The 57671-nt window shown below is 61.0% G+C and carries 52 protein-coding genes and 1 tRNA gene (1 of these 53 running past the window's edge); 10 read left to right on the top strand and 43 right to left on the bottom strand.

Translation table 11 applies throughout. The features are described 5' to 3' along the window. The 4 genes from J3353_RS09060 to murD form a co-directional block, all read right to left on the bottom strand. A protein-coding gene (locus J3353_RS09060; RefSeq protein WP_207684698.1) for an aminopeptidase C crosses the window boundary here: on the bottom strand, positions 1–1256 show its 5' portion. The gene continues 61 nt to the left of window position 1, outside the view; only the first 1256 of its 1317 coding nucleotides appear in the window; its start codon is at positions 1254–1256; its stop codon lies off the left edge, out of view. A 27-nt stretch (positions 1257–1283) separates the two neighbouring features. Next, the gene (locus tag J3353_RS09055; RefSeq protein ID WP_117503967.1) at positions 1284–2546 is read right to left on the bottom strand and encodes a methionine gamma-lyase family protein; all 1263 of its coding nucleotides are present in this window, start codon (positions 2544–2546) and stop codon (positions 1284–1286) included. A 160-nt stretch (positions 2547–2706) separates the two neighbouring features. After that, complete coding sequence (locus J3353_RS09050) at positions 2707–3468, bottom strand: GNAT family N-acetyltransferase (RefSeq protein ID WP_117503965.1); 762 nt, start codon at positions 3466–3468, stop codon at positions 2707–2709. Next, positions 3465–4868, bottom strand: a complete 1404-nt coding sequence (gene murD, locus J3353_RS09045) for a UDP-N-acetylmuramoyl-L-alanine--D-glutamate ligase (RefSeq protein ID WP_207684697.1) — start codon at positions 4866–4868, stop codon at positions 3465–3467. The genes J3353_RS09050 and murD overlap by 4 nt, the downstream gene beginning before the upstream one ends. Positions 4869–5072: 204 nt before the next feature. On the opposite strand from murD, the gene J3353_RS09040 reads away from it, so the two are divergent. After that, a complete protein-coding gene (locus J3353_RS09040; protein ID WP_242700911.1) occupies positions 5073–6635 on the top strand; it encodes an ABC transporter substrate-binding protein in 1563 nt (520 codons plus the stop codon). A gap of 187 nt (positions 6636–6822) precedes the next feature. Here the strand turns inward: J3353_RS09040 and J3353_RS09035 are convergent, their stop codons facing one another. The 12 genes from J3353_RS09035 to J3353_RS08980 are packed head-to-tail and all read right to left on the bottom strand — an operon-like array spanning position 6823 to position 18920. Then, positions 6823–7482 (bottom strand): thiamine diphosphokinase, encoded by a 660-nt coding sequence (locus tag J3353_RS09035; protein WP_005932705.1) that lies wholly within the window; start codon positions 7480–7482, stop codon positions 6823–6825. After that, positions 7482–8360, bottom strand: coding sequence for a ribosome small subunit-dependent GTPase A (rsgA, locus tag J3353_RS09030; RefSeq protein ID WP_035394041.1), 879 nt, complete (start codon positions 8358–8360; stop codon positions 7482–7484). The genes J3353_RS09035 and rsgA overlap by 1 nt, the downstream gene beginning before the upstream one ends. A gap of 11 nt (positions 8361–8371) precedes the next feature. After that, positions 8372–10228, bottom strand: a complete 1857-nt coding sequence (gene pknB / locus J3353_RS09025; RefSeq protein ID WP_207684695.1) for a Stk1 family PASTA domain-containing Ser/Thr kinase — start codon at positions 10226–10228, stop codon at positions 8372–8374. Beyond that, on the bottom strand, positions 10221–10970 hold the full coding sequence (locus J3353_RS09020) for a Stp1/IreP family PP2C-type Ser/Thr phosphatase (protein ID WP_097770787.1): 750 nt from the start codon (positions 10968–10970) through the stop codon (positions 10221–10223). The genes pknB and J3353_RS09020 overlap by 8 nt, the downstream gene beginning before the upstream one ends. A 19-nt stretch (positions 10971–10989) precedes the next feature. Then, the gene (gene rlmN / locus J3353_RS09015) at positions 10990–12030 is read right to left on the bottom strand and encodes a 23S rRNA (adenine(2503)-C(2))-methyltransferase RlmN (RefSeq protein WP_005932700.1); all 1041 of its coding nucleotides are present in this window, start codon (positions 12028–12030) and stop codon (positions 10990–10992) included. Positions 12031–12069: 39 nt separating this feature from the next. Next, complete coding sequence (gene rsmB / locus J3353_RS09010) at positions 12070–13392, bottom strand: 16S rRNA (cytosine(967)-C(5))-methyltransferase RsmB (RefSeq protein WP_154276285.1); 1323 nt, start codon at positions 13390–13392, stop codon at positions 12070–12072. Continuing rightward, positions 13392–14312: a methionyl-tRNA formyltransferase gene (gene fmt / locus J3353_RS09005; protein ID WP_154276286.1), complete on the bottom strand. Its 921-nt coding sequence runs from the start codon at positions 14310–14312 to the stop codon at positions 13392–13394. Before fmt ends, rsmB begins: the two co-directional genes overlap by 1 nt. Further along, positions 14312–14848, bottom strand: coding sequence for a peptide deformylase (gene def, locus J3353_RS09000; RefSeq protein ID WP_154276287.1), 537 nt, complete (start codon positions 14846–14848; stop codon positions 14312–14314). The genes fmt and def overlap by 1 nt, the downstream gene beginning before the upstream one ends. A 30-nt stretch (positions 14849–14878) precedes the next feature. Further along, a complete protein-coding gene (priA, locus tag J3353_RS08995; RefSeq protein ID WP_207684694.1) occupies positions 14879–17140 on the bottom strand; it encodes a primosomal protein N' in 2262 nt (753 codons plus the stop codon). 23 nt (positions 17141–17163) lie between these two features. Beyond that, a complete protein-coding gene (gmk, locus tag J3353_RS08990) occupies positions 17164–17736 on the bottom strand; it encodes a guanylate kinase (RefSeq protein ID WP_207684693.1) in 573 nt (190 codons plus the stop codon). A gap of 4 nt (positions 17737–17740) precedes the next feature. After that, positions 17741–18010 carry a DUF370 domain-containing protein gene (locus tag J3353_RS08985; protein ID WP_097770781.1) on the bottom strand — a complete coding sequence of 90 codons (270 nt, stop codon included), beginning with the start codon at positions 18008–18010 and terminating at the stop codon, positions 17741–17743. Between the two features lie 31 nt (positions 18011–18041). Beyond that, positions 18042–18920 (bottom strand): YicC/YloC family endoribonuclease, encoded by an 879-nt coding sequence (locus tag J3353_RS08980; RefSeq protein ID WP_207684692.1) that lies wholly within the window; start codon positions 18918–18920, stop codon positions 18042–18044. Between the two features lie 238 nt (positions 18921–19158). Here J3353_RS08980 and J3353_RS08975 point away from each other — a divergent pair, with 238 nt between their 5' ends. Both J3353_RS08975 and J3353_RS08970 read left to right on the top strand, forming a co-directional pair. Beyond that, positions 19159–19713, top strand: coding sequence for a TetR/AcrR family transcriptional regulator (locus J3353_RS08975; protein WP_207684691.1), 555 nt, complete (start codon positions 19159–19161; stop codon positions 19711–19713). Positions 19714–19903: 190 nt separating this feature from the next. Continuing rightward, the gene (locus J3353_RS08970) at positions 19904–20578 is read left to right on the top strand and encodes a hypothetical protein (RefSeq protein WP_207684690.1); all 675 of its coding nucleotides are present in this window, start codon (positions 19904–19906) and stop codon (positions 20576–20578) included. An 82-nt stretch (positions 20579–20660) separates the two neighbouring features. On the opposite strand, the gene J3353_RS08965 is transcribed toward J3353_RS08970, so the two are convergent. The 9 genes from J3353_RS08965 to J3353_RS08925 form a co-directional block, all read right to left on the bottom strand. Further along, the gene (locus J3353_RS08965; RefSeq protein ID WP_097770778.1) at positions 20661–22064 is read right to left on the bottom strand and encodes an oxaloacetate decarboxylase subunit alpha; all 1404 of its coding nucleotides are present in this window, start codon (positions 22062–22064) and stop codon (positions 20661–20663) included. 23 nt (positions 22065–22087) lie between these two features. Next, a complete protein-coding gene (locus tag J3353_RS08960; protein ID WP_117476824.1) occupies positions 22088–22468 on the bottom strand; it encodes a biotin/lipoyl-containing protein in 381 nt (126 codons plus the stop codon). Positions 22469–22532: 64 nt separating this feature from the next. Continuing rightward, positions 22533–23852: a carboxyl transferase domain-containing protein gene (locus J3353_RS08955; RefSeq protein WP_097770776.1), complete on the bottom strand. Its 1320-nt coding sequence runs from the start codon at positions 23850–23852 to the stop codon at positions 22533–22535. A gap of 174 nt (positions 23853–24026) precedes the next feature. Continuing rightward, positions 24027–24860, bottom strand: coding sequence for a pseudouridine synthase (locus J3353_RS08950; RefSeq protein WP_097770775.1), 834 nt, complete (start codon positions 24858–24860; stop codon positions 24027–24029). 219 nt (positions 24861–25079) lie between these two features. Continuing rightward, complete coding sequence (gene ytfJ, locus J3353_RS08945; RefSeq protein ID WP_117476826.1) at positions 25080–25478, bottom strand: GerW family sporulation protein; 399 nt, start codon at positions 25476–25478, stop codon at positions 25080–25082. A 115-nt stretch (positions 25479–25593) separates the two neighbouring features. Further along, positions 25594–26265: a DUF2953 domain-containing protein gene (locus J3353_RS08940; protein WP_207684689.1), complete on the bottom strand. Its 672-nt coding sequence runs from the start codon at positions 26263–26265 to the stop codon at positions 25594–25596. Beyond that, on the bottom strand, positions 26262–26792 hold the full coding sequence (scpB, locus tag J3353_RS08935; protein ID WP_207684688.1) for an SMC-Scp complex subunit ScpB: 531 nt from the start codon (positions 26790–26792) through the stop codon (positions 26262–26264). Before scpB ends, J3353_RS08940 begins: the two co-directional genes overlap by 4 nt. After that, the gene (locus J3353_RS08930; RefSeq protein WP_207684687.1) at positions 26789–27514 is read right to left on the bottom strand and encodes a ScpA family protein; all 726 of its coding nucleotides are present in this window, start codon (positions 27512–27514) and stop codon (positions 26789–26791) included. Before J3353_RS08930 ends, scpB begins: the two co-directional genes overlap by 4 nt. Beyond that, positions 27515–28189: a site-2 protease family protein gene (locus tag J3353_RS08925; RefSeq protein WP_097770771.1), complete on the bottom strand. Its 675-nt coding sequence runs from the start codon at positions 28187–28189 to the stop codon at positions 27515–27517. A 187-nt stretch (positions 28190–28376) separates the two neighbouring features. Between J3353_RS08925 and rpmB the strand changes: the two genes are divergently transcribed. From rpmB to J3353_RS08895, 6 genes are all read left to right on the top strand, one after another. Continuing rightward, a complete protein-coding gene (gene rpmB / locus J3353_RS08920; protein WP_005932647.1) occupies positions 28377–28565 on the top strand; it encodes a 50S ribosomal protein L28 in 189 nt (62 codons plus the stop codon). A gap of 67 nt (positions 28566–28632) precedes the next feature. Then, positions 28633–28809 carry a DUF4250 domain-containing protein gene (locus tag J3353_RS08915; protein WP_005932644.1) on the top strand — a complete coding sequence of 59 codons (177 nt, stop codon included), beginning with the start codon at positions 28633–28635 and terminating at the stop codon, positions 28807–28809. A gap of 18 nt (positions 28810–28827) precedes the next feature. Continuing rightward, a complete protein-coding gene (locus J3353_RS08910; protein ID WP_207684686.1) occupies positions 28828–29580 on the top strand; it encodes an esterase family protein in 753 nt (250 codons plus the stop codon). 12 nt (positions 29581–29592) lie between these two features. Continuing rightward, positions 29593–30429 (top strand): sugar phosphate isomerase/epimerase, encoded by an 837-nt coding sequence (locus tag J3353_RS08905; protein ID WP_156061311.1) that lies wholly within the window; start codon positions 29593–29595, stop codon positions 30427–30429. Between the two features lie 183 nt (positions 30430–30612). After that, positions 30613–30993: a metal-sensing transcriptional repressor gene (locus J3353_RS08900; protein WP_097770768.1), complete on the top strand. Its 381-nt coding sequence runs from the start codon at positions 30613–30615 to the stop codon at positions 30991–30993. A gap of 36 nt (positions 30994–31029) precedes the next feature. Further along, positions 31030–33600 carry a heavy metal translocating P-type ATPase gene (locus J3353_RS08895; RefSeq protein WP_207684684.1) on the top strand — a complete coding sequence of 857 codons (2571 nt, stop codon included), beginning with the start codon at positions 31030–31032 and terminating at the stop codon, positions 33598–33600. Between the two features lie 83 nt (positions 33601–33683). Here the strand turns inward: J3353_RS08895 and J3353_RS08890 are convergent, their stop codons facing one another. From J3353_RS08890 to J3353_RS08870, 5 genes are all read right to left on the bottom strand, one after another. Then, positions 33684–34886 carry a glycosyltransferase family 4 protein gene (locus tag J3353_RS08890; protein WP_207684683.1) on the bottom strand — a complete coding sequence of 401 codons (1203 nt, stop codon included), beginning with the start codon at positions 34884–34886 and terminating at the stop codon, positions 33684–33686. A gap of 100 nt (positions 34887–34986) precedes the next feature. Then, a complete protein-coding gene (locus J3353_RS08885; protein ID WP_207684682.1) occupies positions 34987–36414 on the bottom strand; it encodes an amino acid decarboxylase in 1428 nt (475 codons plus the stop codon). Further along, positions 36415–37866, bottom strand: coding sequence for a thioether cross-link-forming SCIFF peptide maturase (gene scfB, locus J3353_RS08880; RefSeq protein ID WP_197036594.1), 1452 nt, complete (start codon positions 37864–37866; stop codon positions 36415–36417). It lies immediately after the preceding gene. A 68-nt stretch (positions 37867–37934) separates the two neighbouring features. Then, the gene (gene scfA / locus J3353_RS08875; RefSeq protein ID WP_015563834.1) at positions 37935–38081 is read right to left on the bottom strand and encodes a six-cysteine ranthipeptide SCIFF; all 147 of its coding nucleotides are present in this window, start codon (positions 38079–38081) and stop codon (positions 37935–37937) included. A gap of 152 nt (positions 38082–38233) precedes the next feature. Continuing rightward, positions 38234–38515, bottom strand: a complete 282-nt coding sequence (locus tag J3353_RS08870; protein WP_005932624.1) for a DUF2508 family protein — start codon at positions 38513–38515, stop codon at positions 38234–38236. Positions 38516–38738: 223 nt separating this feature from the next. On the opposite strand from J3353_RS08870, the gene J3353_RS08865 reads away from it, so the two are divergent. Further along, positions 38739–38812: transfer RNA gene (locus J3353_RS08865), tRNA-Gln, on the top strand. Between the two features lie 104 nt (positions 38813–38916). On the opposite strand, the gene J3353_RS08860 is transcribed toward J3353_RS08865, so the two are convergent. The 13 genes from J3353_RS08860 to J3353_RS08800 form a co-directional block, all read right to left on the bottom strand. Continuing rightward, positions 38917–41271, bottom strand: coding sequence for a glycoside hydrolase family 3 protein (locus J3353_RS08860; RefSeq protein WP_207684681.1), 2355 nt, complete (start codon positions 41269–41271; stop codon positions 38917–38919). Positions 41272–41539: 268 nt separating this feature from the next. Continuing rightward, entirely contained in the window at positions 41540–43315 is a 1776-nt protein-coding gene (locus tag J3353_RS08855) for a bifunctional UDP-sugar hydrolase/5'-nucleotidase (RefSeq protein WP_207684680.1), read from the bottom strand. A 327-nt stretch (positions 43316–43642) separates the two neighbouring features. Beyond that, entirely contained in the window at positions 43643–45415 is a 1773-nt protein-coding gene (locus J3353_RS08850) for an oleate hydratase (RefSeq protein ID WP_207684679.1), read from the bottom strand. A gap of 390 nt (positions 45416–45805) precedes the next feature. Further along, entirely contained in the window at positions 45806–47923 is a 2118-nt protein-coding gene (rnr, locus tag J3353_RS08845) for a ribonuclease R (protein ID WP_207684678.1), read from the bottom strand. Positions 47924–48039: 116 nt separating this feature from the next. Next, positions 48040–48288: a preprotein translocase subunit SecG gene (gene secG, locus J3353_RS08840; protein WP_005932601.1), complete on the bottom strand. Its 249-nt coding sequence runs from the start codon at positions 48286–48288 to the stop codon at positions 48040–48042. Positions 48289–48387: 99 nt separating this feature from the next. Beyond that, positions 48388–49980 (bottom strand): penicillin-binding protein 2, encoded by a 1593-nt coding sequence (locus J3353_RS08835; protein ID WP_207684677.1) that lies wholly within the window; start codon positions 49978–49980, stop codon positions 48388–48390. A 53-nt stretch (positions 49981–50033) separates the two neighbouring features. After that, complete coding sequence (locus tag J3353_RS08830) at positions 50034–51242, bottom strand: hypothetical protein (protein WP_207684676.1); 1209 nt, start codon at positions 51240–51242, stop codon at positions 50034–50036. After that, positions 51239–52354, bottom strand: coding sequence for a DUF58 domain-containing protein (locus tag J3353_RS08825; protein WP_207684675.1), 1116 nt, complete (start codon positions 52352–52354; stop codon positions 51239–51241). The genes J3353_RS08830 and J3353_RS08825 overlap by 4 nt, the downstream gene beginning before the upstream one ends. Next, the gene (locus tag J3353_RS08820) at positions 52351–53298 is read right to left on the bottom strand and encodes a MoxR family ATPase (protein WP_207684674.1); all 948 of its coding nucleotides are present in this window, start codon (positions 53296–53298) and stop codon (positions 52351–52353) included. The genes J3353_RS08825 and J3353_RS08820 overlap by 4 nt, the downstream gene beginning before the upstream one ends. Before the next feature lie 141 nt (positions 53299–53439). After that, positions 53440–55080 carry a chaperonin GroEL gene (gene groL, locus J3353_RS08815; RefSeq protein ID WP_207684673.1) on the bottom strand — a complete coding sequence of 547 codons (1641 nt, stop codon included), beginning with the start codon at positions 55078–55080 and terminating at the stop codon, positions 53440–53442. A gap of 48 nt (positions 55081–55128) precedes the next feature. Then, a complete protein-coding gene (groES, locus tag J3353_RS08810) occupies positions 55129–55413 on the bottom strand; it encodes a co-chaperone GroES (RefSeq protein WP_005932536.1) in 285 nt (94 codons plus the stop codon). 239 nt (positions 55414–55652) lie between these two features. Continuing rightward, the gene (locus J3353_RS08805; RefSeq protein ID WP_117533065.1) at positions 55653–56474 is read right to left on the bottom strand and encodes a PD-(D/E)XK nuclease family transposase; all 822 of its coding nucleotides are present in this window, start codon (positions 56472–56474) and stop codon (positions 55653–55655) included. 90 nt (positions 56475–56564) lie between these two features. After that, on the bottom strand, positions 56565–57545 hold the full coding sequence (locus J3353_RS08800; RefSeq protein WP_207684672.1) for a diacylglycerol kinase family protein: 981 nt from the start codon (positions 57543–57545) through the stop codon (positions 56565–56567). Between the last annotated feature and the right edge of the window lie 126 nt (positions 57546–57671).

The raw sequence follows: 57671 nt of genomic DNA, 5'->3' as shown, positions 1-57671 counted from the left end.
GCATCGCTCAGCAGGCTCTTGCGGACCGTGATCTGGTAAACATTGGCCTTGAACCACTTCTCGCTGCCGATGTAGTAGCCCTTCTGGCCGGAGGCATCGCCCCAGCTGTTCTCGATCTTCCAGCGGTCAGCCTTGCCGTTCTCGTCCAGATTGACACCGCAGAACATCATGCAGTGGTTCATGGTGCTTTCACGGGTGAGCAGCCGCTCGGCCTTGGTCATGCCAAAGGTCAGGCCGCCCAGCACCTCGCCGTACTGGAAGCAGTCGGGGTCCCAGTAGCCGTTGGCGCGGTCGCCGTCGGGGTGGCAGTCGCAGCTGAACATGACCCCCTCCCCTGCCTGCAGCTGGCGGATGGTCAGATCCTCCAGCTCCTCCTGCGAGAGGTTGAGCCAGAACATATTTTCCTCCACCACGTCCCCCATAAAGGGCTGGCAGTAGGTGCGGTTCAGCGCATGGATGGGCGAGGAGATGATGACGACGTAATCATCCAGATCATTGCCCACATACTTCTCCAGGAAGGTGTGCGGGGTCAGGTTCCGGTCGCAGTGGTAGTGTTCTTCCTTGTCGGTGTACTCAAAGTCAAAGCTCCTGGGGGGCTGGCCGTAGAGGATGCACAGGGCGTTGTAGATCTCCGCCAGCATCTCCTCGCGGCGGGCGGCCGTGTCCTTTCCCTCTTTTGCCAGAGCCCGCAGCTCCAGCGCATCCTCCCGCAGCTTGCGGTTCAGGATGGGCAGATACTTGGCCGTGCCGGTGGAGTGGACTGTCTCCGGCATGACCCAGGAGGGCACCACACCGTACTTTTTGATCAGGCTGATGGCCATATCCCACTGGCCGCCGTCGGGCAGCGGGTTGCCCAGCAGGGTGTAGGTCTCACGGTCGGTCAGGTCCTGATCCGCAAAGTGGAGGATGCTCTCAAGGAAGAGATTTGCCTTTTCCAGCTTATCGTAGAACGCCAGATAGGTGGGAGAGAAGGAGAAATCCTCCAGATCGCACTTGGCGATCACCCGCTGGCGCAGGACGTTCAGGGTGGAGAACATCCAGCAGCGGCCGCTCTGCTTCTGGTTGGTGATGTTATTGGTCTTGACCAGCACAGAGAAGTCCATCCGCAGCTTGGCAGCGGCGGCGGGCACAAAGGCTGCGTCCGGCAGCGCCGTGCGGGAAACCGCATTGGACATCACATTCAGCTCCGGGCGGGCAGCATAGCCCTGCTCAAAGCGTTCCAGCATCCGGGCATCAATGGGAGTAACACGATTCATTTGATTCACGCTTTCTTTCTGAAAAGATCAATCCTTGAAATAAGCATTCTGCACGGCCAGCAGGACACCGGCACGGCTTGCGGCAAAGTTCAGGCCGCCCTGCAGGTAGCAGGTGTAAGGCTCACGCAGGGGGCCGTCGCAGGAGAGCTCGATGGTGCTGCCCTGGGTAAAACTGCCGCTTGCCATGATGACCTCATCGGTATAGCCCGGCTCCGGAGAGGGTTCCGGTGCGGCATAGCTGTCCACGGGGCTGGCGGCCTGAATGCCGCGGCAGAAGCCGATGAGGGCATCGGCGGTATCGGCATCGAAGCAGGTCACGATATCGTTGTGGTCCTCGCAGTAGCGCGGGATGGGCTTTTTGCCCACCAGCTCCAGCAGGCACTGGGCATAGATGGCGGTCTTGATGGCCTCACACACCACGCCGGGGGCATAGTAGAAGCCAAGATACATATCACGGGGCGTTTCCAGCGTACAGCCCAGCTCCTTGCCCAGACCGGGGGCGTTCAGGCGGTAGGCACACAGCTCCACCAGATCCTTCCGGCCCGCGATATAGCCGCCGGTGGGGGCAATGCCGCCGCCCGGGTTCTTGATGAGACTGCCCACCACAAGGTCCGCACCGGCCTGGCAGGGCTCCTTCATCTGGGTGAACTCACCATAGCAGTTGTCCACAAAGATGATGATCTCAGGGTTGGCGGCACGGGCCGTGTCGGCGATCTTCTGAATGGTATCCAGATCAAAGGCATTGCGCTGCAGGTAGCCGCGGCTGCGCTGGATATGGCAGACCTTTGCCCCCGGGGCCTTTTGAGCGATCAGCGCGTAATCCGGGGTGAAGTCGGCCTTGAGGGGGGCTTCGTCGTACCGGATGCCGTAGTCCATCAGGGTGCCGGTGCCCTTGCCCTTGCCGTCCAGACCGATCACGCCCTCCAGTGTATCGTAGGGGCGGCCGGTAGCAGCCAGCAGGGTATCCCCTGCCCGCAGCAGGCCGAACAGGGCCACCGCCAGCGTATGGGTGCCGCTCTGGAACTGACTGCGCACAAGGGCATCCTCCGCGCCCATCACCTCGGCAAAGATCTGCTCGAGCTTGGCGCGGCCGGTATCCCACAGGCCGTAGCCGGTGGTGCCCAGCATATCGGTGGAAGACATCTGGGTATCGGCAAAGGCCTTGAGCATTTTCAGCTGGTTGTAGTCCCGGATCTCCTCCATGTGGTGGAAATAGGGCTGGCAGAGTTCCATGGCCTTTTCGTCCAGCGCCAGGACTTCGGGTTTGTAATCAAAAAAGTGGTTCAGCATTGACATTTTGGTTCCTTAATCTTTTTGTAAGTTTATGCTATGATGACCCGTCGGCAGCTTTCTCCTCGGACACGAAACGGGCCATTCCATCGCCCGCCCTATTGCCTGCGGCAACAGGGTCCCACCCCAGCGGACGGTCCTCAGAGAAACTCCCGCCGTGTCAGACTGTGGCTTCGTACCGGGCATACTCTCCCAGCTTTTCAAAGCCGAGGCGGGTATAAAAGTGCACCCGTTCCGGGGAGCAGAGGAAAAGGGGCTGCAGGCCCTGCGCCGAGAGGGTGTTGGCCAGCCGGACGATAAGCCGCCCGCCGATGCCGCGCCCCCGCAATGGCTCCGCAGTCTCGCCGCAGGCCATGTAAGCCTGCTCCGTTCCAATGGCGTAAGCGCCCACGGTGCAGGCAAGCTCCCCTCCCTGCTCCAGAGCCCAGACCACAGCCCTGCCGCGGGCGCGCTTTGAGCAGAGCTCAGAATAAAAATCATCCCGCCGCGTGGGGCGGTCCGGAAACAGCATCTGCGCAACGGGGCCCGCCGGCGGCTCCGGGTCAAAATGCAGGGAGGCCCAGAGCGTTTCTTCCACAGCGGGTTCCGGCAGCTGCTTTCCGGGTGCCAGGCCAAAGACAAAATGGGACTTTGCACGGGCCCAGCCGGTGGGCGGCGGGCACTCGGCCTCGTCCAGGACAACCGCCTTACAGCCGCAAAAATGCAGGAAGCTGGCCAGTTCGTCCGGGTTGGCGTGGCCCGCCAGCCAGGCGGTACTGCCGCCCACATCCAGCGCCAGCGTTGGCCCGGCGAAGAACCGGCCCGGCTGGCTTTTGCCGAAGAGCGCCAGCGCCTGCGGCATCGTGACCCCAAGGCAGAGCTTTCCGCGGCAGGCGCTGCGGAACCGCTGCCTCTGGCGAGGCGTTCTGACCTGCGTGATCATTTCAGTGCGTTGACGATGTTCTTGAACTCGCGGCCGCGCACCTCAAAGTTGGGGTAGAGGTCGAAGGAGGCGCTGGCGGGAGACAGGATGATGATATCGCCGGGCTTTGCGGCGGCACGGGCCAGCTCCACGGCGTGCTGCATATTGTCCGCGTGCTGGATGGGCAGTGCGGCCTCGTTGAAGCCGGGGTCTTCCCGCAGGGCCTTTTCAATGCGGGGGCCGGTGGCACCCATCAGCACCAGATCCTTGACATGGGCCACGATCTCGGGAGCCAGCGGCTCATAGGGGATGTGCTTATCATAGCCGCCCGCAATGAGGATGACCTTCTGGTCAAAGCTGCGCAGGCCCGCAATGGTGCGGGTGGGGCTGGTGCCGATGGAATCGTTGTAGTAGAGCACGCCGTCCAGCGTGCGCACCGGCTCAATGCGGTGCTCCACGCCGGTAAAGGTGCTGCCCACCTTCTGGATGGCCTCTATGGGAACCTCACCCCAGACTGCGGCGGCAGCGGCCAGCAGATTCTCGATATTGTGCAGGCCCCGCAGCTTGATGTCCTTCTGGGCCAGGAAGGGCGTTACCACGCCGTCCTCGGCCATGCAGAGCATGTTGTCCTCTTTGCGCAGGAAGGCACCGTTGTCGGTATCGTGCAGGCGGGTGAACCAGACCTGCCTGCCCTTGCAGTCCTTCTGCATGGAGCGGCTGATCTCGTTCTCGTAGCCCAGCACGGCACGGCAGGGCGGGTTCTGGTAGAGCAGGATGTTGCGTTTTGCGTCGATGTACTCCTGCATATCCTTATGGTGATCGAGGTGGTTGGGGGTGACGTTGGTCACCACCGCGATCTTCGGGCTCTGGTGCATGCTGATGAGCTGGAAGCTGGACAGCTCCACCACAGCCACATCCTCCGGCCGGACCTCAGGCAGCATGGGCAGCAGGGCCGCGCCGATGTTGCCGCCCAGATGTACTTTGCGGCCTGCGGCCTCGTAGAACTTGGAGATGAGGGTGGTGGTGGTGGTCTTGCCGTCAGAGCCGGTCACGGCCACGATCTCGCAGGGGCAGAAATCGAAGAAAAGCTCGACCTCGCTGGTGACCATGGTGCCCGCCGCCATGGCATCCTGCAGGGGCTTTTCAAAGTAGCCCACAAAGCCGGGGGTGCGCATGATGATATCCTGGCCCTTGAAGCCATCCAGATAGTGTTCGCCCAGGCTCAGGTCAATGCCCAGTTCCCGGATGGTAGCGGCATAATCGCCGAACTCCTCCACGCTCTTTTTCTGGTCGCACAGGGTCACATGGGCCCCCAGCTCCACAAACTCCTTGATAAGGGTCTTGTGGCTGACACCGGCACCGATGAACGCCACCTTTTTGCCCTGGATGAGTTCTGCAAGCTTCTGCTGATCTTTCTGCATAAAGAAAGAACCTCCTCTATGAAAATTCAGGCTGAAATTGATTCACTGCTCCATTTTACACCTTTTCCAGCCAATTGGCAACGCCAAACCTTATTCTGGCCCCGGATGCACCGAAATCCTATCTGAATTCACAAAATGTCGATTGTCTTTTCCGACCGTTTCCGCTATACTTTAATTGCATCATTTTACAAGGAGCGCATTTTCTTGAAACATTCCCTGATCCGCTTTTCCGCAGTGGTGCTGACCATTGCGTTTGTTTTTGCCCTGACCGGCTGTGGTTCGGGCTCCAACAGCTTCACCTGGTTCGTGGACAGCATCCCGGCCAACCTTGACCCGCAGGTGGCCTCGGCTTCTGCGGATGTCATCGCCTGCGAGAACCTGTACAGCGGCCTTGTCCGCAAAGATCCCAGCGGCAAATATGAGCCTGCCCTCTGCGAACGGTGGGAGAAGTCCTCCGACGGTCTCACCTACACCTTCTACCTCAAGGACGGCCTGACTTACACCGCCGCCAAGGGCAACGCCACTGACTACGCCATCACCGCCGAGGATTTTGTGTTCGCTTTCCGGCGCTTGTTCCGGGCGGAGACCAACTCCCCCTACGCGGTGGAGTTTGCGGCCCTTGAAAACAGCGCCGCCGTGCTGGCCGGGCAGATGCCCGAGAGCGCGCTGGGAGTCACGGCCTCCGGGCCGCTGACGCTGGTGTTCCACCTGAGCAGTGCTGACGACAACTTCCTCGAGAAGCTCACCCTGCCCGGTGCCATGCCCTGCGATGAGGAATTTTTCAATTCCACCCGGGGCACCTACGGTCTGAATGCTTCGTCCACCCTTTCCAGCGGCAGCTTTTACATCTACAACTGGACAGCCAGCGGCCTGTTCCTGCGGCGTGCCCCCTCGGGCAGCCTCATCGACAGCCTGCGGCTGGTGCAGAACACCAACAGCGCCGGGCAGTCCGCCGCAGAACTGATTGCCAACGAGAAGTGCTCTGCCGCCCCGGACGACACCGCCGCGCCCACCACTCTGACTTCCCTCTCCTACTCCGATACCACATGGAGCCTGCTGTTCAACTGCAGCAGCGTGTTTGCTTCCACCGAGCTGCGGCAGGCACTGGCCTCCGCCGCGCGGGGTGCAGCCGAGGTGCCGGACGGCGGGCTCTATGCCGCCGCCAACGGTCTGGTACCGGACGGCCTGACTGTGGACGGCATGAACTACCGGGATACCGCCGGGGATGTGACTCCCGCCGCGGTGGATGCCCGAGCGCTCTACCTCACGGCGCGGCAGACGCTGACCACCTCCGACTTCAACAAGGTCAGCCTGATGGTGCCTGCCGGTTCCGGCGTGACCAGCGCCGCTGAGGAGATCAATGGCGTGTGGCAAAAGGAGTTTTCCCTCTTCTTCTCCGTAGAGGAAGTGGACGAGGAGACCTTTGCAAAACGGCTGGCCGAGGGGGACTACACCATCGCCTTGGCCCCCATCAGCGCCGAGGGCGGCAGTGTGTACAACATGCTGAACCAGTTCACCGCAGCGGGCGGCGGCCTGACCGGCTATGCAGATTCCCTGTTTGCCACCCAGCTGCAGGCCAGCACCCAGGCCACCGGAAGCTCCCGCTGCCGCCTGCTGGGCGATTGTGAGCGTCAGCTGCTCAGCGATGCCGTGGCGGTCCCTCTGTTTGCCCAGCAGAAGCGCCTGCTGATCGCACCCGGCATCCAGAACCTCATCTTTGACCCCTTTGGCCCGGTGCTGGATCTGACCTATACCACAAAAGAATGATGTGCCACAAAAAATACCGGAGCAGCCGCCTGCCCCGGTATTTTTCTTATCCCTTTTTGATGCCGAACAGCCTGCGCAGAACGCCGCGCAGACACTTTGGGCTTTTGATAACGACCACCTGCATCGCTCTCCCGCCTTTCGTGGTGTGATACCACAATATAAGCGGCAGGACGGCAAAGTGTGCGGCTCAGGCCTTGTTCCCGGTCAGGATCGGTGTATCCGGCACCGTTTCCACGACCACCAGCGCCCCCTTGCGGGTGGAGATGGTGATGCAGTCTGAGCCTTCGGCATACTCATTGCTGACCCCCAGCGGATAACCGGCCACCAGCACATCATCGGTGAGCTCATAGTAGGAACCGCGCTCGCACACACCCTCCGCCCTGCCCTCCATGGGGAAAGCGGAGAAGTAGAAGAACTCCTCCTTCGGGTAGGCGCGGGTTTCGCCGGAGCGGACAAAGGTAATGCGGCTGCGCTCATCCTGAAGCGTTGCCCGCACGCCCCGTTCTTCCAGCCCAAGGCCGGTGGCAAGATTCGAGAGGGTATGCTCGATCCGCCTGCCGCCCAGCGCCCCCAGAAGAAGCACCTCAGTAAAGCCCTTCTCACTGGCAAGCTTGGCGGCATATTCGGTGTCGGTGTCGTCCTTGACGTGAGGCAGGACGATGATATCGTCGTTCTGCTGCACCGGACAGGGCGCGGTATCGAAATCCCCCAGGATGATATTGGGCTTGCAGCCCAGCGGCGCGCAGTTGCGATAGCCTGCATCACAGGCGATGATGAAGTCATCGGGGCGGAGCAGACGCTTCAGCTCCGGCGAGACCGGGCAGGCCGAGAGGATCACGCAGCGCATCACATTCCCCTCCTCTGCCAGTCCTTGACATCCTTGACTTCCTCATACATGGCACAGTAGCTGTCGTACCGGGTCTGGGAGAGCTTTCCCTCGGCCAGAGCGGCGCGTATGGCACAGCCCTTTTCCGTGCGGTGGGAGCAGCCCGTGAACTGACACTGCCCAAGGTAGGGCCCGAACTCCGGGAAGGCATGCTCCAGATTCTCCTTGGGGATGAACCCGGCGCGGTTGGCTTCCAGGCTGGCAAAGCCGGGGGTATCCGCAATGCGGCCCCCAAAGGCCTCAAAGATGGTCACCTCGCGGGTGGTATGGCGGCCGCGCCCCAGCTTCTGGCTGATGGCGCTGGTCTCCCGCTCGGCCTGAGGCAGCAGGGTGTTGAGCAGGGTCGATTTGCCTACACCGGAGTTGCCGCAGAAGGCGCAGAGCCGCCCGCTGATCCACTGCCTGACCTCGTCCAGCCCTTCCCCGCTGTCGTAGCGGATGGCAATGAAGGGCAGAGTGGATCTTTCATAGGCGCTGCGCAGGAACTCCACCTCGCCGAGGTCAGCCTTGGTGCAGACGATGACGGGCTGCACGCCCTTGTCCACGGCAATGGCCGAGAGCTTGTCCAGCACCAGTGTGCTGGGGGTGGGCTGGGTGGTGCTGGCCACAAGGAACAGCACATCCAGATTGGCCACAGGCGGCCGGACAAACACGTTTTTGCGGGGTGCGATCTCGGCAATGACTGCCGCGCCGTTCTCGGTCTCCAGCGTCACCTCATCGCCCGCCACGGGGGTGATCTTCTGTTTGCGGAAGATGCCCCGGGGCTTGCACTCGATCACACCCTCTTCGGTCTTGACGTAGTAAAAGCCGCCAATTCCTTTTACGATATATCCCTTCATCCGTTCCTCCCTCAGGACAGCAGCGCGCTCCACCAGTCGCCCAGGCCGGTGCCCTCACTGCTGGAAGAATCGCCGCTGCTGGAAGAGCTGCCCCCGATCAGGCCGCTCCACCAATCGCTGGAGGAGCTGCCCGGCTGTTCATCCGGGGTCTCAGGCACCGGCTCGGGGCCTGCGCTCACGGTAATGCTGACACGGCTGTTCACCTTGACGGTAGATCCTGCCGCCGGGCTCTGGCCGATGATGGTACCGGCGGGCTGGTCGCTGTACTGCTCGGTGGTGCTGCCAAGGCCCAGCTTGTTCTGCACCAGCACGGAGCGGGCATCGTTCACGCTCTTGAGACCGGTCAGGGCAGGCACCTTGGCCGTGGTGTTGACCTGCGGGCGGCTGACATAGACCACCACTGTGGAGCCTGCGGCAACCTGACTGCCCGCAGCAGGTTCGGTGCGGATGATGGAGCCTGCGGCCACGCTGGGTTCCACCGCCTGGGTGATCAAAACAGAGACTCCCAGATCCTTGAGCTGCTGCTCACCATCTGCCTGCACATAGTTGGAGACATCCGGCACGGTGACATACTGGATGCCCAGGCTGACGGTCAGAGTCACGCTCTGGCCCTCACGGACGGTACGGCCCGCCACCGGGGACTGCCGGTAGACGTAACCGGCGGCGTAATCGTTGCTGTAGGCCTGCTCCCAGTTGATGACGATCTGGCCGGATGCCACCTGCTGGGAAGCGTTGACCTCATCCTGGGTCATGCCGCTGTAATCTGCCAGCACCACATCGGCCTTTTCCCCCATCAGGGAGCTGGAATCATTCAGGATCATCCAGCACAGGGCCGCGCAGGCCAGTGCAAAGGCCACAGTGATGCCGAACAGCACCGGCAGGAACACGGTGCGCTTTTTCTTTTTTCTGCCTTTTGCCGGGGCACTGCCGCGCTCCGGACGGGATTCTTTTCTGGGCATAGGGGGTTCCACCACCTTTTCAGGAATTTCATCGGGGAGATAGGTGTAGTTGAACACGATGGCCGGGTTCTCCACATAGGCGTTGAGGGCTTCCAGCATCTCAGCGGCGCTCTTGTAGCGGTTTTCGGGCCGCTTTGCCATGGCCCGCTCGGTGATCTCCACCAGCCCCACCGGCACCCAGGGAGCCAGTTCCCTCAGGCTCCTGGGCTGATCCGAGATCTGCTTGATGGCCACCTCCACCACGTCATCGGCATCGAAGGGCAGATGCCCCGAGAGCATCTCGTACATCATCACGCCCACCGAATAGAGGTCACTGGTGAAGTCGGTCTCATCGCCCTTGGCCTGCTCCGGGCTGATATAGTGGACGCTGCCCATGGCCTTGCCGCCCGAGAGCTGGTTCTCGGCCCGGGAGATGCGGGCAATGCCAAAATCCATCATCCGCAGCTGGCCGTTGTCCAGCAGCATGATGTTCTGGGGCTTGATGTCCCGGTGCACCACGCCGTTGTGGTGGGCATGGTCCAGCGCTTTCAGAATCTGGGAGATAAAATGGACGGTCTCCCGGCTGGTCAGCTTACCGCCCCGCTCGTTCAGATACTCGCGCAGGGTCATGCCGTCCACATATTCCATGACGATATACTGCAGATGGTCGCTCACCGAGACATCATACACCTTGACGATGTTGGGGTGGTTGAGCAGCGAGATGGCCTTGGACTCGTTCTTGAAGCGGCGCACAAGGTCGGGGTCGTGCATAAGCTCCTGCCGCAGCACCTTAACGGCCACGACCGTGCCCTCCGGCACCGGACCGCCCGGCCCCACAACGGCCTTGTAGACATTGGCCATGCCGCCGGTGCCGATGAGCTCCCGCACCGTGTACAGACCATCCAGCGTTTTGCCGATCAGGTTATCCATGGTGCACCTCCGTAGGTTCCACAGCCAGCAGCAGGGCGGTGATGTTGTCGGAGCCGCCGTTCTCGTTGGCGGCATCCACCAGCCGGTCGGGCAGGTCGTAGAACGGGCCCTGCGCCAGCAGCTGCTCCATCTGCTCTACCGGCACCATGTTGGTCAGGCCGTCCGAGCAGAGCAGCAGCAGATCCTTTGCCTGCAGCTGCACCGAAGTGACCTCCGGCTCCAGCCGGTAATCCACGCCCAGCGCCCTGGTGATGATGTTCTTCTGGGGATGATGCTCGGCCTCCTCCTCCGTGATGGTGCCGCAGTCCACCAGCTCCTGCACATAGGAGTGGTCGTGGGTGAGCTGGGTCAGTTTACCACCCCGGCAGAGGTAGGCGCGGGAATCGCCCGCGTGGCAGAGGGTGGCTTCCCCGCCCCGCACCAGTGCGCAGACCGCCGTGGTGCCCATACCGGCCAGCGATTCCTCGTGGGCGGCTTTGTTGAACACATAGCGGTTGGCGCTGATGAGGGCCTTTTTCAAAAAAGCTCCCTCCTGCCCTGCTCCGCACTGGGCGTACTGCTCCTGAAACACCTGCTCGATGACATTGCAGGCCCCCTGTGAGGCCTCGCGGCCGCCTTTGGCACCGCCCATGCCATCACACACCAGTGCCCAGACAGCACCGCCGGGCAGCTCCCCGGCACGGTAATCATCCTGATTTTCCTGCCGGACGCGGCCCACATCCGTTTTTCCTGCTAGTTTCATAGGCTTCTCCTCTTGCGATTTACGCCTTACCATTCATTTCGTCCCGGCGCAGCTGGCCGCAGGCGGCGCTGATCTCGCTGCCAAGACGGCGGCGTACCGTGGCGTTGACCCCCAGGCTCTCCAGCTTTTTCTGGAAGCGCTGGACATTGGCGGCATCGGTAGCCGAGTAGGGGCTTCCGTCCACCGGGTTGATGGGAATGAGGTTCACATGAGCACCCATGCCCCGGATGAGGTCGGCCAGCTGTCTGGCGCAGGCATCGGAATCATTGACACCGCGCACCATCGAATACTCAAAGCTGACCCGGCGGCCCGTGGTCTCCTGATAGCGGCGGACGGCGGGCATCAGCACCTCCACGGGGTAGGCATCATTGACCGGCATCATGCCGCTGCGGATCTCGTTGTTGGGAGCGTGCAGGGAGACCGAAAGGGTCAGCTGCAGCTTTTTCTCGGCCAGCTGGTCGATCTTGGGCACCAGGCCGCAGGTGGAAAGGCTGATGTTGCGCATTCCGATGTTCACCCCCTCCGGGGAGGAGATGTTCTCAAGGAAGCGCATGACCTCGTCAAAATTATCCAGCGGCTCCCCGATGCCCATGAGGACGATGTGGGAGATGCGCTCCCCGATGTCTTTCTGGGCGGTATAGATCTCAGAGCAGATCTCACCGGCTTCCAGGTTACGCACCCGGCCTGCCTGGGTGGAGGCGCAGAAGCGGCAGCCCATCCGGCAGCCCACCTGCGTGGAGACGCAGACCGTGTTGCCGTAGTGGTAGCGCATGACAACGGTCTCGATGCAGTTGCCATCGGCCATCCGCAGCAGATATTTCACGGTGCCGTCCTTGGCTTCCTGCCGGCGCTCGATCTTGGGGGCAGCAATGTAAAACTGCTCTTCCAGCTTTGCCAGCAGGGTCTTGGGCTGGTCGGTCATGGCAGAAAACTCGGTGACCAGCTTCTGGTGCACCCAGTGGAAGATCTGCTTTGCCCGGAAGCCCGGCTGACCCATGGCTTTCAGCGCAGCGGTCAGCTCGGCCAGCGTCAGGGAAGAGATACAGCGTTTTTGTTCCATGGTATTCTCCTATGAATCAATACGAACCGGACGGCGGGTTCATTGCGTTTTCTGCATGGCGCAGAGGAAAAAGCCGTCCATCCCGGTGCGGGTGGGCACCGAGAGCGCCCCGTGCTCCCCCACTGTCATTCCGTCAGGGAACGCCACAGCGGGCCGGACCACCCGGAACTCCGGGTGGCGGGCAAGGAATGCCGCCACCTGCTCCTCGTTCTCGGCGGGGTCGATGGTACAGGTGGAGTAGACCAGCCGCCCGCCCGCTTTCAGCAGAGCGGCTGCTGTGTCCAGAATGGACGACTGGGTGGCCAATAATTCATCGTGGCGTGCTTTTTCCAGCGTCTTATAGCGGATATCCGGCTTTTTTGCCAGAATACCCAGGCCGCTGCAGGGGGCATCCACCAGAATGCGGTCTGCGGCGGGCAGCTTTGGGTTGGGGCGGGTGGCATCATTGCAGAGGGCGGTGACATGGGCAAAGCCCATCCGTTCCACAGCGCTCCGGATGAGCCCGACCCGGTGCTCTGCCACATCGCAGCTGTACAGTGCGCCCTGCCCCTGCATCTCCTCGGCCAGCAGCAGCGTTTTGCCGCCGGGTGCCGCGCAGAGGTCGATCACGGTATCGCCGGGCTTTGCCTCCACACAGAGGGCTGCCAGCTGGCTGGCCTGCCCCTCTACATGGAAACAGCCCTCCTTGAAGAGCGGGTGCTCCGCCGGGCTGCCCTCAAACTTTGCCAGCACACTGCCGGGCACAAGGCCGGGCTGTGCGCTCTTCACGCCGCTTTCCAGCAGTTTTTTACAGAGGGCCGCGGCATCCGTTTTCAGGCAGTTGGCCCGCAGGCTGGTGCAGCCGCCGTCGGCGGTGTGGGTCAGGATGCCCAGCGCTTCCTCGGGGTAATGGGTGCGCAGAAACTCTGCCACATCCTGCCCCGCAGAGCCCAGCACCATGAGGCGCTGGGTCTCGTTCCGGAAACGGGCAGTTTTCAGATCATAATTGCAGGCCTTGCGCAGGACGGCATTGACCAGCCCGGACGCACTCGCCTTTTTGAAGGTACGGGTCAACTTGACGGCCTCGTTCACCGCCGCCGACACCGGCACCTGCATATAGCGGGCCTGTGCCAGCGCGGCCCGCAGGATCTCGCGCACCTGCGGGTCCAGCCTGGCAAGGCCCTTGGGCAGGAACTGCTCCAGAATGAAATCCAGCGTGCCCTGATGTTCCAGCACGGTGTAGAAGATGGCACCGGCAAAGGCCTTATCCCGGCCCTCCAGTTTCTTGCGGCGGAGTTCGGCATCCAGCACAAGGTTTGAGAAGCCGTCCTGCTCCTGCCGGACCAGTGCAGCCACTGCCGCTGCCCGTGGATTGGCCGCCATCAGAGGGTATCCCCCGCTTTGAGGCGCAGACCGGCCGCAAAGGAGGTACCATCCATCGGCTTTTTGCCCTCAGGCACCACATGAAGCAGCTGGACCGCGCCATCGGCACAGGCCACCGTCAGGGGCTTTGTGGAAAGCACCGTGCCGGGAGCCTCACCGTTGGAGGCGGCCACGCGGCACTCGGTCACCTTGACTTTTTTGCCGCCTGCGGTCACGAACCAGGCCATGGGCCAGGGGTTCATGCCGCGCACCCAGTTGTGGATGTGCGCGGCAGTATCGGTCAGCCTGAACTCTGCCAGCTCCTTGTCCAGCATGGGGGCCAGGGTGGCATTCTCATGCTGCTGGGGCTGGGGCCTGAGGGTGCCGGCTTCCAGGGCGGGCACTGCCTCGCAGAGGACACGGGCACCCACGGCGGTGACCCGGTCGAACAGCTCGCCGCTGGTCTCCTCCGGGCCGATGGCGACCTTCTCGCAGACCAGCACATCGCCGGTGTCCAGCCCCTCGTCCATCTGCATGATGGAAACGCCGGTCTCGGTGTCGCCGTTCAGAACAGCCCACTGCACGGGGGCGCTGCCGCGGTACTTGGGCAGCAGGGACACATGCAGGTTGATGCAGCCATACTTCGGGGCTTCCAGCACGGATTTGGGCAGGATGCAGCCGTAGGCCACCACCACGATGAGGTCAGGGGCCAGCGCCCGGATGTTGGCATCCTCGCTGCCGTCCCGCAGGGTGCGGGGCTGGAACACGGGGGTCCCATGCTCCAGAGCAACTTCCTTGACCGGGGGCGCGGTGAGCACCTGCTTGCGGCCCACCGGCTTATCCCGCCGGGTGTACACGCCGCAGATCTCGTGACCGGCAGCATACAGGGCCTTCAGGCACTCCGCGGCGATATCCGGGGTTCCCATGAACAGAATGCGCATCAGTTGTTTCCTTTCGCTTCACGGGCAGCCTTTTTGCCCTCCTCGGTGTCCTCGTAGAAATACTCGCTGGACTCCATGATGGTAATGCCGTCCAGATGATCGTTCTCGTGCTGGATGCAGCGGGCCAGCAGGCCCTCGGCCTCCAGCTCGAACCAGTTGCCGTTGCGGTCCTGTGCACGCACCTTGACGGCAGCGGGACGGGTCACGGCACCGTTGTGGCCGGGGAAGGACAGGCAGCCCTCGTAGGCGGTCTCCTCATCCTCAGAAACAGCCAGGATCTCGGGGTTGACGAAGTCGATGAACTTGTACTCATAATTCTCGGGGATCTCCTCGGGGGCATCGGTGGTGTCCCACACCACGAACAGGCGGCGCAGCATCCCCACCTGAGGGCCTGCCAGACCCACGCCGTCGGCGGCGATCATCGTCTCTCGCATGTCATCCAGCAGGGTGGCAAGGCGGTCGTCAAAGTTGGTCACGGGGCGGCAGACCTTGTTCAGGATGGGGTCGCCCTCTTTTACGATGTTACGGATAGCCATAGTGGTACCTCCAAAATTTGTTGTGTTGTATCAGATATCCCCGTCCGAGTGCAGATCGACCACAACGGTGGCCTTGCCGGGCAGTTTTTCCTGCTCGTAGAGGGTCAGCGTTTCCCGGATGAGGTCCCGGAAACGGCGGTCGTTGCGGCACTTGACGGTGAGTTTATAGCGGTAGGAATCGTTGATCTTTTCAATGCTGCCGGGGGTGGGGCCCAGCACCCGCAGGGGCAGGTCGGGCTGTTTGGCCGCCTGTCGGCCCAGCAGGGCCGCAAAGCGGGCAGAAGCCCGGGCCACCTCGCTCTCCTTTGGCCCGGCAAAGCCCACAACGCAGAGCCCGCAGAAGGGCGGATAAAGCCCCAGCTTCCGGTAGGCGATCTCCTGCTCGAAGAACGCGTCGTAGTCCTGCGCGGCGGCAAGGTTGAGCACCGGGTTGTCCGGGTCGGTGGTCTGGATGATGGCAAAGCCGGGGTCTTTTGCCCGACCGCTCCGGCCCACCACCTGCGTGACGAGGCTGAACACGGTCTCATAAGCCCGGAAGCCCTGGGCGAACAGGAGCGAATCGATGCCCAGCACACCCACCAGCGTCACATCCTCGAAATCCAGCCCCTTGGCCACCATCTGGGTGCCCACCATGATGTCATATTCATGCCGGGCAAACTTTGCCAGCAGCTTTTCATGGGCATCCTTGGCGGCGGTGGTATCCTGATCCATCCGCAGGATGCGGGCCTCCGGAAAGAGCTTTGCCAATTCCTCCTCGGCCTTCTGGGTGCCAAAGCCCCGGTACTGCAGTTTGCCGCCGCAGGCGGGGCATCTGGCAGGGGGCGGGTCCAGCTGGCTGCCGCAGTAATGGCAGAGCAGCTTGTGGGCCGATTTGTGGTAGACCATGGGCACGCTGCACTTGGGGCATTTGAGCACCTCGCGGCAATCCTCGCACTGGGCCACGGTCTGGTAACCCCGGCGGTTGAGCAGCAGGATGGTCTGCTTGCCTGCCTCAAGGTTGTGCCGGATGGCATCCTCCATGGCAAGGCTGATCTCCCGGGGGTTGCCGGAGGCAAGCTCGGCCCGCATATCCACGATCTGGACTTTGGGCAGCGGGTTGCCGCCATAGCGTTTGGTCAGGCGCACCAGCTGGGTGCGGCCATGCTGGGCGGCATAATAGCTCTCGGTGCTGGGGGTGGCGCTGGCCAGCAGGAGCAGGGCCCCGTTCTCCGCCGCGCGCTGCCGGGCCACCTCGTGGGCCGAGTAGCGGGGCGCGGATTCGGAGCGGTAGGTGTGCTCCTGCTCCTCATCAATGATGACAAGGCCGATGTTTTCCAGCGGGGAGAAGATCGCGCTGCGGGTGCCCACCACGATATCCGCGCCGCCATCCTGGATCATCTGCCATTGGAGCAGGCGCTCGGTGTGGTTGAGGGCGGAATGCTGCACGGCCACCCGCTTGCCAAATTGGCTTTTCAGCCGCAGGATCATCTGGGGTGTCAGGCTGATCTCAGGCACCAGCACCAGCGCCCGGCGGCCCATCTGCAGACAGTGCTCGATGAGCTTCAGGAACACCAGCGTTTTTCCGCTGCCGGTCACGCCGTAGAGCAAGGCCGAGTGCGGGGCAGCATCCTCCAGCCCGGGCAGCAGCGCGTCATAGGCGGCCTGCTGCTCCTCCGTGAGAAGGATGGGCTCGTTTTTCAGCGGGATGGAAGAATACAGGTCGATGGATTTGTTCACCTTGCTGCATTCCAGCACGCCCTTGGCGCAGAGGTTGTCCAGCACCGCCCGGCTGATGCTCTTTTCCTCCAATGCAGACAGGGTGCGCTCACCTCCGGCCAGCAGGGCCACTGCGGCCAGCTGCTTGGCGGTCGGCCTGGGCTTTGGGGGCAGCGTGCCCACCAGCTTGTAGGCATTTTCCGTGTGTCGGACGAGCTGCTTTTGAAGCACCGGGGTCACGCCGTCCTCCGCCACGGTGGACTTGTACTGCGCACCGTAGGGGATGACCGCCTTGACGGCCTCGTAATAAGTGCAGAAGGTGCGCTCCTTCAAAAAGTGCACCAGCCGCAGCAGCTCCGGGGTAAGGCAGGCAGAGGCTGGGGCAACATCGAACAGGAACTTGAGCTTTGCGCTCTCCGGTTCGGCATCGCAGGCCAGCACCACGCCCATCCGGGCACGGCTCCCCCGCCCGAAGGGCACCAGCACCATGCTGCCCAGCCGGACGGTATCCTGCTGGTCGGGCATGACGGCATAGGTATAGAGTTTGTCGAAATGAAAGGTCGCGTTGCTCACTGCAACGCCTACCGTTTTTGGCATTCAGGCAGCTCCTTCAAAGCGTTTTAGCGGGTCAGGCCCGCACGCTGGCAGATGACATCATAGAGCCTTGCGGCGCAGGCATCCACCTCGTCGTTGACCAGCTTGAGGGTGAATTTGTCCTGCTGGGCCAGCTCATTGCGGGCGATCTCCAGGCGCTCCCGGATGCTCTCCTCGCTCTCGGTGCCGCGGCCGCGCAGGCGGCGCTCCAGCTCCTGGGTGGAGGGGGGCAGCAGGAAGATGGTGGTGGCACCGGGATACATGCGGCGGATATTGGCCGCGCCATGCACATCGATGACCATGACCACCAGCTTGCCCGCGTTCAGCCGCTTGTTGACCTCTTCCTTCAGGGTGCCGTAGTAGTTGCCGTTGAAAAAATTGTGCTCCACGACCTCATCCTGATTGATGAGCTGCTGGAACTGCTCCTTGGTGCGGTAGTAGTAGTCTACCCCTTCCTGCTCCCCGGGGCGGGGGGAACGGGTGGTGGCAGAAACCGTTTTTTCGATCTCGGGGTGGGCCTTGCGCAAAGCGCTGACCACACTGTCCTTTCCGGTACCGGCGGCACCGGAAACGACAAACAGATATTTTTCATTTTCCATGGTCTTACTGCTCCTCTTCTGTCACTGCTTTGCCCTCGGCCTGACCGGCGGCACGGCTGGCCACCGTTTCGGGCTGAAGGGCTGAAAGGACAACGTGGTCGGAGTCCATGATGAGGACGGCGCGGGTGCTGCGGCCATAGGACGCATCAATGAGCATCCCCCGCTCCCGCGCTTCCTTGACCAGACGCTTGACCGGGGCAGAATCGGGGCTGACCACAGCCACCACCCGGCCCGCGCTGACCAGATTGCCAAAGCCGATGTTGATCAGTTTCATCTTTTCCTCCGAACCATCTGAATCTCAGGGTTTACTCCAGATTCTGGATCTGCTCACGGATCTTCTCGATCTCCGCCTTCATATCCACCACGATGCGGGTGATATCCAGATCCTGACACTTGGAGCCGATGGTGTTGGTTTCACGGTTCAGCTCCTGGGTCAGGAAATCCAGCTTGCGGCCCACGGGCTCGTCCAGCTCCAGAATGGAGCGGTACTGGGCGATGTGGCTGCGCAGGCGGACGGTCTCCTCATCCACGGCGGTCTTGTCGCCAAAGATGGCGGCCTCGGTCAGGACACGGGCATCATCAATGTTCCGGTCCTCCAGAATGACCTTGAGCTTTTCGTACAGGCGGTTGGTGTAGTTCTCCACCCGGCCGGCGCTCAGGGTCTCCACCCGGCCCACGCATTCTTCCAGAAAACGCAGGCGGTTCTCCACGTCAGCCTTCATCTTGGCACCCTCAGCGGCGCGCATCTCCACAAAGCGGTCCAGTGCCTGGGCGGTGACAGCGGAAACATCCTCCCACAGCTGCTCCTCATCCACATCGGCGTGGCGGGTGGTCAGCACATCGGGAAAACGGGCGATCATCCCGGCGGTCACATCGTTCTTGACCTCCAGCGTCTCAGACAGGGCCCGCAGGGCCTGCTGGTAGCTCTTTGCCAGCTCCTGATTCACAGCCACCACAGTATCGGCGGCATCCACGTTCTGCACCGTCAGGCTCAGTTCTACCTTGCCGCGGGTCACCCGCTCGTTCAGCTGCTTTTTCAGGCGGCTGTCCAGATAGCTGCAGGTGCGGGGCATCCGGGAAGAATACTCAAAGTACCGGGAATTGACGCTGCGCAGCTCCACCGTGATCTCACGGCCATTGCGCACAGCAGTTCCCCGGCCAAAACCGGTCATGCTCAAAATCATGCTTTTTTCCTCGTATTCCAAAGGGTTTTCTGCGGACATTCTTCGTATATGTATCCGCTTTGGGGCACACAGACCCATGTTACGATACATATACTATATATTTTACTCTGCCGCCCCTTTTTTTGCAAGCAATGCGGCGAAAAAAATCTATTTTACCCCCCTTGACAAGGGGCAGGAACAGCGCTATACTATGCATCGTGAACAGCGTTCATGTTGAGGAGGTGGTCATACGAATCCGATGGCAACGTCCAAGGAGGAGATCCTGAAAACGAGCCGGGTCCTCATCCAGCAGAATGGATGGGAAGCGGTCAACATCCGTGCCGTGGCAGCAGCCTGCGGGGTATCCGTGGGGTGCATCTACAACTACTTCGGTTCCAAGACCGAACTGGTGAGCGCGGCGGTGGAAAGCATCTGGAGCGATATCTTCCGCCACCCGGACGACCCGGCGGTGTTTGAGGATACCCTGTCCTGCATCCGCTGGATGTACCGGCAGATGGAGTACGGCTCTGAGCAATACCCCGGCTTCTTCACCCACCACGCGCTTGGCTTTGTGCGGCAGGATACCGCCGATGGCAAGCAGCAGATGCGGCAGACCTGGCAGCACATCCTGGATGCGCTGACCATGGTGCTGACCAGGGACAAAAAGATCCGGCCAGACGCATTTACTGAGGAATTCACCCGCCAGAAATTTGCGGGCATCCTGTTCTCCCTCATGCTTTCTGCCGTGGTGCAGCAGGATTTTGACCCCATAACGGTATTGGAGATCATCCGCAGGACCATTTATGAAGTGTAAAAAACATCCCACAGTCTTGTGGGAGTTTTTTACGGCCAAAAGTGAACAGCGTTCATATTGAGTGATGCAGGACATCTTCCCCAGCATTCCACCCACGGCAGTCTGCACATCACAACGATGCAGTCCGGTCGGCAATCGCTGACCGGATCGCGATAGAGCAGCAAACCAACCGTAAAGGAGCAACATTTTTATGAGAGCAATCATTGAGACCGTTTTCGACATCTTCTATCTGGTCACCGTGCTGACCTTGGGCATCCGCATGATCCGCGGCAGCAAGGCTGGCACCCAGTTCCGCCTGTTCGGCCTGATGGCCGTGGTGCTGGGTGCAGGTGACTCCTTCCATCTGGTGCCCCGTGCCCTGGCACTGTGCACCACCGGCCTGGAGAACTACGCTGTGCCTCTGGGCCTGGGCAAGTGGATCACCTCTGTGACCATGACCGTGTTCTATGTACTGCTGTACTACGTCTGGCGCAAGCGCTACCAGATCGAGGGCCAGAAGGATCTGACCATTGCCGTGTACGCCCTTTCTGCCGTGCGCATCGTGCTGTGCATGATGCCGCAGAACCAGTGGCTGACCAACCACACCCCGCTGACCTGGGGCATCTTGCGCAACATTCCCTTTGCACTGCTGGGCCTGCTGATCATCGTGCTGTTCTACCACAGTGCCAAGGAACACAAGGATCAGGCTTTCCGCTGGATGTGGCTGACCATCGTGCTGAGCTTCGGCTTCTATATCCCGGTGGTGCTGTGGGCAGATGTCAACCCCCTGATCGGTATGCTGATGATCCCCAAGACCTGCGCCTATGTCTGGACCGTGCTGATCGGCTACAACGCCATGAAGGCTGAGAATGGCAAGAACAACTGAGACCTGCGGAACACAAAAAACAATAACAAAAAGAAGGGGCTGCTGCATCAAACGGTGCAGCAGCCCCTTCTGGTATTATGATTTAGACAGGGTGAGACTGATTGGTGTAATCAGCGTGGTCAGCGTCCACGCCCTGCTTCTTGGCATTGCGCTTCTCGAAGAACTTGGGTGCGACCTGCGGGAACATTGCGTAGGTCAGAACATCCTCTTCCTGAGTTGCCCACTTGGCGGCCTCAGCCTTCAGCTTGTCCATCTCGGGAGCCAGGGTGTCGGCAAAGCGGCAGGTGATGGGCTGCTCGTCGCCCAGGATCTTCTTGGTGAACTCGGGGCTGATGGGAGCGGGAGTCTTGCCGTAATCGCCGTGGACCAGGCCCTTGAACTCCTTGGTGACCATCTTGTAGCGCTCGCCCAGGATGACGTTGAACACAGCCTGCGTGCCAACAATCTGGCTGGTGGGGGTGACCAGCGGAGGATAGCCTGCGTCCTCACGAACGCGGGGGATCTCGGCCAGCACTTCGTCCAGCTTATCTTCCTTGCCTGCATCCTTCAGCTGCTTGAGCATGTTGGAGAACATGCCGCCGGGCACCTGGTACAGCAGGGTGTTGGCATCCACGCCCAGGCTCTTGGGGCTGATCTGGCCGTTGGCGATGTACTTCTCGCGCAGCTTTGCAAAGTAAGCGCGGACAACGTTCAGCTGCTTCAGATCCAGGCCGGTGTCGTAATCGGTACCCTGCAGGGCAGCGACCAGGCTCTCGGTGGGCATGTGGCTGGTGCCAAGGCTCAGGGGGCTCATGGCAGTATCGATGATATCAGCACCTGCCTCGATGCCCTTGAGGATGGACATGGAAGCCAGACCTGCGGTGTAGTGGCTGTGGATATCCACGGGGATGCTGACGGTCTCCTTCAGCTTCTTGACCAGATCATAGCAGGTATAGGGAGTCAGCAGGCCAGCCATGTCCTTGATGCAGATGGAGTTTGCACCCATCTCCTCCAGGGTCTTGGCGTAGGCTGCAAAGTACTCGTTGTTGTGCACGGGGCTCAGGGTATAGCTGATGCAGCCCTGAACATGTGCGCCTTCCTTGTTGGCAGACTTGATGGCGGTCTGCAGGTTGCGGGGATCGTTCAGTGCGTCGAAGATGCGGATGACATCGATGCCGTTTGCAACGGACTTCTGTACAAAGTACTCAACAGCATCATCGGCGTAGGGGCGGTAGCCCAGCATGTTCTGGCCGCGGAACAGCATCTGCAGCTTCTGGTGGGGCAGCTCCTTGCGCAGGATGCGCAGACGCTCCCAGGGGTCCTCATCGAGGAAGCGGATGCAGCTATCAAAGGTAGCGCCGCCCCAGCACTCGACAGAGAAGTAAGGGATCTTATCCATTTCGGGCAGGATGGGACGCATCTCATCCATCGTCATACGGGTGGCCAGCAGAGACTGGTGAGCATCACGCAGGACGACTTCCGTAATCTTGATCGGCTTTTTGGCCATGGTTGTCACCTCTTCCTCAGTTCTCAGTTCATGGAAACCAGAACGTCACCGGAGTTGACGGTGTCGCCCTTGTTGACGTTGACGGAGGCCACAGTGCCATCCTGAGGAGCAACGATCTCGTTCTCCATCTTCATGGCCTCGAGGATGACCAGCACGTCACCGGCCTTGACGGAAGCACCGGCTGCGACCTTGACATCCAGGATGTTGCCGGGCATGGGAGCCTTGACGGCGACAGCACCGGCAGCACCGGCGGGAGCAGCAGCCTTGGGAGCGGCAGCGGGAGCAGCCGGAGCCTTGGGTGCGGCGGGAGCAGCGGGAGCTGCAACGGGAGCAGCGCCTGCGGCGGTCTCCTCAACGGAAACGCTGTAAGCAACGCCATTGACGGTAATATTGTAGTACTTCATGGAAGGATCCTCCTGAACAAAATCAATGTATGGATTCGATGTACGGTTTACGTTCCGGAACCGCTTACAGAGCCATGTTGCCGTGCTTCTTGGGCAGGCGGGCGGCACGCTTGGTGCTCAGCAGCTCAAAGGCGGCAACCACGCTTGCACGGGCGTTGGCAGCGTCGCAGGTCATATCAGCGGCACCGGCGGCAACGGCGTTGGCAGCGCTGCACACCTCAGCGGTGTACTGGGCAGCCTTGGCGTTGGTGGCGGCAATGATGTTGTCGGAAGCGTCGATCTCGGCCTTGTACAGGACAGAGACGGCAGCGTTGGGCTCCAGAGCGCTGACGGTGCAGCCGTTGACGGCGATCTTCAGGTCAGCGTTGGCCAGAGCGGTGTAGACAGGGCCCACAGCCTTGCCGGACAGCAGAGCCACCTTGGCGGTGGTAGCATCAGCATAGGTAGCAGCCAGACGGGCAGCCTCACGGATGCCGCCTGCGATGTCATCGGTGGCGCTGGGTACAAAGCCGTTGGTGTTGACGATGGTCAGCACGGGCACGCTGAAAGCATCGCACAGGCGGACAAAGCGGGAAGCCTTGGCCACGCAGTTGTGGCACAGGGTCTCGCCGGTGGCCACAATACCCACAGCGTTGCCGCCGATGGTTGCGAATGCGGTGTAGACGTGCTTGCCGAAGCCTGCATACAGCTCCACAGCGCTGTCCTTGTCGATCAGGGCAGCGGCAGCCTTCTCGGGGGCAGCACCGGCGCTCAGAACGCTGGTGGGCTGCTCGAACTCGAAGATGGCGGGGCCGGTCAGGTTGTTGGCAGGCAGCAGACCCACGATGTGGGCAGCCTTCTCGGCAGCTTCCTCAGCGTTGGCAGCCACGATGGCAGCCACACCAGCCTTGGCAGCAGCCTCGGCAGTGCCTGCGCCGGGGACCTTGTCGCCCTTAGCGGCGGAGGTGAACGGAGCGGTGAAGAACAGCTCTGCATCCTCAGCCATGACGCACACGTCCGCATTGGCAGCGCTCAGTGCGCTGGTGCCGCCGCACACGCCGGTGACGACTGCGATCTGGGGAATGACACCGGAAACCTTGGCGATGGTGGCGTTCAGCTTGGCGCTGGCGGTCAGAACGTCCAGACCCTCAGCCAGCTTAGCGCCGACAGAGTTGTAGAACGTGACCACCGGGCAGCCGGTCTGAGCAGCCATCTCCAGGACCTTGATGTTCTTCTCAACGTCCTTGACAGAGACAGCCTCGCCGTTCTGGTAAACAGCATAAGCCTGCTGACCAGCCGCATAGCCGCAGGCAGCACTCACTGCGCCGTCCGCAAACAGTGCGGTATACTCCCCGTCATCGAAAAACTTGGCGAGGATTTCTCCTTTGTTACTCTTTGAAGCCATGGTAAGACCTCCTGCTTTTCTATTTTGAGCTTTTTATTTTGAGCTTTCAAAATTAGTATCATTATACCTTATTTTGAGAGCGTTCACAAGGGCTGAAAGGCCCATTTTGCGGAAAAATTTCACAATCTTTTCCAGGATCAGACGGTTTTTGCGCCGTGAAAGCTGAAAAAACGATCACTTTCTCCGTTTTGCGGGGGCATTGCCGCTGCCCACAGGGCCCTTGGGACGGCGGGCGGCAGCCTTGGACTGCAGCGATGCGCTGCGGGTCTGGGCACGGCCCTTGGCGGCGGCGGCACGCAGACCGTTGACCTCTGCCTTGGTCAGTTCACGATAGGTGCCGGGCTTGAGCATTCCCAGCTTGACCACGCCCTCGGCGTTGCGCTTCAGGCGGACAACCTCCAGACCAACGGCCTCGCACATGCGGCGGATCTCGCGGTTCTTGCCCTCTTTCAGGGTCATCTCCATCACGGTGCGACCGGGCTCGTCGGTGACGACGTTGATGGCGCAGGGCATGGTCTTGGTGCCATCATCCAGCACAACGCCGGAGCTCATCTTCAGGATCTGGCTCTCATCGGCCCGGGGCTGCACGGTGACGCGGTACAGCTTGGAGATGCCGCCCGACGGATGGGTGACAGCCTGCGCAAAGGCACCGTCGTTGGTCATCAGCAGCAGGCCCTCGCTGTCCTTGTCCAGGCGGCCCACCGGGTACAGGCGGGCGGGGATATCGCTGACCAGCTCCATAACGGTCTTGCGGCCCAGCTCATCGCTGGCGGTGGTCACATAGCCGCGGGGCTTGTACAGGGCCAGATAGTAGAGCTGCTGGTTCTTCTGGATGTAGATGCGCTCGTCATCCACATGCAGCACATCCCGGTTGGGGTCCATCTTGTCGCCCACTTTGACGGGGTGGCCGTTAACCTTGACACGGCCCTCGGCAATGATCTGCTCGGCCGCGCGGCGGGAGCACAGGCCCTGCTCGGCCATGATCTTCTGAATACGTTCTTCTGCCATAATAAAACTCCTTGTGCGCCTCCCGGCGCTCAAAAGCGCACGCCGGAGCATGCGCTGAAAAAACTGCAAGTTGGAAGCTTGCAGTTACGGCGGTGTTCGGAGGACGGCGGGCAGTTTCCTGAGCAAGTGTCCGCTGGGGTGGGACCCTGCTGCCGCAGGCAGTAGGGCGGGCGATGGAATGGCCCGTTTCACTTGCGAGGGAAAGCTGCCCGCTGGCCGTCACTGCTCACTTTTAGGCGCAGCAGGCTCGTCCTTTTTAATGAGTGCGCTGACTTTTTCCACCAGCTCGGGGATCATGGTCAGGGCGCGGTCCACGGTGTTGCTGCCGTCAGAGAGCTGGATGGTGCGGACGCAGCCATCCTTGACCACCAGGAATGCCACGGGCTGGATGTTGACACCCGCGCCGGAGCCGCCGCCGAACAGATCCTTGTTGGCGGCGTTCTTGCCGTCGAAATCGGTGCCGGCAGAGGCAAAGCCGAAGCTCACCTTGGACACCGGCAGGATGGTGGTGCCGTCATCGGTGGTGATGGGCTTGCCGACGATGGTGTTGGAATCCACCATCTGACGGATCTTGTCCATTGTAACGTTCATCAGGTTCTGAATGGGATGCTCAGCCATAAATTCGGCCTCCTTACTTCTATATCAGGGAGCGGAACGCCGCTCCCACGGAACCACTTCCCTGCCCTGTACGGGCCGGGACGCGGACGCACCATACAAAAATATTATACCCGAGCTAGATAAAAACGTCCAGTACCTTTTCGCGCCAGAACGCATACAGAACGCGCAGAAGCGTGAAAACGATGGCATAGGCCCGGGCCGTGACCCGGAAGGAGACGTGATCCTTTACGGTGGGCTCGGCGCTGCCGAAATCCGGCAGGAGCCGGAGCTGCTCAAAGTCCAGATAGAGGAACCGGTCCAGGAAACCCAGCGTCGGGTAGAGCCAGGCGTTCAACCTGCCATAGCTGCGGGCAGCCTCGGCAGGGTCTTCGCCCCGGACACCGAGGACAACATCGATCCGGGTAAAGCGCAGGGAGCCGATGATGGCCCGGGTAAGCTTTCCCGCCCCTTTTAAGATGGTGCAGACGGTCTGCAGGGTCAGCTTCGCCTTCTGGCGGGGCGGGGCTTCCTTTTTGGGCTTCTGTGCACTGGACGCTTTCTTCTTTTTTTCTTTTTTCTTTTTCTCCGGTTTTTCCGGCGCGGGATACCGGAACACCGGGAAGGTGATGCCCAGTGCACCGGCCTTTACCTGAAAGATGCCCTCCGCCCACTGCACATCGGCGCAGAAGGGGCAGAACATGAGCAGCAGACCCAATACCAGCACCACCAGCAGCAGGATACCCACTCCTTTTAAGAGGAACAGCAGCACCGTGCCGATACCAGCGAGAACACTCCACAGGACGCTCATTGGGCCGCCTCACTTTCCGTGCCCCGCACCGGGGGCAGATCTTCCAGACTGGACAGGCCGAAGCACCGCAGGAACACATCCGTGGTGCGGAAGGCCACCGGCCTGCCGGGCAGATCAAGACGGCCCGCCTCTTCAATGAGTCCCTTTTCCAGCAGGCCCGACACACTGGAAGAGGAATCCACGCCGCGCACCTGTTCAATAAAGGCGCGGGAGACCGGCTGGTTGTAGGCGATGACGGTCAGGGTCTCCATGGCCGCCGGGCCCAGCGGGATGGAGCGGCGGGTGTCCAGCACACGGCGGACGCACTCCGCAAATTCCGTTTTGGTGGCCAGCTGCCAGTGGGTGTTCAGGTGGAGCAGGCACAGGCCGCTGTCCTCTCTCTGGCAGCGCTCGTGCAGCGCTGCCAGCGCAGATTCCACGCTGGCGGCAGGCAGCTGCAGCGCCTGGGCCAGCTTGTCGGCCCCGATGGGCTCCGCGTAGGCAAAGAGCATTGCTTCCACTGCGGCACGAATTTGTTTCTGATTCATTGCTCCTCCTTTGTGCGGTCAATGCGGCCCCGGCGCATCTTCAGCTCGCCCTCCGGGCCAAGCGTCACACGGCCGCCGCGCACCAGCTCCAGCAGTGCCAGAAAGGTGGCCACGTTGGCCCCCCGGGTCTGGCGGCGGGAAAACAGCTGGTCCATCTTTTTTGCACCGCCTGCAATGAGCTGGCGCAGGATGTAGACCACCCGGCTGCTCACCGAGACCTGCGGGGCCGACACCAGCGGCTCGAACTGCTGCTGGGTGGGCACTTTGCGGACGGTGGTGCGCCCCATCAGGGCCTGCCAGCAGTCTGCCAGCACCTGCGGCGAATGGAAGAGATCATAGGTGTTGTCCCATTCCAGCCGGGCCGGGGTGCGCACGAACACGGTATATTCCTCTCCCCGCTCCCGCAGACGGGCGGCCATCCGGCGGCACTGGTCATATTCAATGAGCTGGCCGGTGAGCTCCTGCTTCATCCGCTCGCCCTCTTCACTGCGGGGCAGCAGCAAATAGCTCTTCATCTCCACCAGGTGGGCGGCCATCTCGATAAAGGCGCTGGAAATTTCAGGGTCGGTGCTCTCGGCCGATTCCACCGCGCGGGTGTACTGGTCGATGAGCTCCAGAATGGGGATGTTGTGCAGGTCCATCTTGTGCTTCTGCACCAGCGTGAGCAGCAGCTCCAGCGGGCCCTCAAAATCCTCCAGACGGAAGGTCAGTTCTTCTGCCACTCAGATCACCGTCCCGATGGCTGCATAGTACGCAGAATAGGCGATCTGGTCGATGTAGCCGGTGCCGAGATCCAGCAGATCCCAGACCACATCATTGAAGGTGCCCAGCACGCCATCCAGCACACCGGCCCAGACAGCTGCCAGCAGGATGACGAAGATGACGCGCTCGTACCGCATGATCTGGAAGTAGATGCGCTGGGGCAGCACCACCAGCAGGATGCGGCTGCCGTCCAGCGGCGGGATGGGAATGAGGTTGAACACCGCAAGGCCCACATCCATCATCACTAAGTATTGGAGGAAGCGGGCTGCGAAAATCGTAATCATGGTGGTGGGGGCCCAATAATACAGGATCTTCCACGCCACCATGCCGAGGTAGGCCAGCAGCAGATTGGCCGCCGGGCCTGCCAGCGCGGTGAGGGCCATGCCCCACTTGGGGTTTTTGAAATTGCGGGGGTCGGTGGAAACAGGCTTTGCCCAGCCCACCCCGGCAAAGATCATGCAGAGGGTGCCCACGAGGTCAAAGTGGCGGAACGGGTTCAGGCTGATGCGGCCCTCCCGCTTTGCGGTGGGGTCGCCCAGCAGCCAGGCGGCCAGCGCGTGGCCCGCCTCATGGAACGGGATGGCGATCAGGGTCACCAGTGCCCGGATGAGATAATACATTCCTTGTGCGGTCATTCGTTTCTCCCTCGGTTGGATTTTATCCTATTGTACTATTTTTTCGCTTTTGGGGCAAGGGTTTGGCCCTGCAAGAAAAAAGTTGCGGAAAAATCAAATTTGCTCTTGCTTTTTCTCCGCATCTCTGGTAAAATAGTCAAGCTGATTATTTTGAATTCCATACTTCACTGTAGGAGGTGCAAGTACCATGGCTAAGTGTGAATGCTGCGGCAAGGGTGTTACCTTTGGTATCAAGGTTTCCCACTCTCATCGCCGTTCCAACCGTACCTGGAAGCCGAATGTCCGTCGTGTCAAGGCGGTCGTGGAAGGCTCTCCCAAGTATATCTACGCATGCTCTCGCTGCCTGCGCGCTGGCAAGGTTACCCGCGCTGTCTAAGTAGCTGCATCTGCCGGTCACTTTGTCGAGTGGCCGGCTTTTTTGTTATCTTCTGGAGGGATCGACGATGGCTCTGCCAAATGACCCGATCATGCTGCTGAGCATGATCAACCTGAAGCTGCGGGACTTCTACCCCACTCTGGACGCGCTGTGCGAGGATCTGGATGAGGACAAGGCCGCGCTGTGTGCCAGGCTTTCCGCTGTGGGGTACGCCTATGACCCCCAGCGCAATCAATTTGTGTGACAACAGGAGGATGCTGCCATGATCCAAGGGACGTATTATAAGGAATGGAGCCGGATGCTGGGCCGCGACATGGAGTTCAAGGTCTACGGCCATGCCGGTACGCCGGTGCTGGCTCTGCCCGCGCGGGGCGGCCGCTTTTACGACTGGGAAAACAACGGGATGCCCGATGCCATTGCCCCGCTGCTGAATGAAGGCAAGGTGCAGCTGTTCTGCGCCGACAGCATCGATGCCGAGAGCCTGCTGGCCGGGGACACGGCTCCCCGCCGCCGGGCCGAGATACAGGAAAAGTATTTCAATTACCTGACAAGCGAGCTGGCTCCCCGCATCCTGACCCTGAACGGTGCCAAAAAGGACACCCTGCTCTGGGCGGTGGGCGTGGACACCGGCGCGTATCAGGCAGTGAACTGCCGCCTGCGCCGCCCCGAGGTGTTCGCGGGTGCCATCGGCCTTTCCGGCCTGTACGATGTGCGCCGTTTCCTGGGCAATGCAGTAGATGACCTGGTCCTGCGCAATGCCCCCCTGGCCTATCTGGCAGAGGACGGCCTTGTGGACACGAAGCTGCTGGCAAAGGCTGAGGAGAATGCCCTTCTCCTCTGTGCCGGTCAGGGCAGCTACGAGGGCGACGCGCTGGTGGACACCCAGGCCATGGCCGATGCATTGACCGACTGCGGCCTGCCCGTGCATCTGGAAGTGTGGGGCAGCGATGTCTCCCACGACTGGTACTGGTGGGGCAAGGAGCTGAATCTCTTTGCCGCCCGTGTGTTCGGCTGATGGAGGTGCAGGATGCCTGAATTCATTCTTGGTGCGCGCGGCCACGATTTTGGCCGCCATGACCCCGAGACCCTCTTTTCCTCCATCGGGCAGGCAGGCTTTGCCTGCACTCAGCTGGCCTTTACCAAGGCGGTGGAAGGCGTAAAGAGCTATGCCGATGTGACTCCTGCGCTGGTGGAACGGGCAAGAGCGGCTGCGGCAGCGTCCGGCGTGGGCATCGCTGTGGACGGCACCTATGTGGAGCTGAGCTATGCCGACGAGGACAAGCGCCGTGCCGAGGTGGCAAAGGTGCTGAGCCAGATCCCCGTTGCCAGCGCACTGGGGGCAGGCTGCATGGGCAGCGAGACCACCAACATGGCCAAACAGCCCGGTGTGACCCGGAAGGAGGCGCAGGAAGCGCTCCTGCGCAGTCTGGGCGAGATCCTGCCCGCCTGCGAGGAGCAGGGAGTGCTCTTTGCCGTGGAGTGCGTCTACTACCATGCCATGAATACCCCCGAGGCGGTGCGGATGGTGCTGGACACCATGGCAAGCCCCAACCTGCGCGTCATCTGCGATTTTGCCAACTATGTGGGCCCGGAGGCCGCGTCTGTGGATGCACAGCGCCGCATCTGGGACAAAGTAGGCAGCTGGTACGGCGACAAGATCACGGCGGTCCATTTCAAGGGCCAGAACTTCCAGCCGGATGGAACGCTCTATTCCACCAGCCTGGAGGATTCCTGTGTGGACTACGCCGGCGGCTTTGAGATGCTGCGTCAGATGCCGCAGGCTTCCCTGCCCGTGCTGCGGGAGGAAGCTGTGCCCGCCCGCGCCGCAAGCGACCTTGCCTTTATGGGCAGATTCGCCTACTAATCGTTTTGGATGCTTCAAAGGCTCTGTTCCCCGTTTGGGGCGCAGGGCCTTTTGTTTTATCTTCTGTGTTCATAGAAAGTTCACAATAATACCCCCCAGCCCTACTTGCAGAAACAGGACCGCCGTGCTATAATGCAGCTATGGAACAAGATACCCCCAAGGGGTAATGAAAGGAGAATAGACATGAGCGATGTGAACAAGATCCCGGAAGGCAGCTGCCCCCACTGCTCCCCCGCCCCGGCAGAAGCACCCTGCTGTGCCCCGGCTGAGGGAAGCACCGGCTGCGGCTGCCGCCACAAGCAGCGCACCGAGGAGGAGTACAAGCACCTCATCACCCGGCTGAACCGCATCGAGGGCCAGATCCGGGGCATCCGGAGCATGGTGGAAAAGGACGTGTACTGCACGGATATTCTGGTGCAGGCCGCTGCCGCCAGAAGCGCCCTGAACGGCTTTACCCGGGAGCTGATCGACCAGCACCTGAGTACCTGCGTGGCTGAGGACCTGAAAAACGGCGGTGAGGAGAAGCTGCAGGAGTTTTTGTGGATCCTGAACAAGCTCGTTTGATTCCATTCACGCAGCGTTTTTTATCGGAGGGAAACAATGGAACAGTATACTGTTACGGGCATGAGCTGCGCGGCCTGCTCTGCCCGGGTGGAAAAGGCCGTAAAAGCTGTGCCCGGCGTGACCAGCTGCTCAGTGAGCCTGCTGACCAACTCCATGGGAGTGGAGGGCACCGCCAGCGCCTCGGCCATCGTCAAGGCAGTGCAGGAGGCGGGCTACGGCGCAAGCCCCAAGGCTGCTGCCGCCGAGACCCCCAGCGCCGAGCTGGATGCACTGGCTGACCACGAAACACCCAGACTGAAGAAACGGCTCATCGCATCACTGGTCTTTCTGGCGGTGCTGATGTATTTTTCGATGGGCCACATGATGTGGGGCTGGCCGCTCCCCCACTGGTTCGACGGCAACCACGTTGCCATGGGTCTGGTCCAGCTGCTGCTGGCGGGCATCGTAATGGTCATCAACCAGAAGTTCTTCATCAGCGGCTTCAAGGGCCTGCTCCACCGCGCTCCCAACATGGATACACTGGTGGCGCTGGGTTCCTCGGCCAGCTTTCTCTGGAGCACCTACGCCCTGTTCGCCATGACCCGCGCTCAGGTGGACGGCAACGACGCGCTCGTCATGCACTACATGATGGAGCTCTACTTTGAATCTGCCGCCATGATCCTGACCCTGATTACCGTGGGCAAGATGCTGGAGGCCCGCTCCAAGGGCAAGACCACCGACGCGCTCAAGAGCCTGATGAAGCTGGCCCCCCAGACCGCCACCCTGCTGCGGGAGGGGGCCGAAGTGACTGTGCCCATTGCACAGGTGAAAAAGGGCGACCTCTTTGTAGTGCGCCCCGGTGAGAACATCCCGGTGGACGGCCTTGTGCTGGAAGGTTCCAGCGCCGTGAATGAGAGCGCCCTGACCGGCGAGAGCATCCCGGTGGACAAGACTGCGGGAGACAAGGTCAGCGCCGCCACCACCAACCAGTCCGGTTTCCTGAAGTGCGAAGCCACCCGTGTGGGCGAGGATACCACGCTGGCCCAGATCATCCGGATGGTCAGCGATGCCGCCGCCACCAAGGCCCCCATTGCCAAGATCGCCGATACCGTTTCCGGCTTCTTCGTGCCTGCAGTCATCTCCATTTCGGTGCTGACCACCCTTGTCTGGCTGCTGCTGGGCCGGGAATTCGGCTATGCGCTGGCCCGGGGCATCTCGGTGCTGGTCATCAGCTGCCCCTGCGCGCTGGGTCTGGCAACGCCTGTGGCCATCATGGTGGGCAACGGTCTGGGGGCCAGGAACGGCATCCTGTTCAAAACTGCCGCCTCGCTGGAAGCTGCAGGCCGTACCCAGATCGTGGCGCTGGACAAGACCGGCACCATCACCAGCGGCGAGCCCCGGGTCACTGACATCCTGCCCGCGGAGGGCGTTTCCGAGAGCGAGTTGCTGACGCTGGCGGCCTCGCTGGAGCAGAAGAGTGAGCACCCGCTGGCCAAGGCGGTGCTGGCCTATGCCGAGACTGAGACCATCGCCTGCCCCGATGTGACCGATTTTGCCGCCCTGCCCGGCAATGGCCTTTCCGCACGGCTGGACGGCATGGAGATCTACGGCGGCAATGCGGAGTTCATCGCCACCAAGGCATCCGTACCCGCCGAACTCCAGGCCGAAGCCGCCCGGCTGGCCGCTGAGGGCAAAACGCCCCTCTTCTTTGGCGGTGCAGGCCGCCTGATGGGCGTGATCGCTGTGGCGGACACCCTCAAGGAGGACAGCCCTCGTGCCATCCGGGAGCTGCAGAACATGGGCATCCGAGTGGTCATGCTGACCGGCGACAACCAGCGCACCGCCGATGCCATTGGCCGACAGGCGGGCGTGGACGAGGTCATTGCAGGCGTTCTGCCCGACGGCAAGGAGGCCGTGATCCGCAGGCTGCAGGAGAGCGGCAAGGTGGCCATGGTGGGCGACGGCATCAACGATGCCCCCGCTCTGACCCGCGCGGACACCGGCATCGCCATCGGTGCCGGTACCGATGTTGCCATTGACGCGGCCGATGTGGTCCTGATGAACTCCCGGCTCTCCGATGTGCCCGCCGCCATCCGGCTGAGCCGCGCCACCCTGCGCAACATCCACGAAAACCTGTTCTGGGCGTTCATCTACAACATCATCGGCATCCCGCTGGCTGCCGGTGTGTTCATCCCCTTCGGCCTGACCCTGAACCCCATGTTCGGGGCTGCGGCCATGAGCCTTTCCAGCTTCTGTGTCGTGAGCAATGCCCTGCGGCTGAACCTGTTCGACCTGCACAGCACCAAACACGACCGCAAACCCAAGTCTGCCGCCCTGCCCGCTGCCCCCGTGCAGTCTGCAGCGGCTGAAAATACTGCCGAACCCGTTTCGGCTCCCGTTGTCAAGGAGGACAATGCCATGAAAAAGACCCTGCATGTTGAAGGTATGATGTGCGGCCACTGCGAAGCCCGCGTGAAAAAGGCGCTGGAAGCCCTGCCCGCCGTGGACGAGGCCGTGGTCAGCCACGAGGCCGGTACCGCCATCGTCACCCTGAACGCCGAAGTTTCCGACGCAGACCTGAAGAAGGCTGTTGAGGATCAGGATTACAAGGTGACCGGCATCGAATAACGGATGCGCAAAAAGCAGCGCCCTGTTTCCCATTGCGGGAGACAGGGCGCTGCTGCTTTTTCTGGATTCTTTGGGGATTGGGATCACACCCAGCTGAGGATGCTTTTGTGTTCAGACTCGTACCGCTTCAGCGCAATGGCCTGCTGGTAAGCATCCAGCACCTGCTGAGCGAAATGCTCTGCCGAGTAGCGGGCGGCGGTGGCCAGAGCGTTCTGGTGCAGCTGCCCGCACAGGGCGGGGTCTGAGATGATGGTGTTCAGTGCCGATGCAAACTCGGCTTCGTCCTTCCACTGCCAGCCGTTGAAGCCGTTTTCCACCACGCCATCCAGGCAGGGGTCCGCACGGCAGAGCACAGGCAGACCGCAGGCCATGCCCTCGAAGTAGGTCAGGCCCTGGGTCTCGCTTTGGGAGGCGCTGACGAAGATATCGCCCACGCGGTACCACCGGGGCACCTCATCGGGCTTGACCATGCCCACAAAGCGGACACGGTCGGTCAGCTTCAGCTCCTTTGTCAGTGCTTCCAGGTCAGGCCGGGCGGGGCCGTCGCCCACAAACACCAGCCACGGGCGGTTCTCCTCCGGCTGCGCGGCCAGCAGACGCACCAGCTGGGCGTGGTTCTTCTCGGCAGCCAGACGGCCCAGCGAGAGGAGGACGGTATCCCCTTCCGGGATGCCCAGCTCTGCCCGCATCCGGGCCTTTTCCTCGCCGTTGTCCTGCGCCGGGCCAAAGGCGGTCAGGTCAATGCCGGTGGGCACTGTGACCACCGGGCAGCTGACCCCATAGCGGTTGAGCATGGCGCGCACCTTTTCGGTGGGGGCCAGCATGAGGGAGCAATATCCCGAGAGGATGCGGGTGGCCTTTTCGGCGGTCATCCGGCCCAGACGCTCACTGAAGAAAAGGTACTGGGTATAATCCTCGTAGACAGTATGGTAGGTATGTACCACCGGGCAGTGGCACCGGCGGGCCACCCGCTGTGCCAGCATAAAGGTAGAAAACTCGCTTTGCGTATGGATGACCTCCGGGCCCCAGGCTTCCAGCTCGTCCAGCCAGTGGGAGATGGGCAGCGCGCCCGCCGCACTGATCCGCACGCCCGGGTAGACCCGCTCCGCGCTGATGCTGCCCACATACAGGATGCCGTTTTCCTCATGGGAATGGCCATTCTGGGCAAGGGTCACCACCCGCACGTCATGGCCCAGTGCCAGCAGCTGGTGGTACAGCAGCTCCACCGAGCGCACCACACCGTTGACCATTGGGGACCATGTATCTGATGCAAGAAGAATTTTCATTGGAACACCTCAGATTACCGCATAGAATAGGGGTTATGTTCTCTGTTCTATCCTTAATACGTTTCAGAGCCGCAGAATCTTGCAAATCCGCCCTGATTTTTCAAAATTTTTCCGGTTTCACCACCGAGACCGTCTCCACGCCGTAGGCTGCGAAAAGCTCCAGCGCCGCCGGGCCGATCACCTCGCCGCTGACCACGATGGGAATGGCGGGCGGGCAGGACACAGTGGGCAGAGCGCAGACCCTGCCCAGCGCAGACCCTGCCGGGATGGTCTCCTGCGGGGCAAACACAGCCTGCCGCACGGTCAGGCGGGGCTCCGCCTGCCGGGCCAGCGCACAAAACGCCTCCCGGTGCTCGGCAGGGGGTTCTGCCGGGGGGATGCCCCGCGCACAGAGTTCTGCCAGAGCCGCCTCCAGCCGGGCCATGTCCTCCGCCGGGTTCTCTGGGGTGAACATCAGCACAAGGTAACGGGGGTCGGCATATTCGCACTCCATTCCGTTTTGCCGCAGATGGTCGGCCAGTGCCTGCCCGGTCAGGCCCAGCGCCGCTGCGTCCAGCGTCAGCTTCATGGGTTCCCGGGCGGGACCGTCCAGTGCCAGCGGCAGGGCCGTGCCCTGTGCGGCAGCCAGCGCATTCAGGCGGGCACGCAGAGCGGCCAGCCGGTCACAGCACTCCTGCAGGCGTGCCGGGTAATCGGTGGAAAGCAGCCGGTTGCAGGCATCGAGAGACTGCAGGATCAGATAAGACGGGCTGGTGGAGCCGAACAGCGCCAGCGCGCTGCGCACGGTACTTTCCTCCTGCACGGGGGCCTTGGGGCCCAGATGCAGGTAGGCTCCCCCGGTGAGCACCGGCAGGGTCTTGTGGCCGGAGTCACAGCAGGCCGCCGCGCCCAGGTCGATGGGGTGGCGGCTCCCGCCGGGCAAAAAGCGCAGGTAGGCCCCGTGGGCGTTATCCACCAGCAGGGGCACGCCCTGGGCATCGCAGACGGCAGAGAGGGCCGCGATGTCCTGCATCCCGCCCAGATAATCCGGGCTGGTCAGGTAAACGCCAAAGGGTGTCCTCCCCTGCCCGGCCAGCTCCTCAAGGGCGGCGGAAAGGGCCTGCACCGTTACCGGGCAGCTGCACAGCGCGCCGGTATCCTCCGGCGCGGGCCAGAGCCACCGGATGTCGAAGTCCAGCAGAGCCGCTGCATAGAGCAGGGCTTTGTGGGCATTGCGGGCCGCCAGCAGCACCGGGCGCTTGCCGGTGCAGGGCGCACCCTGCATAGCAAGGCAGAGCATGGCCCGAATGCACTGGGAAGAACCCTCGGTGCTGTAATAGGTGTGGGCCGTGCCGAACAGCCGGGTGGCGTTGGCCTCGCTCTGCGCGATAATGCCCTCGGCCTCGTAGAGCTCATCGGCCCCCCGGATCTCGGTGATATCCCACGGCTCACAGCCCAGCAGGCTTTGCCCCTTATGCCCCGGCATGTGGAGCCGGGCAGTGCCGGACTGGGCGTACTGCCGCACAAAATCGACGATGGGGGTGGTCATTTATTCGCAGGCCTCGCCGTCGGCGCAGGCATTGCAGGTGGAGCCCAGCTGGATGGGCACTTCGATGCCCTGCGCGGCCAGCTCCTGATTCTGTGCCACCTGGATCATAATGGCGCACTCCATCCGCTTGCGGAACAGCTCACAGCCGTACTCGTACACGCCGGTGATGCTGCCGGTTGCGTGATAGGAGTTGGCTGCACAGCCGCCGGAGCAGTAGAGCTTTGCCCAGCAGTCCTGGCACTCCTTGCGGGCGTAGGCGTTGCAGTGCTTGAACTCGTCCCGGACTGCCGTGTTGGTGACACCCTTCCAGATATCGCCCATCAGGTACTTGGGATCGCCCACGAACTGGTGGCAGGGGTACAGATCGCCCCAGGGGGTCACAGCCATGTACTCGGTGCCGGAGCCGCAGCCCGAAATGCGCTTGTAGATGCAGGGGCCGCCGGTCAGGTCGATCATGTAGTGGTAGAAGGTGAAGCCGCGGCCCTCACGGTTCCGCTTGATCATCTCCTTGGCCAGGATCTCATACTGCTCCTTCAGGATGGGCAGATCTGCCTCGGTCAGAGCGCTGGGGTCACTGGGGTCGCAGACCACGGGCTCCATGCTCAGCTCGGTAAAGCCCAGATCTGCCATGTGGAAGATATCGTTGGTGAAGTCGGTGTTGTAGTGGGTAAAGGTGCCGCGCATGTAATAGCCCTTATCGCCGCGCTTCTTTACAAACTCCTGGAACTTGGGCACAATGGCATCGTAGCTGCCATGGCCGGCGTAGTCCTTGCGGAAGCGGTCGTGGACTTCCTTGCGGCCGTCCAGGCTCAGGACCACGTTGTGGCATTCCTTGTTGCAGAAGTCGATGACATCATCGTCAATGAGCATGCCGTTGGTGGTCATGGTGAAGCGGAAGTTCTTATTGTGGATCTTCTCCTGCTCACGGCAGTAGGCCACCAGCTTCTTGACCATATCAAAGTTCATCAGAGGCTCGCCGCCGAAGAAGTCCACCTCGAGGTTGCGGCGGCTGCCGGAATTCTCAATGAGGAAATCCATTGCACGCTTGCCCACCTCAAAGCTCATCAGGGCACGCTCGCCCTGATAGCGGCCCTGCGAGGCAAAGCAGTAGGAGCAGTTCAGGTTGCAGGTGTGGGCCACATGCAGGCAGAGGGCCTTGACCACGGTGTTGCGGTTCTTGAAATCGAACGCGAGGTTCTCATAGGTATCGGGGCTCCACAGCTTGCCGGATTCCTTCAGGCTTGCCACATCATCGATGCACTGGCGCAGGTCGGCCTCGGTCACGTCCTCACGGTCGCCGTACTTTGCCATCATGGCGGCAACGATCTCGTCGGCGGTGTGGTCGGGGTACATGGCAATGACATCATACGCCACCTCATCCACCACATGCACCGAGCCGCTGCAGGTATCCAGCACGATGTTATAGCCGTTCAATTGATACTGATGTACCATTTTATTCTCCATTCCATTGTTACATAAAAAAATGCCGCCCGGCAAAGGCGGCATCCGATTTGCAGAAATTACTTGTTGCTGTTCTCGCACTTCTGGTTAGCCACGCCGCAGGAAGTCTTGCAGGCAGACTGGCAGGAAGTCTGGCACTCGCCGCAGCCACCGGTCACAACGCTCTTGGTCAGGTCACGAGTAGCGATCGTCTTAATACGTTCCATAATGAAAAACCTCTCTAGCTCCAAATAGTTGATACGCAGAACCACCTGCGCATTGTTATCTTGATATAGGATAGCACGGTTCAGGGATTCTGTCAAGATTTTTGTCGCATCTTCTGTGGGCAGTATTTTGTAAGCTGTACAAAGACGAAGCCTTACCCCACCGGCTGATACTTTTCCAATATTGTATGCAGCCCCAGCTCCCGGGCTTTTCCCAATAAGTACCGGTAGCGGGCCAGAAGGGCCTGCCGCTCATAGATGTGCTGTTCGATGAGGTCGGTGTCCACCTCAAGGTCGAACATCATCTCGTTCCGGTGCAGGCAGAACAGGCACTCTTTCAGTTCCTCCTCCAGCTCCGGGTGGTAGCGCTCGTGTTCGGTGTCCCGCGGGATGCGGGGCGAAAGCAGGGTCTTTTCCTTTTGCGTGGTCTGGGTCATAGCAGTTCCTCCTCTTTGTGCGTCTTTGCTTCTTCTGATTTCCAGTATATGCAAAGAGCATGAGAAGGATGACGGAATCAAGCAGCCCGCAAGAACTCCTGCGAAAGTGCGTCTTTTTTTCGATTTCTGCAAAAAATTTCAAAAAAGCGCTTGACAAAGCGGCGCTTTTTCCGTATAATAGCACACGTTGAGCGGTTCACCCCGCAAGACAGACCCAAGCTGATGGGGATTTGCATAGTGGTAGTGCGGTAGACTCTGACTCTACTTGTGGGAGTTCGATTCTCTCATCCCCAACCAAAAGACATCCGAACTGTTCGGATGTCTTTTTTGTTCTTTGTTCATAGAGAAAGCAAAAGAGCGATACAGCAAACGCTGTATCGCTCTTTTTTCGTTAACGGTAATCAGTAATTCAGACCGAAGCCGCTGCGGTAGTAATTGCCGTCGGCATCGCAGTAGGCGTAGCTGCCGCCCTTGACGTTGGCGAGGATGGCGGGATCAATGTACTGATCCTTATCGTAGCCGGGCACGTCATTGGGAGAGGCGCAGATCTCGCGCACCACACCGTCGATCTCCTGCTCGGTGATGGCAATGACGGCGGGGTCAGAGACCATGGTCAGGCTCAGCTTGCCGGTGGGGGCAAAGTCGCCGCTGATGACATCGACCTGAGCGTTCAGGGCGTTGTTCAGGGCAACGGCGCTGACGGTGTACTGGATGGTCAGTGCGTCGCAGTAGGGCTCCAGCTTGTCCAGCAGCCAGGGGTTGCAGACCACGCAGGTGCCAACCACCTTGCCGCCGCGGGCATGGATGGCATCGGCCAGTTCCTTGATCTTTTCCACGTCCTTCAGGGTGACAACGGTGACCTTGTTGCCGGTCTTTTTCTGGCTCTTGTTGCGCTCGCGCTCGTCAGTGACGATCTCGCCCATCTCGATGACGGGCATTGCGTACTGGTTGAACACCAGACCGTTGCTGATGGGCCAGACGTGCAGGTAGAGCACATCGGCTTCCTCCGGGGTGGCCACCACGGTGTAGCCCTTCTTCTCAAAGGCTTCCGTCAGGGTCTTGCGCAGAGCGGCATCCTCGTCCGTGTTGCCCAGACCGGCACCCATAGCCTGTGCCATCTGTGCAAAGCCGGAGTCCACACCCTTGAAGGTGACGATGCAGACCTTCTGGCTCTTGGCCAGAGGCAGGAGCTTCTCGTGGTTCTTGACCAGAACAACGGCCTTCTGGTTGGCCTCGTAAGCCTTCTTCTTGGCACCGTCGAAGTTATCCACGCGGGCCTGATCGGCCTTGTCGGGGTCGAGGTAGGGGTTATCCACCCGCTTGGTGCGGAACAGGCTCAGCAGACGGTTGTAGCTGGCGCGGTCCAGATCTGCCTTGGGCAGCAGACCGTCCTCCACAGCCTTGACGATGTTCTCGGGGTCGGTGTTGCCGCCGATGACATCGGTACCGGCAGAGATGGCCTTGGCGTAGCGCTCGGGCTCGGTGAGGTTCTCCACGCCGTAGATCTGAACGGTGGTGATGCCGGAGTCAGAGTTGACATAACCGTCAAAGCCCATCTTGTTCCGGGCCAGATCGGTGATCAGCTCCTTGCTGTAAGCGCTGGGAACTTCCTCGGTGCTGGTCACCTCACCCCGGTAGGTCTGGGGCACAGCACGGCCATCGGTGGCAATACGGGAGTAGTCCGGCATGATGGAAGAGACCTTGTGGTCAAAGGCGCGCTGGAACGGGGGCAGATGATACTTTTCCATAGAACCGGGGGTGCGGTAGATGCGCCACTGGCCGATGGGCACATGGGGCTCAAAGCCATTCTCAGAGGGGGCATCGCCGGGGAAGTGCTTGATGGTCAGAACAACAGAACCCTCGTTCAGGCCATTGTCGCCATCCTGATAGCCCTTGACCAGAGCCTCGGCAATATCGCTGGTGACATCGGGACGCTCGCCGTAAGTACCGGAGGTACGGGGCCAGCGGGGGTCAGAGGTCACATCGACCTGAGGGCCGTACATGATGTTCAGGCCCTCGGCCTTCATCATCTTGCGGTCGGTCTGGGCCATCTCATAGACCATGTCGGTGTTGCCGTCGCCAATGACAGCCGCGCCGATGCCCAGAGAGTCCGGGTAACCGATGTTGATGGGGTTGGTGTGGAGAGAGTACGGAATGGCCACGCCGCCCTTGCAGGCCTCGTATTCCAGCATCTGGGTGCCGGCGTTGTGGTACAGGGCCACCATGCCGGCCTCGCAGCGCATGTCACCGCGGTAAACACCGGCAGCGATGTGCTTTTCCAGAACGTGGCTGTCATCAATGCTGACGGTCATGCCGGGCAGAGGGCCGGGCATGGGCTTTTCACCGGGGTTGTGGTGCTTGTAGATCTTGCCCAGCTCCAGCTTGCCTTCGGCGTTGGTGGCCTCGGCACGGGTGGGCACCACAGGGCTGTTGAACAGGGTGTTCAGCACAAGGCCTGCCTGCTGATCCAGCCGCAGATGCTTGACCATATCCTCAGCGCGCTGCTCAGGGCTCAGCCGCCAATCCTTGTAGGGGGCCAGCTCGCCGCTGTTGTCCAGATCCTTAAAGTACAGGCCATCCTTGACGATCACGCCGCAGGTGGTCACACCGATGTCGGGGCCGTTGACGTTGTGGAAGATGACCGGCTCAAGATACTGGTCAATGATCTGCTCGCCCTCTTCCAGAGCGTAGGGTGCAGGGATCACGCCGTCTTTGGCATCTGCCCACTGGTCGGCGCTGGTATACCGTGTCTGCATAATATTTCTCCTTTGTTTCTGTGCCTGCAACAGCACAGCTGATATATTACTTGCCTGTTTATTATACTTCCAGCGCAGATCGTTCGCAAGCAAACAAATAAAAAAGTCACAAACTTTGGCGTAGTATACAAGGATGCTCTGCCGGATTTATGCAACTTTCCCCTATCCTGATCCACAAACCGGGTTCGTTTCCTGCTGACAATGCTGCTTAAAAATAACCCTCTCCGTCAAAGCCTGCGGCGTTGACGGAGAGGGTCGTATCCTTAATTTACCAGATCATCTGGATGCGGCCTGCGCCGTACGGATCCTCGTAGTTGAGCAGGTAGCCGGGGTAATCGGCCAGCGGGCTGTTGGCGCTTGCCAGATGCGGCAGACCGTTGGCATCCACGCCGCCGAACATGGCTGCGTAGCTGGACATGACAAGGTAGTCCTCAGAGACATAGTCTTTGATGAGGGTCGCGCCATCGAACATGGCAAAGCCATCGCCCAGATTGCGCAGGGTGTAGTTCATGCCGGCCAGAGCGTAGGTGGCGTTCGGGTCAAGGGGCTGATAAGTACCGGTGGTCTTGTCGTAGATTTCCACATTGCTGACACGCGGGGTGGCGGCGCTGCCGGTCCAGACATTCTTGTCGTTGGTCTGAACGGTGTTGGGGATCATGGGGTGGATCGTGTACCTGGCACCTGCCACCTGCAGGAAGCCGCCGTTCTCCTTGCCCTCAGCACCGGCAAAGCGGGCACCAAACTCCAGAGCGTCCTGGATCTGCTGGCCAGTCACGGACATCAGGCAGGCCACGTTGCCAAAGGGGCTGACGGTCTTGCAGGTCTTGAAGCTCCAGGGGCCAGCCTCCACATCGGTGCGGATGCCGCCGCCGTTCATAATGGCGACATCACAGTGGAGCTCCTCGATCTCGTTGAAGTAGGTGTAGATACCGTCGGCCACGAAGTCGCCGAGGTTGGTCTCGCCGGAGCGGATGCGGCGCTTGCCGGTGGCGGGATCGTTGATGTAGAATTTGGTATCGCCCACTGCAATCTCCTCGCCCAGCATATCGTCCACTGCGCTGATCCAGTTGGAGGCGGTGGCGGCCACGGCAGCATCCAGACCCTCGTAGGTGTCGATGAGCTCAGTGGTGATGGTGCCGTCCGCGCCCACAGTCATCTTGCCAATGTTCTTGAAGTAAGAACCGGTCTGGGTCAGGGTGACTGCCTTGCCGGAAGCATCGGTGACCTGCTTGTTGGCCATCACGGTGTGGGAGTGGCCGTCGATGAAGGCGGTGAAGCCGTGGGTGTGTGCAATGACTTCCTCACTGGTCCAGGGAGAGGAGGAGGGGTCAACGCCCAGATGGCCCAGACCGATGATGGTGTCAGCGCCCCAGAACTCAGCCTTGTCGATGGCTTTCTGAACGGCATCGTAGAGCTTCTGGCCGTCCTCGCCGCCCAGAATGTCGTAGATGTACTTGGTCTGTGCATCATTCATAAAGTAGGCCGGGGTGGACTTGGTGAAGGTCTCGGGGGTGGTCACGCCCACAAAGGCGATCTTGCGGCCGCCCACAAAGAAGAACTTGACGCTGGGCAGGACGTTGAAGCCAGTGCGCAGATCGACCCAGTTGCAGGAGACATAGGGGAAGTCGGCTTCCCGGAGCACAGCCTTGGCGCGGGCCATGCCGTAGTCGAACTCGTGGTTGCCGGGGGTGGCCAGATCGTAACCGGCCTCGTTCATCAGCTCGATGATGGTAGCGCCGTCATCCATGGAACCGTAAGCGGTGCCCTGGATATGGTCACCTGCATCCACCAGCAGCACATCCCGGCCGGTGTCCTCGATGCTCTTTTTCAGGGCAGCAATGGCGGCATAGGTGGGCTTGGGGGACTTGTTGTCGATATAGGTGTGGACATCGTTGGTGTAGAGGATGGTCACATCCGCTTTGTCACCAAAGAAGCAATTGGTCTCCTCCGCAAAGGCGGCGGGTGCACCGACAGAAACTGCGGTCAGTGCCGTGGCAGCACCGGCAGCCTTGATAAAGCTGCGGCGGGTAATGAACTGTTTCACAGGGAAAGACCTCCTTTGATTCAATACGCTCTTTCAGCCCTCTCCTTCCATGCTGTGCAGCGTTGTTTTCCCTTTTGGGGAACTGGCGGGCTTCAGCAAGGCCGAGAGGGCTGTTTGTTACCTAAATCTTAACATAGAACCCCAGTTTCCGCAAGGGATTTTTGTAAAATTCGTGTCAAGGAATCCCACAATAGTCATACTGTTTTGGTAAAACGTTTGAAAATTCCGAGAAAAAGGGCAAAGCCCCGCATCCCATGGAAAGGGTGCAGGGCTTTGCCGCATTCAGAAAAGAGGGTCAGAGGATCGGGGGACGATTCTCAGACAGCATCAGATGGCATGGTATTCCTTGAGGAACTTCTCAAGGTCGGTGCCCTCGATCTTCTTGAGCACTTCCTTGAGGGCCACCCGCTGGATGAAGGGCAGATCCATATCAGTGATCTTCTTGCCGTCACGCAGTTTGACCGTTGCATCGATCAGGCTGCGGACATCATAGGTGCTGCCCCAGACCTCGGGCACGCCGCGGTCGATGTTGAGCAGGGTATAAACCGCTTCCATACCGGTGCGCATGGAGTACTCGGTGGTGAAGATGGTGTCACGGCCGGTCTCGGCAAACTGGCCCAGGAAGGCGAAGTTGACAGCGCCCTGGGGCACGATGTCGGGGCGGTCGCCGAAGGCACGGGGCATGAAGAAGGCATCGATATAGGGCATCATCACAGGCACGGTGTTGGCGCTGTGCTCAGCCAGCTCGGCAATGTCCTCCTCGGGCACACCGATGTGGTACAGCCACTCCATGCAGATCTCGCGGCCGGTGCAGTCGCGCATGGGCTTCTTGACGTAATCGCCGGGCTTGTCGCTGAACAGGCCGTAGACCCAGACGCAGAGCTGGTTCTTGGGCTGGTCACGGAACTGCTGCTGGCGGTTCAGGGTCCAGCTGAGCAGCCAGCTGGAATCCTTGACCGTGACGATGCCGCCGGTGACGGTGTGGCCGCTGAAGGGGTCACGCTTGCAGATCTTCTTGATATACTGGGGGATCTTGTCGTCCAGGGTGGTGATGGTGGCGCTTTCCCAGTTGGACAGCTCCGGCTGAGAGCAGAACTTTTCGGGATGGCCGAAGGAGGGGTCCTGTGCGGCGATCTTCTTCCACAGATCCCAGCCGTTGCCCGGCCTGATGGTGGGATCAAAGCCTGCGGCCTTGTCCTGAGAGCCGATGGTGCAGCTCTCCACGCAGCCGCCGTTGGTGATGAAGAGCAGGTCGTTCTCGGTGAGGTCGATGGTCCTGCTCTCACCCTTGTGATCCACGGTCACGCTGCTGGCCTGCTTTTTGCCGCCCTCGATCCGGAACTGGACATCGGTGACTTTGGTCTCGTACTGGAAGTCCACGCCGTGATCCTTCAGGTAGGTGACCATGGGCAGGATGATGGACTCGTACTGGTTGTAGCGGGTAAAGCGCAGGGCGGTGAAATCGGGCAGACCGCCGATGTGGTGGATATAGCGCTTGAGGTAGAGCTTCATCTCCAGCGCGCTGTGCCAGTTCTCAAAGGCGAACATGGTGCGCCAGTACATCCAGAAGTTGGAGGAGAATACCTCATCGTCAAAGATATCGGTGATCTTTTTATCCTGCAGCTGCTCGTCCGGGGTGAAGAAGAGCTTCATGATCTCCATGGCACCCTGATCGGAGATGGCGAATTTGCCATCGGTGTGGGCATCCTGGCCGCGGTTGACAGTGGCACGGCAGAGGGACTTGTTGGGGTCCTCCTTGTTCAGCCAGTAATACTCGTCCAGCACGCTGGCACCCTCGGTCTCCAGCGAGGGGATGGAGCGGAGCAGATCCCACATGACCTCGAAATGGTTGTCCATCTCACGGCCGCCGCGCATGACATAGCCGATATCGTACTTGTAGCCGTCGCAGGCACCGCCGGGCAGCGGGTCCTTCTCAAGCACATGGATGTGGTCGCCCTGCATCTGGCCGTCACGGACCAGGTAGCAGGCGGCAGTCAGGGCCGCCAGACCGGAGCCGATGAGGTAAGCAGATTTATTGTCAACGCCCTCAGGCTTTTTGGGGTGTGCAAATGCTTCGTAGTTGCCACTGGAATAATACATACTGGGAACCTCCTGTAAATCGTATTGGGAAGACCGCGTTCATGGTTCTGTGTCGTCTTCCCTTTCGTTGTGCCTAGTATACCCCAGTGGTTTTTTCAGAACAACAAACAAATCCTGAACAGTGTATAAAATTTATACAAAACACAACCATTGTCGGAAATATGGCAAAACTGTGTATAACCCCCCAGTCACCTGCGGTGACAGCCCCCGCTAATAGGGGGGCCTTTGGCATTGCATAAAGCTTTGCAAGTCTCCCTTTCCGCACAGACTGCACCATTATGCCAAGGGCTCCCCTACTAGGGGAGCTGGCGCAAAGCGCCTGAGGGGTTTAGTCCAACAAAAAAAGCGCTCACCCTCCAGGGAAGGTGAACGCTTGCGTTTCTTTATCAGTTATTTTGTTTCGGGTGCCACCTCAAAATCGACCTTGCCGAGGTTGATATCGGCGCGGACGATGGTGATCATCATGCTGTCGCCCAGGCTCCAGGTCTTGCCGGAGGCGGGGTCAGAAAGGCGGATCCCCTCGGTGAGGGTGGTGCCGGTGGCGGTCAGGCTGGAAGCAGGCACAAAGCCCTCCACGCCGTTCTCCAGCTCCACAAAGATGCCGCGCTGGGTCACACCGGAGATGATGCCCTCGTAGCACTCACCCAGATGGCGGCGGGCGTACTCGGCCTTGTAGTAATCCTCGGCCTTGCGCTCGATCTGAACGGCCAGCACTTCCCGCTCGCTGGACTGTTTGGAGGCCTTCTCCGCGAAATCGGTGTAGCGGACGATCATGGTCTCCTTGTCGGTGCCGCTGAGCAGGTCGGTCATCATGCGATGGATGGCCAGATCCGGGTAGCGGCGGATGGGGCTGGTGAAGTGGGCGTAATCCTTGAGCACCAGACCATAGTGGCCCTTGGGCTTTTCCTCATAGCAGGCCTTGGACATGCAGCGGAGCATTCCGGTGTTGACGATCTGCTCAAACGGGGTGCCGCGCACACCTTCCAGAATGGCGCTCAGCTCCTTGGGGGTGGGCACTTCCTTGGCAAAGTGGTCGTTGATGCCGCAGGCCTGCAGCAGGCTGTGCAGGCGCTCCAGCTTCTCGCCGTTGGGCTCCTCGTGGACACGGTAGACAAAGGGGATCTGCTTGACCCGGGCAAAGTGGGCGGCGCACTGGTTGGCCAGCAGCATGAACTCCTCGATCATGGCCTCGCTCTCGCCGGAGGTGCGCTTTTTCACATCGATGCAGTGGCCGTTCTCATCCAGAATGAGCTTGACTTCCCCGCTCTCGAAATCGATGCAGCCGCGCTCCTTGCGCAGGCGGGCGCGGTGGGCGTACAGCTCCTTCATGGCGGGCAGCTGATCCAGCACCTCGGCGTACTTGGCCTGCGTCTCGGCATCGGCAGTGCCGGCCAGCAGGGCGTTGATCTCAGAATACACGCCCTTGACCCGGCTGCAGATGATGGACTTGACGAACTTGTAGTCGGTCAGATTGCCGTCCTGATCCAGACGCATCAGGCAGGAGAACGCCAGGCGCAGCTCCTTCTCGTTCAGGGAGCAGATGCCGTTGGAAAGGCTCTTGGGCAGCATGGGCACGACCTGATCCGCATAGTAGACCGAGGTGGCGCGGTTGAAGGCCTCCTCGTTCAGCTCACTGCCGGGCTTGACGTAGTGGGAGACATCGGCGATGTGAACGCCCAGCTCATAGCCGCCACCGGGGAGCCGGGTCAGGCTGACGGCATCGTCGATATCCTTGGTCTCGGCGCTGTCGATGGTGAAGATGGGCAGAGCGCGCAGATCCATGCGGCCCTTGCAGTCCTCCTCGGACACGGTCATGTCCTCGAACTTCTTGGCCTCGTCCCGCACCTTCTCGGGGAAACGGGTGTGGATGTCCTTGGCATAGAGCAGGGCCTTGGCGCAGCGCTTGGCCTCCTCGCAGCTGCCAAAGCGCATGGAAACGCCCACGCGGTGGTCCTCCTGCCGGGTCCCGCGCTGCAGGATCTCCACAGCCACCTTGTCGCCGTCCTTCGCGCCGCCCTCGCAGTCGCGCTGGATGGTCATGGAGATGGCCGGGCAGTCATCGGGCACGAACTTCAGGCGGCCCTCGATGCGGCGGGCAGTGCCCACCATGTCGTTCTTCTGCTCGAGCACGGCAAGGATCTCGCCCTCATCGCTGCCCTCCACCCGGGGGTGGGCAAACTTTTCCACCAGAACGGAGTCGCCGGGCATGGCACCGCGGGTGAAGCGGCCCGGGATGAAGATATCGCCGGATTCATCCTCCAGCATCACAAAGGCAAAGTTCTTGCCCAACTTGACCACCTTGCAGAGCAGGGCCTTTTCGGCACGGCCGGAGCGGGCAGTGAAGAACACGCCGGACTTCTGGCAGACCACAGCGTCGTGCACCAGCTCGTCCAGAGCCTCCATCACCTTGCGGTCAGCGGAACGGTCGCCGCCGAACTTTGCCTTGAGGTCCTTGACCATGCAGGGCTGGTTCTGGATGGCATGTTCAATTTTATCGCGTAATGACATATTTTTCTCCTTAACACTTTTCCGGCATTCTCCAACGGAACCCGGACGACATCTTTCCCACTAAAGGTTGCAGACAGAAAAACAGCCCCGCCTTACACGGGGCTGTACACGGGTGCTCAGGCCAGACGGCTGGCGAACACACAGGCCAGGATAGCCACCACAAAGAACACGATGCCTGCAATGCGGGTCACCTTGGCCAGCATCTGATCCGCAGGGGTCAGGCGTGCATTGTTGGCACCGCCCACACCACCGTTGATGGCACCGGCCAGACCCTGACCGTGGGTGTGCTGCATCAGGGTGAGGAGGATGATGACGGCCGAGACGACCAGTAGGATGGCACCGCCGACGATTTCAATGACAGACATGGATGGAACGCTCCTTTTATCTTTAGTTTCATAGAGACTGCATACAAATACAAGTGTATGATAGCACAAAAGCCCGGGAAATGCAAGAAAAACCGTGGGCTATGGGGCCAGAATTTCCAGCCCTGCCGCCACCCGGGCAAAGATGGCCGCGCTGGAAAAGGCAGGCTCAGCCTGCGTGTCCTGCAGCACCACGATGGTATAGCGGGGCTGCTCTGCCGGGACAAAGCCCGCAAACCAGTAATTTTTCAGCTCTGTGCCGCCGGAAAACTGGCCGGTCTGGGCCGTGCCGGTCTTGCCTGCCGCGGTCTGGCCGGGCAGGGCAGCCTCATGGCCGGTGCCCCCGGCCACCACACCCGCCAGCAGGGCCTGCAGGGCGGCGGCGGTGCGCTTTGTAAGCACCCGCCTGCTCCGGACATGGGAAAGCGCCGTGAGGGGCGCGCCGGTGGTCTCGTCCAGAGTGGTCTCCAGCAGCAGCGGGGTGCGGCAGATCCCCCCGCAGGCAATGGTGTTCATCATGGCGGCGACCTGGAGGGGGGATGCCAGCAGCTCCCCCTGCCCAAAGCAGAAATTGGCGTAGGCCCCGCTGGACGCAAGAGCCTCCCGCTCCGGCAGGACCCCAGCCGCCGTGTGCAGGGCATCGGTGAGCGGGATCGCCTGCCCGAAGCCCAGCTGCTCTGCCATGGCGCGGACAGCATCGGCCCCCAGCGCCTGCCCCAGCCGGATGAAGTAGCCGTTGCAGCTCTTTTCCAGCGCGCCGGCCAGATCCACCTCACCATGGGGAATGCCGCCCGCACAGCGGAAGATTCGGCCATCCACCGCGCACCAGCCGGGGCAGGTGTAGACAAAGCCGCTCTCCCCTGCCTCCAGCGCCGCTGCCGCCACCACCGGCTTGAACACCGAGCCCACGGCATAGCACTGAAACGCCCGCTCCAGCAGGGGGCTGTCCGGGGCGTTCAGGCTGGCCGAAATATTCTCCGGGTCATAGCCGGGGCGGCTGACGCAGGCCCGCACCTTGGCGTTGGCGGTGTCCAGCACCAGGATGCAGCCGCTCTGCATCGTCTCGTTGGCCACGGCTTCGGCGGTCTGCTGGATCTCCCGGGAAAGGGTCAGCTGCACCCCCACGGCCCCGCTGTCGGCGGGGGTGAGGACGGGCTCGGCCCGCAGCTTTCCCTGGGCGTTGACGGTGCAGAGCAGGGTATCCCCCGCCCCGCTGCCGGTGAGCAGATCATCAAAGGCGGCTTCCAGCCCGGCGGCACCGTGGCCCTCGCCATCGAGATACCCCAGCAGCTGCACTGCCAGCGGGGCGGCAGAGCTTCGCCGTGCCGCTGGCCAGCAGGAAACGCCCAGCGCGGAAACGTCCCGGTCCACCTCCAACAGAAACGGGGACGCGGCGTTCCGCTTCTGGTAGAGCGTCGCCTGCCCGGCGGCATCGGTGTAGGCGAACAGGCGGGCATAGCTGCCCTCCCCGGGCACGCAGAGGGCCATCCAGCGGGTGGTCAGCCCCGTGAGGAGCTGGCCCCTGTGATCATAAAAATTGCCCCGCCGGGCGGGCAGGTGGAGGGTGACCACGCTCTGCGCCGCCGCCCGGGCCCCGTAGGCCGTGTCGGAGCAGAGCCAGTACAGGCGGCAGACCACCGCCGCAAAGCAGAACAGCAAGGCCCCATACAGGGCCAGCACCCGTTTGCCGGACATGAAAACGCCCCCTCTCCCGCTTAGGATGGGCAGGAAAGGGGGCATTGATGCGTTCAGGAGCAGATTTTTCGGACGAGCTCAGCGGCGCGGGCGGCATCCTCGGCCGTGGCGGTGCCGTTGTAGCGGGCTTTGAGGTAGATCTGGCGCAGCTCGGCCTCGGCGGCAAAGTCCATACCGAAAGCGCGGCCGGTCAGGTCAAGGCTGGTATCGCCCCGCAGGATGGTCACGCCGTGGCGCTGGCAGTGGTCCAGATAGATGGCATACTCCCGCCGCACCTTGTCCACCGGGCTGAGGAAGAGCCCGGGCCAGCGGCGGACACGCTTGTGGGTACTACGCCGGACAGTGGTGTCCGTGCAGGCAGTGTCCGTGTGCCGGAACTTCTGGCGCAGGAAATGCCGCACCACCAGCACCGCACAGAGGACCGCCAGCAGGATACCGAGCACGGTCAGCATCGACATCCCGTTGATGAGCGGTTCTGCGTTCTCGGCGGCCTTTTGGGCGTTGGCGATGACCTCATCGGTAGATACGATCTCAGTGCGCTCCAACGGTTTGGGCGGAAAGAGGGTGAAGAGCCAGTGGATGAACTGCAGGATGCCGTGGAACAGCCAAGTCACACCCTGCACCACAATGTTGTTCAAAAACAGCTGCAGCACCGGCACGATCCCGCCAAAGTAAACGGCAGATGCAGCCGCCTTTGCACCGGCAACCACAACACTGCGGCTGAGCAGGAACGGCCCTGCGCACACCGCCGCCAGCACGCCGCCGGAAAGCAGCAGATAGCCCGGCCGGGTGGAGATCTCCGGGTCCTGCCGGGTGGTGCGGTTGAACCCCACCAGAAGCACTGCTGCCGCCGTCGCAAAGGGCAGGGCCGCCGAAAGCACCGCGTTGGCGTTCCACAGCAGCATTGCCACTGCAAAGAAGGGCCATACCCGGCAGAGCCAGCGCAGACGCTCGGCCTGCCGCACCGGCGAAAGGGCAAAATCGCCGGTGTAGGCCAGCAGCACCGGGTAGACTGCCGCCGGGAAGTAGCAGAGCTTGTCCGCCCCTGTAGGCAGGAAGAGCAGCGCCGCCGCGCTCAGGGCCGCAAGAGTGGTGCGGAGGGGGCGGCTGCCCTCAAAGCAGGAGGCCAGACCAAAGCAGAAGGCAGGCCAGACCAGCACCAGCGGCATGGGTGTCCCGCCGAAGCTGGCGGCAAAAAAGCCCGCAAAGGCATAGTAAAAGCTCAGATCACCTGCCAAGCGCAGGGTATGTAAGAACATCATGCGCCCGCCTCCCCTGTCTGGGCCGTCTCTGCGGCCATTTCCGGAGTGAGCACCAGCAGCGGAATGCCAGGCAGGGGCTGCACGGCAGCACGCACAGCTTCTTCCGGCTCCGTTGTCACCACGATGCAGCTGACCTGCTCCTGCGGGTGGTAGTATTCGGCGCAGAACCGCGCGCAGGAAAGGACGGTCTGCCCGGTGGCGCGGCCCAAAATTTCCAACACCTTGCGGTAGTGTTCGGGGCCGTAGCCCTGCGGGGTTTCCAGCGGCTTTCTCCACTCCTCACCGGAGAGAGCCGCATTGAGCAGCAGGTCAAAGGCAGCGTTTGCCGCAAAGCGGTAGGACACCGCCTTTTCTTCCAGCCTCCGGCAGATTGTGCGGGCCATGGAGTAGCAGAGCTCCGCCGGTTCCGGGTGGTCGTAATCCTTGGTATCCGCATGGACTAGCACCACTGCCCGGGGCTCAGTGGTGTAATCCCACTTTTTGACCATAAGCCCCTGCCCCCGGACGCTCTGCTTCCAGGCGATGGAACGCATGGGGTCACCGCTGGTGTAGGGGCGGTAACCCGCCGTGAGAATAGGATCCTCGTAGAGATAGCGGTTCACCGAAAGCTCGCCCAGAAAACCGCCCAGCATCTCTTCCAGTTCCGGCAGAGCGCACTCCCTGGGTGGAACGATGAGCTCGTGGAAGCCACGCTCGGTGCGGGACTGTTCCACAAGACCCAGAAAGTCGCCGCCGATGACCTGCATCGGTTCCAGCACATAGCGGCCCCGGCGTTCCAGCCTGAGGGCGGTGGAGAAATCCGCCTCCTGCCCCGGGCGCAGCCAGGTGGTGAACCGCACCGTGTGACCCAAACCTGTCTGATCCTGCGTAATGTGGTGCTCCGCGCAGGGAAGAAACTCCTTGTTCAGGTGGAGCTTTGCCGCCAGGAACATCTTCCAACGGGGGCCGCTGTTCCGGACAACAAGGTGGATCACGGCGGGCTCCCCGGCTTCCACAAGATGATCCTCCACTTCCAGCCGCCCCTGCACATCGTCAAGGCTGTGGGCTGTGCTGTAACGCTCCAGCCCAAGGGCTGTGGCCACCAATAGCAGCGCGAAGATGACGGCGCTCATTCCGCACTCTCCAACGGCACAGTGATCTCGGCCAACAGCTTGCGCATCCGCAGAGCGGCGGCTTCGGCGTTCATGCTGCTGCCCAGAGAAATGCGGTGAGAAAGCACCGCCGGGGCCAGCCCTTTGATGTCCTCGGGGATGACGTATTCCCTGCCCTGCAAGGCGGCATACGCCTGCGCAGCCTGATAGAGCGCCAGCGCACCGCGGGTAGATACGCCGCTGACAAAGCCGCTCTGTGTGCGGGTGGCTTCCACGATGTCCATAAGGTAGTGCTTGACCTCCTCGGAGACCTTGACCTCCCGGTAAGCCGTGCGGACGTATGCGGTCTCCTCGGGAGTGACGACGGCCTGCAGCTCGTTCAGCACGGTCTGGGCCGAGGGGCGGGAGAGCACCTCCAGCTCCTGCTCCCGGGTCATATAGCCCAGCGACAGCCGCATGAAAAAACGGTCCATCTGGGCATCTGGCAACGGGAAGGTGCCAAAGGATTCCAGCGGATTCTGGGTGGCCAGCACCATAAAGGGCTCAGCCAGGCGGCTGGTCACGCCGTCCACGGTAATCTGCCTTTCCTCCATGGCTTCCAGCAGGGCCGACTGGGTACGGGGCGTGGCACGATTGATTTCGTCCGCCAGCACAAAGTTGGTGAAGAGCGGGCCGGGCCGGAACTCGAACTCACCGGACTTCTGGTTGTAGAAATTGATGCCGGTCAGATCGGAGGGCAGCAGGTCGGGCGTGAACTGCACCCGTTTGAAGTCCCCGCCCACCGTGCGCGCAAATGCACGCAGGAGCATGGTTTTGCCGGTGCCGGGCTTATCTTCCAGCAATACATGGCCTCCGCAGAGGAAGCTGACCAGAATTTTCTCGATAGCATCCTCCTTGCCCACAATGACGCGGGCACAGTTGGACACAACTTTTTCGCGGTAGGCGGTAAAAGCGGCAGTGTTCATTGGTGTTTCCTTTCCCAAAAACAATTTTTCTAAGTGTACTCTTGTTTGGAAAGGGTGTCAACAAAAAAGAAGGCAGAGCCTCCCGGGTGGGAAGTTCTGCCTTCTGCGGCGTATTGAATTGGTATGGGGAGCCGGTGCGGCTTAGTACATGCCGCCCATGCCGCCCATGTCACCACCGGCTGCGGGAGCAGCGGGGGGTTCGGGCAGGTCAGCGACCAGGCTCTCGGTGGTCAGCACCATCTCAGCGACGGATGCTGCGTTCTCCAGAGCGGAACGGGTGACCTTGGTGGGGTCAACGATACCGGCGGCGATCATATCCTCAACAAAGACCTCGTTCTGAGCGTCGAAGCCGTAGTTGGGCTTGTTGGCAGAGACGATCTTGTCGATGATGACGCTGCCTTCCAGACCGGCGTTCTTGGCGATCTGGCGCAGAGGTGCCTCCAGAGCCTTCAGGACGATCTTGGCACCGGTGCGCTCGTCGCCTTCCAGCGTGTCGCACAGGGCGCGCACAGCGGGGATGGCGTTGATGGGAGCAGTGCCGCCGCCAGCGACAACGCCTTCCTGAACAGCAGCCTTGGTTGCGTTCAGAGCGTCCTCGATGCGCAGCTTCTTATCCTTCATCTCGACCTCGGTAGCAGCACCGACCTTGATGACTGCAACGCCGCCGGCCAGCTTTGCCAGGCGCTCCTGCAGCTTCTCACGGTCGAAATCGCTGGTGGAAGCCTCGATCTGGTTGCGGATCTGTGCAATGCGGGCTGCAATGGCATCCTTATCGCCTGCGCCGCCCACGATGGTGGTGTTCTCCTTGGTGACCTTGACCTGACGGGCATGGCCCAGCATCTGGACGGTAGCGTCCTTCAGCTCATAGCCCAGATCAGCGGACACAACGGTGCCACCGGTCAGGGTAGCGATATCCTGCAGCATCTCCTTGCGGCGGTCGCCAAAGCCGGGAGCCTTGACAGCGCAGACGTTCAGGGTGCCGCGCAGGCGGTTGACGATCAGGGTGGACAGAGCCTCGCCCTCGATGTCCTCAGCCACGACCAGCAGCTTCATGCCGTTCTGCATGACCTGCTCCAGCAGAGGGACCAGATCCTGGATGACGCTGATCTTCCTATCGGTGATCAGGACGGCGGCGTTGTCCAGAACAGCCTCCATCTTGTCGGTATCGGTGACCATATAGGGGGTCAGGTAGCCGCGGTCAAACTGCATGCCTTCCACGATCTCGTTGTAGGTCTCGGCGGTGGTCTTGTTCTCCTCGATGGTGATGACACCGTCGGAGGTGACCTTCTCCATGGCCTCGGCGATCAGGCGGCCGATCTCGGGGTCACCGGCAGAAATGGTGCCGACGCGGGCGATATCGTTGCTGTCCTTGACCTTCTGGCTGTGGGCCTTGATGGTCTCAACGGCCTTGGCAACAGCCTTGCTCATGCCGCGGCGGATATCCATGGGGTTGGCACCGGCGGTAACGTTCTTCATGCCCTCGGTGACCATGGCCTGTGCCAGAACGGTTGCGGTGGTGGTGCCGTCGCCTGCGGCATCGTTGGTCTTGGTTGCGACCTCACGCACCAGCTGTGCGCCCATGTTCTCGAACTCGTCCTTCAGCTCGATCTCCTTGGCAATGGTCACGCCGTCATTGGTGATGACGGGTGCGCCGAACTTCTTGCCCAGCACCACATTGCGGCCCTTGGGGCCCAGGGTGATCTTCACGGTATTTGCCAGGGTATCAATACCGGCACACAGTGCCTTGCGGGCATCCTCGCCCTGCTTGATCTGTTTTGCCATAATCAAATCGCTCCTTCAAAGCTCAAATTTCAATTTCAGAGGGGAAACTTACTCCACGATGGCCAGGATATCGCCCTGACGCACGATGGTGCACTCCTCGCCGTCCACCTTGACCTCAGTACCGGAGTACTTGCTGGTCAGGACCTTATCGCCAACCTTCACGGTCATCTTGACTTCGTTGCCGTCCACGATGCCGCCGGGGCCAACAGCCACGACCTCAGCCACCTGGGGCTTCTCCTTGGCGCTGCCGGTCAGGATGAGGCCGCCCTTGGTGGTCTCCTCGACTTCAACGGCCTTGATAACAACACGGTCTGCAAGAGGAATGATCTTCATAGTTCTTGCCCTCCTATAATAAAATATAATGAAAACATTTTTGACACCTTCGGCCCGTTTCTGCCGGGCCTTTGGTTGTTTAGCACTCCTTTTCTCTGAGTGCTAAGTGTATTGTACTCATCTCAAGGGTAAAAATCAAGGGTTTTCTCAAAATTTGTTTGTTAAGAATTTATGACAACGCAAAAGCGCCCGGATATCGTATTTTTTCGTTGCGATACCCGGGCGCTTTTTCTCCTGTTTCAACCTGCTTTCGGCGTGAGCCATTCCTCCACCTTCTCGGTGCTGTACTCCACCATATCAGCGATTTCCTCAATGGAGTATCCCTTTCGGTACAATTTCTGCGCCATCATTCTGGCCTGTTCTTCCCGGCCTTCCGTATAACTTTCCACTCTCAGGTCTTCCATCACTTTACACATTTCGCTCACTCCTTTCGGGTTTTCTTTCAGATAGCGTGTTCTCTCTGCCAGCAGTTCAAAATTCATTTCATCCGCACTGGTGCAATTGAAATCGTGCATCAGCCTGCCGATCTCTGAATCATCCCGGTATTCCCCATTCACATACAGGATATGGGCACCATCATTGAACGGGCGGTTCAGCGTCAGATTCATGTTCTGGATCGTATAGACCGGCTCGCCAGCCTTGTAGTAATCATTTTCCGTGATGAAAATAACATAGGTATCCGGCAGTTCTTTATAATCCTGCTTTTCGTCCAGATTTTCCACGTCCATCACACTGGAATGATATCTTGCCCGGTGCGGGTCTGCGCCATTGTCCGCGCGCTGGACCTCAATGTCATACTTCTTGCCCGCACTGTCGGTTGCATAGGCATCCAGACAGATTGAACGCGCACCGGTCACTCGCTTCATATCAGCCTGTGTCTCGCATTTTGTCAGGATCAGATCAGGCTTTCCGGTAATGATCCGAAGCACCAACTCTGCCAGCGGAAGATTTTCCTTAAAGAGCCCTCGCATAAAGGTATCATCCATAGGGCGAAAGCTGCGCAGACGGTCAAGGTCTTCCTGATGCCGCTTTTCTTTTTTCTCTGCATCCGACCAGTTCATAGCCCCATCCCTCCTGCTTTTTCCAAACATCTTCTTACGGGTTCATCTTATCATAGAATTCTTCATAAATCAAGCGTATTTCTGTAAATTTTATACCACGGCGTGTTTCGCCACAAACCGCTCATACGCCGGGGCGGGCAGGAGGATGCGGCCGCTCAGGGGGCGCAGAACAGCCTCCACCGCATCACAGGGGGCGCACTCGCCGTCGGCGGTGGCAACGATAGGGCCGCGGCCATCGGCGGGGCGCAGCGCCACCCGCCGGGCACGGCGGTAGAGGAAGTAGGGCTTTGCCTCCTCGGTGAGCTGGCCGTTCACAAAGTGCCGACCGCTCTTGTACATCCCCAGCAGCTTGGCAATGGTCAGCCGCCCCACCCTGCGGACGATCATCACGTCCAGCCAGCCGTCGGCGGGGTCGGCCTCGGGGGCGGCAAGGAAGCCGCCGCCATAGGCCCGGCCATTGCAGATGGCGCACATCAGGCAGTCCACGGTCAGTTCCTCGTCATCGATGGTAAAGGTGACCCTGCGGCCGATGTGGCCGCAGAGCTGCTCCACAATGGAGAGCAGGTAGGACACCTCGCCGCCGCACAGGGGGATGCGCCGGAACTTGGGGATGCCGTAGGCCACCTGCGCGTCCAGACCCGCCGCGCAGATGGTGGCAGACAGGCCCAGATTGGTCTCCAGCAAGTCGATGGTCACTTCCCCGCCCGCCAGCTGGGCATCGAGGTCGGTGAACTCTGCCCGGGTGCCGTAGGTGCGCAGGAAGTCGTTGCCGCTGCCGTAGGGCAGGCAGCCCACAGCGGCGTTGGCAAAGCCCTGCACGCCGGTCATGGCTTCCATGAAGGTTCCGTCGCCGCCCGCTGTCCAGATGCGCAGGCTGTCCCCTGCCCGCGCGGCCTCCTGGGCTGCGGCACGGGCCAGCTCCCGGGCGTGGCCCGCATATTCGGTGGTGTGGATGGTATAATCCGCCTCGCTCCACCCGGCCCGGGCGGCAGCGGCTCTGATCTGCGGGATGAGCTGGACAGTGCAGTCCTGCTTGCCCGCAGCGGGATTCAGTAAAAACAAATAGCGCATGGTTTCCTCCTTGGGGCGTTTCGCTTTCTCTATGATAAACGAAAACGCCGGAGGATGCAAGGGGGATGATCAACCCCACCGTCATTGCTTCGCAATGCCACCGCCCCTAATAGGGGCGGCCTTGGC

It is taken from the genome of Faecalibacterium sp. Marseille-Q4137 (genome assembly GCF_017377535.1).
In the GTDB taxonomy this organism is placed as follows: Bacteria; Bacillota; Clostridia; order Oscillospirales; family Ruminococcaceae; genus Faecalibacterium; species Faecalibacterium duncaniae.
Note: the sequence above shows the minus strand (reverse complement) of the source record. Positions and strands in the feature narration are given on the sequence as shown.

Bases quoted from the DNA above. Each gene is read 5' to 3' on its own strand.
- J3353_RS09055 (WP_117503967.1), bottom strand. From the start codon at position 2,546: ATGCTGAACCACTTTTTTGATTACAAACCCGAAGTCCTGGCGCTGGAC.
- J3353_RS09050 (WP_117503965.1), bottom strand. From the start codon at position 3,468: ATGATCACGCAGGTCAGAACGCCTCGCCAGAGGCAGCGGTTCCGCAGC.
- murD (WP_207684697.1), bottom strand. From the start codon at position 4,868: ATGCAGAAAGATCAGCAGAAGCTTGCAGAACTCATCCAGGGCAAAAAG.
- J3353_RS09035 (WP_005932705.1), bottom strand. From the start codon at position 7,482: ATGCGCTGCGTGATCCTCTCGGCCTGCCCGGTCTCGCCGGAGCTGAAG.
- rsgA (WP_035394041.1), bottom strand. From the start codon at position 8,360: ATGAAGGGATATATCGTAAAAGGAATTGGCGGCTTTTACTACGTCAAG.
- pknB (WP_207684695.1), bottom strand. From the start codon at position 10,228: ATGGATAACCTGATCGGCAAAACGCTGGATGGTCTGTACACGGTGCGG.
- J3353_RS09020 (WP_097770787.1), bottom strand. From the start codon at position 10,970: ATGAAACTAGCAGGAAAAACGGATGTGGGCCGCGTCCGGCAGGAAAAT.
- rlmN (WP_005932700.1), bottom strand. From the start codon at position 12,030: ATGGAACAAAAACGCTGTATCTCTTCCCTGACGCTGGCCGAGCTGACC.
- rsmB (WP_154276285.1), bottom strand. From the start codon at position 13,392: ATGGCGGCCAATCCACGGGCAGCGGCAGTGGCTGCACTGGTCCGGCAG.
- fmt (WP_154276286.1), bottom strand. From the start codon at position 14,312: ATGCGCATTCTGTTCATGGGAACCCCGGATATCGCCGCGGAGTGCCTG.
- def (WP_154276287.1), bottom strand. From the start codon at position 14,848: ATGGCTATCCGTAACATCGTAAAAGAGGGCGACCCCATCCTGAACAAG.
- priA (WP_207684694.1), bottom strand. From the start codon at position 17,140: ATGCCAAAAACGGTAGGCGTTGCAGTGAGCAACGCGACCTTTCATTTC.
- gmk (WP_207684693.1), bottom strand. From the start codon at position 17,736: ATGGAAAATGAAAAATATCTGTTTGTCGTTTCCGGTGCCGCCGGTACC.
- J3353_RS08985 (WP_097770781.1), bottom strand. From the start codon at position 18,010: ATGAAACTGATCAACATCGGCTTTGGCAATCTGGTCAGCGCGGGCCGG.
- J3353_RS08980 (WP_207684692.1), bottom strand. From the start codon at position 18,920: ATGATTTTGAGCATGACCGGTTTTGGCCGGGGAACTGCTGTGCGCAAT.
- J3353_RS08975 (WP_207684691.1), top strand. From the start codon at position 19,159: ATGGCAACGTCCAAGGAGGAGATCCTGAAAACGAGCCGGGTCCTCATC.
- J3353_RS08970 (WP_207684690.1), top strand. From the start codon at position 19,904: ATGAGAGCAATCATTGAGACCGTTTTCGACATCTTCTATCTGGTCACC.
- J3353_RS08965 (WP_097770778.1), bottom strand. From the start codon at position 22,064: ATGGCCAAAAAGCCGATCAAGATTACGGAAGTCGTCCTGCGTGATGCT.
- J3353_RS08960 (WP_117476824.1), bottom strand. From the start codon at position 22,468: ATGAAGTACTACAATATTACCGTCAATGGCGTTGCTTACAGCGTTTCC.
- J3353_RS08955 (WP_097770776.1), bottom strand. From the start codon at position 23,852: ATGGCTTCAAAGAGTAACAAAGGAGAAATCCTCGCCAAGTTTTTCGAT.
- J3353_RS08950 (WP_097770775.1), bottom strand. From the start codon at position 24,860: ATGGCAGAAGAACGTATTCAGAAGATCATGGCCGAGCAGGGCCTGTGC.
- ytfJ (WP_117476826.1), bottom strand. From the start codon at position 25,478: ATGGCTGAGCATCCCATTCAGAACCTGATGAACGTTACAATGGACAAG.
- J3353_RS08940 (WP_207684689.1), bottom strand. From the start codon at position 26,265: ATGAGCGTCCTGTGGAGTGTTCTCGCTGGTATCGGCACGGTGCTGCTG.
- scpB (WP_207684688.1), bottom strand. From the start codon at position 26,792: ATGAATCAGAAACAAATTCGTGCCGCAGTGGAAGCAATGCTCTTTGCC.
- J3353_RS08925 (WP_097770771.1), bottom strand. From the start codon at position 28,189: ATGACCGCACAAGGAATGTATTATCTCATCCGGGCACTGGTGACCCTG.
- rpmB (WP_005932647.1), top strand. From the start codon at position 28,377: ATGGCTAAGTGTGAATGCTGCGGCAAGGGTGTTACCTTTGGTATCAAG.
- J3353_RS08915 (WP_005932644.1), top strand. From the start codon at position 28,633: ATGGCTCTGCCAAATGACCCGATCATGCTGCTGAGCATGATCAACCTG.
- J3353_RS08910 (WP_207684686.1), top strand. From the start codon at position 28,828: ATGATCCAAGGGACGTATTATAAGGAATGGAGCCGGATGCTGGGCCGC.
- J3353_RS08905 (WP_156061311.1), top strand. From the start codon at position 29,593: ATGCCTGAATTCATTCTTGGTGCGCGCGGCCACGATTTTGGCCGCCAT.
- J3353_RS08900 (WP_097770768.1), top strand. From the start codon at position 30,613: ATGAGCGATGTGAACAAGATCCCGGAAGGCAGCTGCCCCCACTGCTCC.
- J3353_RS08895 (WP_207684684.1), top strand. From the start codon at position 31,030: ATGGAACAGTATACTGTTACGGGCATGAGCTGCGCGGCCTGCTCTGCC.
- J3353_RS08890 (WP_207684683.1), bottom strand. From the start codon at position 34,886: ATGAAAATTCTTCTTGCATCAGATACATGGTCCCCAATGGTCAACGGT.
- J3353_RS08885 (WP_207684682.1), bottom strand. From the start codon at position 36,414: ATGACCACCCCCATCGTCGATTTTGTGCGGCAGTACGCCCAGTCCGGC.
- scfB (WP_197036594.1), bottom strand. From the start codon at position 37,866: ATGGTACATCAGTATCAATTGAACGGCTATAACATCGTGCTGGATACC.
- scfA (WP_015563834.1), bottom strand. From the start codon at position 38,081: ATGGAACGTATTAAGACGATCGCTACTCGTGACCTGACCAAGAGCGTT.
- J3353_RS08870 (WP_005932624.1), bottom strand. From the start codon at position 38,515: ATGACCCAGACCACGCAAAAGGAAAAGACCCTGCTTTCGCCCCGCATC.
- J3353_RS08860 (WP_207684681.1), bottom strand. From the start codon at position 41,271: ATGCAGACACGGTATACCAGCGCCGACCAGTGGGCAGATGCCAAAGAC.
- J3353_RS08850 (WP_207684679.1), bottom strand. From the start codon at position 45,415: ATGTATTATTCCAGTGGCAACTACGAAGCATTTGCACACCCCAAAAAG.
- rnr (WP_207684678.1), bottom strand. From the start codon at position 47,923: ATGTCATTACGCGATAAAATTGAACATGCCATCCAGAACCAGCCCTGC.
- secG (WP_005932601.1), bottom strand. From the start codon at position 48,288: ATGTCTGTCATTGAAATCGTCGGCGGTGCCATCCTACTGGTCGTCTCG.
- J3353_RS08835 (WP_207684677.1), bottom strand. From the start codon at position 49,980: ATGTCCGGCAAACGGGTGCTGGCCCTGTATGGGGCCTTGCTGTTCTGC.
- J3353_RS08830 (WP_207684676.1), bottom strand. From the start codon at position 51,242: ATGATGTTCTTACATACCCTGCGCTTGGCAGGTGATCTGAGCTTTTAC.
- J3353_RS08825 (WP_207684675.1), bottom strand. From the start codon at position 52,354: ATGAGCGCCGTCATCTTCGCGCTGCTATTGGTGGCCACAGCCCTTGGG.
- J3353_RS08820 (WP_207684674.1), bottom strand. From the start codon at position 53,298: ATGAACACTGCCGCTTTTACCGCCTACCGCGAAAAAGTTGTGTCCAAC.
- groL (WP_207684673.1), bottom strand. From the start codon at position 55,080: ATGGCAAAACAGATCAAGCAGGGCGAGGATGCCCGCAAGGCACTGTGT.
- groES (WP_005932536.1), bottom strand. From the start codon at position 55,413: ATGAAGATCATTCCTCTTGCAGACCGTGTTGTTATCAAGGCCGTTGAA.
- J3353_RS08805 (WP_117533065.1), bottom strand. From the start codon at position 56,474: ATGAACTGGTCGGATGCAGAGAAAAAAGAAAAGCGGCATCAGGAAGAC.
- J3353_RS08800 (WP_207684672.1), bottom strand. From the start codon at position 57,545: ATGCGCTATTTGTTTTTACTGAATCCCGCTGCGGGCAAGCAGGACTGC.